Origin of the sequence: Roseateles sp. (assembly GCF_036404855.1) — a bacterium.
GTDB lineage: Bacteria > Pseudomonadota > Gammaproteobacteria > Burkholderiales > Burkholderiaceae_C > Pelomonas.
Window position 1 is genome coordinate 1 of the sequence record NZ_DASWYS010000275.1, and the last position, 56,470, is coordinate 56,470.

At 69.4% G+C, this 56,470-nt stretch carries 47 protein-coding genes and 1 tRNA gene (1 of these 48 cut by a window edge); 18 read left to right on the forward strand and 30 right to left on the reverse strand.

The genetic code is table 11. From position 1 onward, the window contains the following. The first annotated feature begins 9 nt into the window (after positions 1-9). Positions 10-1,392 (forward strand): HipA domain-containing protein, encoded by a 1,383-nt coding sequence (locus tag VGF12_RS18050; protein WP_414710137.1) that lies wholly within the window; start codon positions 10-12, stop codon positions 1,390-1,392. 115 nt (positions 1,393-1,507) lie between these two features. Here VGF12_RS18050 and VGF12_RS18055 read toward each other — a convergent pair whose 3' ends face one another. The 7 genes from VGF12_RS18055 to rsmB form a co-directional block, all read right to left on the reverse strand. After that, positions 1,508-2,830, reverse strand: a complete 1,323-nt coding sequence (locus VGF12_RS18055; protein ID WP_331177432.1) for a type II toxin-antitoxin system HipA family toxin — start codon at positions 2,828-2,830, stop codon at positions 1,508-1,510. Next, complete coding sequence (locus VGF12_RS18060; RefSeq protein WP_331177433.1) at positions 2,827-3,129, reverse strand: helix-turn-helix transcriptional regulator; 303 nt, start codon at positions 3,127-3,129, stop codon at positions 2,827-2,829. The genes VGF12_RS18055 and VGF12_RS18060 overlap by 4 nt, the downstream gene beginning before the upstream one ends. Positions 3,130-3,956: 827 nt before the next feature. After that, a tRNA-Phe gene (locus VGF12_RS18065) sits at positions 3,957-4,032 on the reverse strand. A 75-nt stretch (positions 4,033-4,107) separates the two neighbouring features. Continuing rightward, positions 4,108-4,809 carry a response regulator gene (locus VGF12_RS18070; protein ID WP_331177434.1) on the reverse strand — a complete coding sequence of 234 codons (702 nt, stop codon included), beginning with the start codon at positions 4,807-4,809 and terminating at the stop codon, positions 4,108-4,110. A gap of 6 nt (positions 4,810-4,815) precedes the next feature. Further along, positions 4,816-7,101, reverse strand: a complete 2,286-nt coding sequence (locus tag VGF12_RS18075; RefSeq protein ID WP_331177435.1) for a sensor histidine kinase — start codon at positions 7,099-7,101, stop codon at positions 4,816-4,818. Further along, positions 7,098-7,661: a DUF4390 domain-containing protein gene (locus VGF12_RS18080; RefSeq protein ID WP_331177436.1), complete on the reverse strand. Its 564-nt coding sequence runs from the start codon at positions 7,659-7,661 to the stop codon at positions 7,098-7,100. The genes VGF12_RS18075 and VGF12_RS18080 overlap by 4 nt, the downstream gene beginning before the upstream one ends. 1 nt (position 7,662) lies before the next feature. Further along, complete coding sequence (gene rsmB, locus VGF12_RS18085; RefSeq protein ID WP_331177437.1) at positions 7,663-8,979, reverse strand: 16S rRNA (cytosine(967)-C(5))-methyltransferase RsmB; 1,317 nt, start codon at positions 8,977-8,979, stop codon at positions 7,663-7,665. A gap of 43 nt (positions 8,980-9,022) precedes the next feature. Between rsmB and folE the strand changes: the two genes are divergently transcribed. Continuing rightward, entirely contained in the window at positions 9,023-9,730 is a 708-nt protein-coding gene (gene folE, locus VGF12_RS18090; RefSeq protein ID WP_331177438.1) for a GTP cyclohydrolase I, read from the forward strand. A 43-nt stretch (positions 9,731-9,773) separates the two neighbouring features. Here the strand turns inward: folE and VGF12_RS18095 are convergent, their stop codons facing one another. Genes VGF12_RS18095 through VGF12_RS18105 form a run of 3 tightly spaced genes read right to left on the reverse strand, consistent with a single transcriptional unit; the run spans position 9,774 to position 12,161 of the window. After that, positions 9,774-10,319, reverse strand: coding sequence for a LemA family protein (locus VGF12_RS18095; protein ID WP_331177439.1), 546 nt, complete (start codon positions 10,317-10,319; stop codon positions 9,774-9,776). Then, positions 10,316-11,020, reverse strand: coding sequence for a 7-cyano-7-deazaguanine synthase QueC (queC, locus tag VGF12_RS18100; RefSeq protein WP_331177440.1), 705 nt, complete (start codon positions 11,018-11,020; stop codon positions 10,316-10,318). The genes VGF12_RS18095 and queC overlap by 4 nt, the downstream gene beginning before the upstream one ends. A 10-nt stretch (positions 11,021-11,030) precedes the next feature. Next, the gene (locus VGF12_RS18105) at positions 11,031-12,161 is read right to left on the reverse strand and encodes a Kelch repeat-containing protein (RefSeq protein ID WP_331177441.1); all 1,131 of its coding nucleotides are present in this window, start codon (positions 12,159-12,161) and stop codon (positions 11,031-11,033) included. Between the two features lie 127 nt (positions 12,162-12,288). On the opposite strand from VGF12_RS18105, the gene VGF12_RS18110 reads away from it, so the two are divergent. Further along, positions 12,289-13,884, forward strand: a complete 1,596-nt coding sequence (locus VGF12_RS18110) for a DUF4139 domain-containing protein (RefSeq protein WP_331177442.1) — start codon at positions 12,289-12,291, stop codon at positions 13,882-13,884. Between the two features lie 11 nt (positions 13,885-13,895). On the opposite strand, the gene VGF12_RS18115 is transcribed toward VGF12_RS18110, so the two are convergent. From VGF12_RS18115 to VGF12_RS18145, 7 genes are all read right to left on the reverse strand, one after another. Next, entirely contained in the window at positions 13,896-14,363 is a 468-nt protein-coding gene (locus VGF12_RS18115; RefSeq protein ID WP_331177443.1) for a YybH family protein, read from the reverse strand. 84 nt (positions 14,364-14,447) lie between these two features. Next, positions 14,448-15,698, reverse strand: coding sequence for a glutamate-5-semialdehyde dehydrogenase (locus tag VGF12_RS18120; RefSeq protein WP_414710136.1), 1,251 nt, complete (start codon positions 15,696-15,698; stop codon positions 14,448-14,450). A gap of 29 nt (positions 15,699-15,727) precedes the next feature. Next, positions 15,728-17,524 (reverse strand): tetratricopeptide repeat protein, encoded by a 1,797-nt coding sequence (locus tag VGF12_RS18125; RefSeq protein WP_331177445.1) that lies wholly within the window; start codon positions 17,522-17,524, stop codon positions 15,728-15,730. Positions 17,525-17,596: 72 nt separating this feature from the next. Further along, positions 17,597-20,422 (reverse strand): pitrilysin family protein, encoded by a 2,826-nt coding sequence (locus tag VGF12_RS18130; protein ID WP_331177446.1) that lies wholly within the window; start codon positions 20,420-20,422, stop codon positions 17,597-17,599. 70 nt (positions 20,423-20,492) lie between these two features. After that, on the reverse strand, positions 20,493-21,488 hold the full coding sequence (locus VGF12_RS18135; RefSeq protein WP_331177447.1) for an AEC family transporter: 996 nt from the start codon (positions 21,486-21,488) through the stop codon (positions 20,493-20,495). A 4-nt stretch (positions 21,489-21,492) separates the two neighbouring features. Beyond that, positions 21,493-23,361, reverse strand: coding sequence for an ATP-binding protein (locus VGF12_RS18140; protein WP_331177448.1), 1,869 nt, complete (start codon positions 23,359-23,361; stop codon positions 21,493-21,495). Positions 23,362-23,419: 58 nt separating this feature from the next. After that, positions 23,420-26,011, reverse strand: coding sequence for a DNA topoisomerase III (locus VGF12_RS18145; RefSeq protein ID WP_331177449.1), 2,592 nt, complete (start codon positions 26,009-26,011; stop codon positions 23,420-23,422). A gap of 120 nt (positions 26,012-26,131) precedes the next feature. Here VGF12_RS18145 and VGF12_RS18150 point away from each other — a divergent pair, with 120 nt between their 5' ends. From VGF12_RS18150 to VGF12_RS18160, 3 genes are read left to right on the forward strand one after another with little or no spacing between them, the layout of a single operon-like run. Beyond that, positions 26,132-26,596 (forward strand): SET domain-containing protein, encoded by a 465-nt coding sequence (locus VGF12_RS18150; protein ID WP_331177450.1) that lies wholly within the window; start codon positions 26,132-26,134, stop codon positions 26,594-26,596. Between the two features lie 4 nt (positions 26,597-26,600). Next, on the forward strand, positions 26,601-27,320 hold the full coding sequence (locus VGF12_RS18155) for a biotin--[acetyl-CoA-carboxylase] ligase (RefSeq protein WP_331177451.1): 720 nt from the start codon (positions 26,601-26,603) through the stop codon (positions 27,318-27,320). Continuing rightward, positions 27,320-28,009, forward strand: a complete 690-nt coding sequence (locus VGF12_RS18160; RefSeq protein WP_331177452.1) for a hypothetical protein — start codon at positions 27,320-27,322, stop codon at positions 28,007-28,009. Before VGF12_RS18155 ends, VGF12_RS18160 begins: the two co-directional genes overlap by 1 nt. Here the strand turns inward: VGF12_RS18160 and VGF12_RS18165 are convergent. The 6 genes from VGF12_RS18165 to tkt all read right to left on the reverse strand — a co-directional run bounded on the left by VGF12_RS18165 (position 27,968) and on the right by tkt (position 35,668). After that, positions 27,968-30,043, reverse strand: a complete 2,076-nt coding sequence (locus VGF12_RS18165; protein WP_331177453.1) for a S8 family serine peptidase — start codon at positions 30,041-30,043, stop codon at positions 27,968-27,970. The two genes, VGF12_RS18160 and VGF12_RS18165, sit on opposite strands and share 42 nt — an antisense overlap. A gap of 139 nt (positions 30,044-30,182) precedes the next feature. Further along, positions 30,183-31,181, reverse strand: a complete 999-nt coding sequence (gene gap, locus VGF12_RS18170) for a type I glyceraldehyde-3-phosphate dehydrogenase (RefSeq protein ID WP_331177454.1) — start codon at positions 31,179-31,181, stop codon at positions 30,183-30,185. Between the two features lie 102 nt (positions 31,182-31,283). Further along, positions 31,284-32,285, reverse strand: coding sequence for a hypothetical protein (locus VGF12_RS18175; protein ID WP_331177455.1), 1,002 nt, complete (start codon positions 32,283-32,285; stop codon positions 31,284-31,286). A gap of 57 nt (positions 32,286-32,342) precedes the next feature. After that, positions 32,343-32,546 carry a hypothetical protein gene (locus VGF12_RS18180; protein ID WP_331177456.1) on the reverse strand — a complete coding sequence of 68 codons (204 nt, stop codon included), beginning with the start codon at positions 32,544-32,546 and terminating at the stop codon, positions 32,343-32,345. A gap of 16 nt (positions 32,547-32,562) precedes the next feature. Further along, positions 32,563-33,561, reverse strand: a complete 999-nt coding sequence (locus VGF12_RS18185) for a hypothetical protein (RefSeq protein WP_331177457.1) — start codon at positions 33,559-33,561, stop codon at positions 32,563-32,565. 91 nt (positions 33,562-33,652) lie between these two features. After that, positions 33,653-35,668 carry a transketolase gene (gene tkt, locus VGF12_RS18190; protein ID WP_331177458.1) on the reverse strand — a complete coding sequence of 672 codons (2,016 nt, stop codon included), beginning with the start codon at positions 35,666-35,668 and terminating at the stop codon, positions 33,653-33,655. A gap of 112 nt (positions 35,669-35,780) precedes the next feature. Between tkt and VGF12_RS18195 the strand changes: the two genes are divergently transcribed. Then, a complete protein-coding gene (locus tag VGF12_RS18195) occupies positions 35,781-36,407 on the forward strand; it encodes a hemerythrin domain-containing protein (protein WP_331177459.1) in 627 nt (208 codons plus the stop codon). Here the strand turns inward: VGF12_RS18195 and VGF12_RS18200 are convergent. The 6 genes from VGF12_RS18200 to VGF12_RS18225 form a co-directional block, all read right to left on the reverse strand. Next, positions 36,391-39,465 carry a diguanylate cyclase gene (locus tag VGF12_RS18200; RefSeq protein ID WP_331177460.1) on the reverse strand — a complete coding sequence of 1,025 codons (3,075 nt, stop codon included), beginning with the start codon at positions 39,463-39,465 and terminating at the stop codon, positions 36,391-36,393. The genes VGF12_RS18195 and VGF12_RS18200 overlap by 17 nt on opposite strands. 144 nt (positions 39,466-39,609) lie before the next feature. Continuing rightward, a complete protein-coding gene (locus tag VGF12_RS18205; RefSeq protein WP_331177461.1) occupies positions 39,610-40,101 on the reverse strand; it encodes a hypothetical protein in 492 nt (163 codons plus the stop codon). A 9-nt stretch (positions 40,102-40,110) separates the two neighbouring features. Beyond that, on the reverse strand, positions 40,111-41,163 hold the full coding sequence (locus VGF12_RS18210) for a 2-oxoacid:ferredoxin oxidoreductase subunit beta (RefSeq protein ID WP_331177462.1): 1,053 nt from the start codon (positions 41,161-41,163) through the stop codon (positions 40,111-40,113). Continuing rightward, a complete protein-coding gene (locus VGF12_RS18215; protein ID WP_331177463.1) occupies positions 41,160-42,995 on the reverse strand; it encodes a 2-oxoacid:acceptor oxidoreductase subunit alpha in 1,836 nt (611 codons plus the stop codon). Before VGF12_RS18215 ends, VGF12_RS18210 begins: the two co-directional genes overlap by 4 nt. Further along, positions 42,992-44,770, reverse strand: coding sequence for an FAD-dependent oxidoreductase (locus VGF12_RS18220; RefSeq protein ID WP_331177464.1), 1,779 nt, complete (start codon positions 44,768-44,770; stop codon positions 42,992-42,994). Before VGF12_RS18220 ends, VGF12_RS18215 begins: the two co-directional genes overlap by 4 nt. A gap of 110 nt (positions 44,771-44,880) precedes the next feature. Beyond that, entirely contained in the window at positions 44,881-45,588 is a 708-nt protein-coding gene (locus VGF12_RS18225; protein ID WP_331177465.1) for a phosphatase PAP2 family protein, read from the reverse strand. A gap of 142 nt (positions 45,589-45,730) precedes the next feature. Between VGF12_RS18225 and VGF12_RS18230 the strand changes: the two genes are divergently transcribed. The 5 genes from VGF12_RS18230 to VGF12_RS18250 all read left to right on the forward strand — a co-directional run bounded on the left by VGF12_RS18230 (position 45,731) and on the right by VGF12_RS18250 (position 51,240). Next, positions 45,731-46,717, forward strand: a complete 987-nt coding sequence (locus VGF12_RS18230; RefSeq protein WP_331177466.1) for a KpsF/GutQ family sugar-phosphate isomerase — start codon at positions 45,731-45,733, stop codon at positions 46,715-46,717. Then, a complete protein-coding gene (locus tag VGF12_RS18235) occupies positions 46,717-47,295 on the forward strand; it encodes a KdsC family phosphatase (protein ID WP_331177467.1) in 579 nt (192 codons plus the stop codon). Before VGF12_RS18230 ends, VGF12_RS18235 begins: the two co-directional genes overlap by 1 nt. After that, positions 47,292-47,951 carry an LPS export ABC transporter periplasmic protein LptC gene (gene lptC / locus VGF12_RS18240; protein WP_331177468.1) on the forward strand — a complete coding sequence of 220 codons (660 nt, stop codon included), beginning with the start codon at positions 47,292-47,294 and terminating at the stop codon, positions 47,949-47,951. The genes VGF12_RS18235 and lptC overlap by 4 nt, the downstream gene beginning before the upstream one ends. Continuing rightward, positions 47,948-48,721 (forward strand): SDR family oxidoreductase, encoded by a 774-nt coding sequence (locus VGF12_RS18245; protein WP_331177469.1) that lies wholly within the window; start codon positions 47,948-47,950, stop codon positions 48,719-48,721. The genes lptC and VGF12_RS18245 overlap by 4 nt, the downstream gene beginning before the upstream one ends. A gap of 212 nt (positions 48,722-48,933) precedes the next feature. Beyond that, complete coding sequence (locus tag VGF12_RS18250) at positions 48,934-51,240, forward strand: carbohydrate binding family 9 domain-containing protein (RefSeq protein ID WP_331177470.1); 2,307 nt, start codon at positions 48,934-48,936, stop codon at positions 51,238-51,240. An 83-nt stretch (positions 51,241-51,323) separates the two neighbouring features. Here VGF12_RS18250 and VGF12_RS18255 read toward each other — a convergent pair whose 3' ends face one another. Further along, on the reverse strand, positions 51,324-51,728 hold the full coding sequence (locus VGF12_RS18255) for an RNA recognition motif domain-containing protein (protein ID WP_293504523.1): 405 nt from the start codon (positions 51,726-51,728) through the stop codon (positions 51,324-51,326). Between the two features lie 233 nt (positions 51,729-51,961). On the opposite strand from VGF12_RS18255, the gene VGF12_RS18260 reads away from it, so the two are divergent. The 6 genes in view from VGF12_RS18260 to creC are tightly spaced (at most 15 nt apart) and all read left to right on the forward strand, a layout consistent with a single transcriptional unit that may run on beyond the window. Then, positions 51,962-52,861 carry a hypothetical protein gene (locus tag VGF12_RS18260; RefSeq protein ID WP_331177471.1) on the forward strand — a complete coding sequence of 300 codons (900 nt, stop codon included), beginning with the start codon at positions 51,962-51,964 and terminating at the stop codon, positions 52,859-52,861. Next, the gene (locus VGF12_RS18265; protein ID WP_331177472.1) at positions 52,858-53,628 is read left to right on the forward strand and encodes a helical backbone metal receptor; all 771 of its coding nucleotides are present in this window, start codon (positions 52,858-52,860) and stop codon (positions 53,626-53,628) included. The genes VGF12_RS18260 and VGF12_RS18265 overlap by 4 nt, the downstream gene beginning before the upstream one ends. A gap of 15 nt (positions 53,629-53,643) precedes the next feature. Further along, positions 53,644-54,285 (forward strand): MarC family protein, encoded by a 642-nt coding sequence (locus VGF12_RS18270; protein ID WP_331177473.1) that lies wholly within the window; start codon positions 53,644-53,646, stop codon positions 54,283-54,285. Beyond that, positions 54,282-55,310, forward strand: coding sequence for an NAD(P)H-dependent flavin oxidoreductase (locus VGF12_RS18275; RefSeq protein WP_331177474.1), 1,029 nt, complete (start codon positions 54,282-54,284; stop codon positions 55,308-55,310). The genes VGF12_RS18270 and VGF12_RS18275 overlap by 4 nt, the downstream gene beginning before the upstream one ends. Continuing rightward, positions 55,298-55,966 carry a two-component system response regulator CreB gene (gene creB, locus VGF12_RS18280; RefSeq protein ID WP_331177485.1) on the forward strand — a complete coding sequence of 223 codons (669 nt, stop codon included), beginning with the start codon at positions 55,298-55,300 and terminating at the stop codon, positions 55,964-55,966. The genes VGF12_RS18275 and creB overlap by 13 nt, the downstream gene beginning before the upstream one ends. A 3-nt stretch (positions 55,967-55,969) precedes the next feature. Continuing rightward, on the forward strand, positions 55,970-56,470 hold the beginning of the coding sequence (creC, locus tag VGF12_RS18285) for a two-component system sensor histidine kinase CreC (RefSeq protein WP_331177475.1). The gene runs 924 nt beyond the window's last position; 501 of the gene's 1,425 nt are visible here — the first part of the coding sequence; the start codon lies at positions 55,970-55,972; its stop codon lies off the right edge, out of view.

The window sequence follows — 56,470 nt, forward strand, 5'->3', positions numbered from 1 at the left end:
ACCGGCACATTGGCCGGCGCACCGAGTTCGCATGCACTCAATCTCTGGGCGGATGACCAGAAGGTGGCGACCCTGGGCTACGAGCCCATGAACGACCGGTGGTCGCTGGACTACGACGCGGACTGGGTCGCGACGCCGGCGGCGTTCCCGCTATCGCCAGCGTTGCCGTTCAAGCCCCCTGCCGAAGGCTATGCCGCCGGTGCGGTGAAGCGCTTCGTGGAGAACCTGCTGCCCGAGGGCCGGGCGCTCGACATCACGGCCACGACCTACCGGGTGTCCAAGTCGAATATCTACGCGCTCATCAGCGCACTGGGGACCGAGACCACCGGGGCGTTCCGGTTCTGGCCCTCGGACGACGTGCCGCCCGCCGTCGCCGCCAAGCCGCCACGCGAAGTGACCCGAGAGGAACTGGACAAACGAATTGCCGAGCGTGATGAGCTTCCCCTGGCGGTCTGGGACGGCAAGGCCCGGATGTCCATCGCGGGCGTGCAGGACAAGTTGATGGTCTATCTGGATCGTCCGCTAGAAGACGGGGGGCGCATGTTCCTGGTCGAGCCACCCTTGGCATCGACACACATCCTCAAGCCGGACCCCGCGCGACAGGCAACGCCCCATTTGGTCATCAACGAACACTTTTGCATGTCGCTGGCTCGGCGCATGGCCCTGCCCGTCGCGGAAGTCAGCATCTATCGCACCCCGCGGCCGGTGCTCGTGGTGCGCCGATTCGACCGGGTTGTCGTGCAGCGTGCCGGGCAAGGACTGGGGCACGGCGCCAACGAGCCCACCGTGCAGCGCCTGCACATCATCGACGCCTGCCAGGCCTCGGACCTGCCCGAAAGCTTCAAGTACGAGCGCAATTTGGGAGTCGGAGAACATGTCCGCAATGTCCGCGAAGGCGTGAGCTTCGAAATGCTGTTCGAGCGCGTGGAGCAGACCGTGAACAAGGCCGTGGCAAGCATGACCCTGGTCAGGTGGGCTTTGTTCCAGTTCCTCATCGGCAACAGCGACGCCCATGGCAAGAACTTCTCGTTCTTCGTGCGACGCGAGGGTCTCGACCCAGCGCCTTGGTACGACCTGGTCAGTGTGGTGCAGTACCCGGACATCGACCAAGAGCTGGCAATGGCCTGGGGCGATGCCTTCTCGCTGGACGAGGTGGGGGCTTTCCAAGTGGCGGACTTTGCGCAGCGATGCGGAGTCGACAGAAAGCTGCTCAAACGCGAGGCCGCACGGCTGGCGAAACTGGTCATGCAATACGCGCCGGCGCAGGCCCTGGCAGACGACTATGTCGACGATGGTGAGCGTGCCTTCGCGGGTCAACTTCGTGATTTCGTGCTGGAACAGGCCGCCCGGCTGACCCAACTCGCCGGCGAAGCGGCCAACATAAAGCCCTGAATTTCTGCGACCGGGCAGCCCGCCGCATGCGCTCATGTGATCCCGTGACGCAGCGTGCGGCGCTCGTCCTCGGCGGACAAGACCTGGCCAATCCGTGCAGTTGGAGCCGCTTTGCTCAGCGGCGCACCAGCAATGGCGAGCGCCCAATCTTCTCGGGTTGGTCAGCCTTTGCCGGCATGGGGTCCAAGAACCCCGCTGCCGCGACGGATTCGTCCAGCGTCGGCAGGCTCCACGTCTTCTGAATGCGCAGGCTGTTCATGCCATCGTTCCAGGCATTGAGCATCCGCTTGCCGGTCTCATGAAACGACGGGTAGCGTTGTGCGGCCTCCACGACCTGGGGCGTCACCTTCACGATGGCTTCGCAGATGCGCTCGACGCGTTCCCGGGTCTGTGCCGGCATCACATTGCATCGGGTCTGCAGGAAACGCTCCAGCGCCTTGCCGGGCGCCCAAGTGCTGCGGCCTTCGACGGACATGCCGGGCGGGTTCTTCGCGTAGTCGTCGTAGACCGAGATGGTCAGCATGTCGTAGACAGGTGCCAACTCGATGTCATCGCGCGAGCTGTAGAGCAGGGCGATGCTCTTCGTATGGCAGTCGGCGTTGCGCAAGGCATAGGTCAGCAGCAGCAGGTTCGCAAGGTGTGACAAGGCGACGTTCTGCTGCTCGGGCTGCGGCGTGACATCCTTGATGCGGCCGACGACGCGCTCCCAGGTGGACTCGTACTTCTGCTCCGGACGCAGCGTGAGCAGGCTGCACAGGTCTTCCATGCCTTTGCGCGTCACGCCATCCGCTTCGAAGTCGAAGCGATGCACGACAAGCGCCTGGCCGTCGTCGGAGACCTCGGTGGTCGCCGTCGGGAAACCCGCCTGCCGCGACACCTCCATGCACAGATGTTCGTTCAGGGCCACGCCTGGCAGCCGGGCCGTTGTCCCCTTGACGATGTAGCGCTCGGTGGCCAAGGTTCCCTTGCCATGCTCACCCAGGCTGTTCGGCGAGAGGAACTTCGGCACGACACCGGACACGCCCGATACGGCGTGTCGACGCACCAGCTCGACAAACGCCTCTTCCGAGTTGTCGCCGCGCAGGATGCCGCTCATGTCGAAGGGCACGGGGGCCAGCATCGGGTCGGCACCGGGCGTCGCGACCTGGACCCGCCCGATGGCGTTGCGTCCGACGACGGACAGCAGATTCAGGGGCGAGGCGCCGACATGGGGGCCCAGCTGTTCTTGGAGGATGGACAGCAGGAAGCCCTCGGGCAGGTTCATGCGGAACAGCGGATGCAGCTCCGGATAGACGTAGGACTCGGTACGCACCGGCATCAGCAGCGAGACGAACTGTGCCGGCGCGACCTCCGGGTGGTAGCTCATCACATGCCGAAAACCGTCCGTTGACTCCAGCGTGGCAACGGGGCGGTTGTGGACATAGACATGCAGCTTCATCGCTCAGTGCTCCGCCACGGGGCGCCTGTCTCCTCGGAGGCCTGGACCTGCCGCTGACGCTCAGCCAGGGCATCGTCGAGGGTGAAGCTGCTGCTCTTGGGCGTGAACGACAGCTCGTGCCCAAGAACTTCGAGGAGTCGCAGCAGTTTGCGGGAGCCGAATTCCGCCACCCCACCGGTCTCGAAACGAGCCAGGGTCGACTGACCCAGGCCGCACATCGTGGCGAGCTGCTTCTGAGTCATTCCCCGCTCTTGCCGCAGCTGGGCCACGGCTCGACCGAGTGAGTAGAGACTGTCCATGTGCTGTATTTGCTATGTCAATGATGGGCTGCTGGGCCCTTCTCCCTGAGAAGGGAGGATTTTCACCTCAGGAACAATAGCAAATAAAGCAACTTCAAGAACGCCCTTACGGAGTGAAAGATGCTGTATTTGTCATCGACCAACACACTCAACCAAGAATGAATACTTCTTGAAATAGCAAATACGGCATCATCATGCCAATCACCCCAGGTTGACGCCACACCCTGGAACACCGAAGCCAATCCCCCTCGTCAAGCCGGACGGCTTGCTCGGCACTGAAGCCGCGCTCCTGCAGCCAGCCGGCGGCTATCGGAGCGCCTCGAGGGGCCTCCGGCCAAAGTTGGCGGCATAGAAAAGATGCGAAGTTCCCCATCCATGAGGAATTCGAGGCACTTTTCTATTCCAACTCCACCAGGCCCAGCGTGATATGCGCAGCAGCGCAGGATGCCCGGCGTCCACGAAGTCGATGATCCGCACCCGCTGGCTACATGTCATGGGCGCTGTCAGCGGGCCTGTCGACCGCGCCGTATCCCGGCCATGTCATCGCTCACAGGATCTAGGCGCGAAGGCTGTGCTGAACCTAAGCTTGAGCTTGGCCTCTAGGTCCACAATGCCAATTGCTGTCTTCTGGCGGCGGAGCATGGCGTGGCAGTTGGGGCAGACCGGACGCAAGTCCTCCTCCGGATTCAGCACGCAGGCTTCGCCAATGGTGTGAAGCGGCCGCCCATGATGGACGTGGATGAACCCGTCAGGCCCCCAGGCGCCACCGAACAGAGCACCCGGAAACGCAGAAGCCCATCACGATGGATGGGCTTCTGAGAGATATCTGGTGGCCAAGGGCGGAATCGAACCACCGACACGCGGATTTTCAATCCGCTGCTCTACCAACTGAGCTACTTGGCCTTTGTTCTGCTCACCGAACCAGCCGAGGCCGGTCAGCGAAGTCCGCCACTATAGCACAGCCACGCGCGTCAATCGCTAGCCGCCGCTGCCGCGCTTGTTGCGGCTCAGGTCCACGCCGAGCTGCTTGAGCTTGCGGTAGAGATGGGTGCGCTCCAGACCGGTCTTCTCGGCGACGCGGGTCATGGAGCCGTTCTCCTTGGCGAGGTGAAACTCGAAATAGCTCTTTTCGAAAGCATCTCGGGCTTCTCGCAGCGGGCGGTCGAGCTCGAAACTCTGCTCGGACGCCAGCGTGTTGCTGACCGGCAGGTGGCTGGACAGCGCCATACCGTGACTGGCCGCAACGGGCTGGTTGCCGGGTTCGGCGCGGGTGTAGCTGGGCAGGCCCACCACGGCCGGCGCAGGACGCGGCGGGGCGGTCTTGACCAGCGCCTGCTCGACGGCGCGCAACAGCTTTTGCAGCGTGATGGGCTTCTCGAGGAAGGCGATGGCACCGAACTTGGTGGCCTCCACCGCCGTGTCGATGGTGCCGTGGCCGCTCATCATGATGACAGGCATGGTCAGCAGCCCGGCGCCGCCCCACTCCTTCAGCAGCGTGACGCCATCGACGTCGGGCATCCAGATGTCGAGAAGCACGAGGTCGGGGCGCATGCGCTCGCGCGCCGCCCGCGCCTGGGTGGCGTTCTCGGCAAGCTCGATGGTGTGCCCCTCGTCGCTGAGGATTTCGGACAGCAGGGCACGAATGCCCAGCTCGTCGTCGACAACAAGAATGGTGGCCATGAATCCTTAGGTCTTGGCACCGTGCGCACCGGGCTCGGTGGCGGGTGTCAGGTTCGAAAATGATAGCGAAACTTGCGCACCGATCACGCGGTCGTCCTGTTCGCCGTCAGCGGGAGAACCCGCATCGGAAGCGGGATGCAGGTTGCGCAGCGAGATCCGGGCGCCGTGTTCGTCGGCGATTTTCTTGACGACGGCCAGGCCCAGACCGGTGCCTTTGGCCTTGGTCGTCACATAGGGCTCGAAGGCGCGCTTGAGCACCTTCTCGGCAAAACCGGGGCCGTTGTCGATGATGTGCAGGCGCACCGAGCGCGGCGCGCCGGTGTCGGTCACCGTCAGCGAAGAGCGCACCGTGACGTGGCCGTCGGGTCGGTCCTGCACGGCATCCAGCGCGTTTTGCACGAGGTTGTGAATGACCTGGCGCAACTGGCTGGCGTCGCCCTTGATGGCGGGCAATTGGGGGGCGAGGTCGGCCGAAAGGCGGCCCGCATCCTGCGGCTCGGCGTAGAGGCTGAGGACCTCGTGGATGAGGGCATTGAGGTCCAGCGGCGTGAGCTGGGCCGAGGGCAGTCGGGCGTAGTCGCGGAACTCGTTGACGAGCTGCTTCATGGCCTGCACCTGGTTGACGATGGTGGCCACCGAGCGCACCAGCATGGCCTGATCGGCACCTTCAAGCCGGGCCTCGAGCTTGTGCTGCAGCCGCTCGGCAGACAGCTGGATGGGCGTCAGCGGATTCTTGATCTCGTGCGCCAGGCGGCGTGCGACCTCGCTCCAGGCGGCCGAGCGCTGGGCGGACACAACCTCGGAGATGTCGTCGAAGACCACGAGGCGGGCGCCTTGCGGCAGCGACGCACCGCGCACCAGCAGCGTCAGCAGGTCCTGCTTGGGATCCAGCTGCAGCTCGAAGGACTCCTGCCAGAGCTCGCGGTCCAGACCGCGGTCGCCATCGGCGCTGAGGCTTTGCTCGAAGCGCTGGTCCAGCTTGGCGGCGAAGTCCGCCAGGCCCGGCACGTCGGCCAGGGGGCGATCGATATAAGCGGACAGCGGCAGGCGCAGGATGCGCGTCGCGCCGGGGTTGACGGTCTCGAGCCGGCCCGTCGCATCAAACACAAGAACGCCAGCGGTCAGGTTGTCGAGAATGGTCTGCAGGTGGGTGCGGGCAGCATCCAGTTCGGCGACGGTGCGCGTGATCTGCGCACGCGCGTCGGCCAGCTGGCCGGTCATGTCGGCGAAGGAGCGCGTCAGGCCGCCCAGCTCGTCGCGCGAGCCATGCACGGGACGCACGGAGAGGTCGCCCTGGGCCACGTGGCGCACGCCGTCGGCCAGCATCAGCAGCGGCCGCGCGAGCTGATTGCCCAGCGTGACGGCCAGCAGCAGCGCCGCGAAGGTGGCCAGGATCAGCACCAGCGTCAGCGTGCCCAGGTACATGCGGCGCAGGCCGACGCGCTCCAGCGAGCGCTGCTGGTACTCGGCATTGGCCGTCTGCACGGCGAGCGCATTCGTCAGCATGCTGGGCGGGATGCGCTGGATGACCATCAAGTAGCGCTCGCCCAGGCCCAGGCGCAGCTCGGTGTTGGGCAGCAGGGCCAGCGTGCGGATCTGGGCGCCCCCCTGCAGCGCCGTGGCCTCGTCCTCCAGACCTTCGAGCTGGCTGGCCGGCGCGCCGCCGCGCGCCCGGGCCAGCATGCTGTCGCTGGGCCGGTCGGGCGTGAGCTGGCGCGTGTCGCCACCGCTCTCCAGCAGGATCTGCCCCTTGCCACCGACGATGGCGATGGTGCGGGCGCCGAGCTTGTCGCGCAGGCGCTCCAGCATGAGCAGCTGGGGCGTGCTGCTTTCGGCGAGCTGGTCGGCGGCGTCGCGGGTCTTGGTGCCCAGGTCGCTCACCATGCCGTCCAGCGTGCCGCGGCCAAGGTTGAGGCCGGCCTCCAGCGCGCTGGCAAGCTTGACGTCGAACCAGGTCTCGATGCTGCGGTTCACGAACTGGTAGGAGACGGCGTAGATCAGCACGCCCGGCACGATGCCGACCAGGGCGAAGATGGCCGCCAGCTTGAGCAGCAGCCGGCTGCCGAAACGGCCGCGGCGTACCCGCACGACGAGGCGCACGGCGGCCGTCAGGATGACCAGGGTCAGTACCGCGGCGACGACCACGTTGACCCAGTACAGCCAGTGGTAGTGGCGTTCGAAGAAGCCGCGCTCGTTCGTCGCGCCGATGGAAAGCAGGAAGGCCAGCACACCGGCCACGCCCGTGAGGGTCACCCCGGTGATGACCCAGCCCCAACGCGCGGCCTTACTCATCGGAGGGTGAAGTCGGCGCCGAAGTTGTGCCTGCGCTCGACACTGAGCGCGAAGCCGGACTGCAGGCCACCAATCTGCATCAGCCGCGGCAGTTGGTTGACGTCGAGCTTGTAGCTGAACTCCAGGTAGTACCCCCCGCCGTCCTCGATGTCCTTGGGCTCGGCGATGCGCCAGCCGCTCTGGCCACGCAGCACGGTCAGGGCCTCGTCCAGCGTCGCAAAGCTCTGGTGCAGGCCGCCCGTGGAAACGCGGTACTGGCGCGTCAGCGAATTCCAGGTGAGTCGCCAGGTGCGTTCGGCGCGCGCCACACGGGCGTCGCGCCAGTACCAGCGGCTGCGCAGCAGGTTGGCCTCGGCGACGAAATACAGCGCCACGTCCTTGTGCAGTGCGTCCACCGCGGCGCGGCTGAGCTCGAAGCGGGTCGTGAAGCTCAGCTCCAGCCCGTCGTCGGCCTTTCGCGTCGTCAGTTGGGTCAGCTCGACGCCATCGGCCCGCACCGCGCCCGGAAGTAGGGCAAGCAGCGCGGCGAAGCAGGCGGCGATGACGATTCGGGCGAACAACTCAGGGGTGGGTCAACAGGGCGTAGAAAAAGCCGTCGAGCGGCGGCGAAGTCTGGACGGCATTGTCGACCAGGGGGAGCAGGTGACCCGTGAACCCGGGCACGACGTGGGACTTCGCGCCGGGCCGGCGTTGCAAAAACGCGTCGAGCTGGGCCTGGCCTTCGGCACGGAAGACCGAACAGGTCGCATAGACCAGGCGCCCGCCGGGCGCCAGCAGCGGCCACAACGCGTCCAGCAGCTCGGCCTGGATGCGGGCCAGGGCGGTGATGTCGTCGGGCCGGCGCAGCCAGCGCACGTCGGGATGGCGGCGCACGATGCCGGAGGCACTGCAGGGGGCGTCGAGCAGGATGGCATCGAAGGGCTGGCCATCCCACCACGCAGCGGTCTGGCGCGCGTCGGCGGCCTTGAGCGTCGCCTGCTGGCCCAGGCGGTTGAGGTTGTCCTGCACACGGGTCAGCCGCTGGGCGTCGGCATCCAGCGCGGTCAGCTGCAGGTCGGGCTGGAGCTCAAGCAGGTGGGCCGTCTTGCCGCCAGGCGCGGCGCAGGCGTCCAGCACGCGGGCGCCAGGTTTCAGGCCAGCGCCCACGAGCAGCGGCGCGGCGAGCTGAGCAGCTGCGTCCTGCACAGAGACCAGGCCTTCGGCGAATCCCGGCAGGACCGAGACGGGCACGGGCTTGTCCAGCATGATGGCCTGGGGCGTGGGCGCACCGAGAGCCCGGGCGGAGATGCCCTGGCCAGCCAGGCGCGCCACGTACTCGGCCGCCGTCGTGCGCTGGGCGTGCACGCGCAGCGTCATGGGCGGCGGGCGGTTGCTGGCCGCGAGGATGGCCTGCCACTGCGTGGGCCAGTCCTGGCGCAGCTTTTCTATCCACCAGGCCGGATGATTGAAGGCGCCCACGGGGCTGTGTCCGGCGGCGGCCACGAGCGTGTCGCGCTCGCGCAGAAAGCGGCGCAGCACGGCGTTGACGAAGGCGGCACTGGCCGGTGCGCGGGTCTTGGCGGCGTTGACGGCCTGATCCACGAGCGTGTGGTCGGCATAGGCGGGCTCAGGGTCGGGCCAGAGCAGGGCCAGCGCGACGAGGAGCAGCGCGTCCACCCGCGGCGGCGGCGCCTTGGGCGCGAGCTGCTGGCGCACGGCCTCGGCGCCGCCCAGGCGGCGCAGCGCCGTGAAGGCCAACGCCTGCGTGCCCGGACGCAAGTCGGCCGGCACGCGGGCCAGCAGGTCGGTCAGCGAGCGGCCCTCGCGCACGCCCTGCACGGCATCGGCGGCCTGCGACAGCAGCCGGTGCAGCGCAGGGGATTGGGGGCTTTGAGTCATGCCGCCAGTGTAGAAGTCACCTTTGCCCAGACAATCCGCGCCCATGAACGCCCCCGCCCAAGACGCCCCGCCGGATCAGCCGGTCTCCGAGCGCATCCGTTTCCGCCTCGTGTCGGCAGGCTGCCGCCACCACGCCAACGACAACATCGCCGCGTTCATTGAGCCCGGCGAGCTGGACGCGCTGCAAGACGAGGTGCAGGCCAGGATGCAAGAGGTGCTGAAGGCCCTGGTCATCGACACCGACAGCGACCACAACACCCAGGAGACGGCCAAGCGCGTCGCCAAGATGTTCGTCCGCGAGGTCTTCGCCGGCCGCTACGCCGAGGCGCCCGCGGTCACCGAATTCCCCAACGTCAGCCGCCTCAACGAGCTGATGATCGTCGGCCCGATCACCGTGCGCAGCGCCTGCTCCCACCACCTCTGCCCCATCCTCGGCCGGGTGTGGATAGGCATCATGCCCAACGAGCACTCCAACCTGATCGGCCTGTCCAAGTACGTGCGCCTGACCGACTGGGTCATGAACCGCCCGCAGATCCAGGAAGAGGCCGTCATCATGCTGGCCAACGAGCTGGAGACCCGGGTACAGCCCGACGGCCTGGCCGTCGTCATGGAGGCCGACCACTTCTGCATGCACTGGCGCGGTGTGAAGGACAACCAGGCCGCGATGACCAACAGCGTCATGCGCGGCGCGTTCCTGACCGACGCCAATTTGCGCCGCGAGTTCCTGGCGCTGATGCCGAAGAAAGTCTGAGCTCAGCGCCTGACGGGCGGCCGCACGGCCCCACCGCCGAGGCCTACAGCGACCGGGCCTCGCTGAAGCCGTACAGGTTTGCCAGCACCCGCGTCGGGAACTGGTGCAGCGCCTCGTTGTACTGAGCCACCGCCTGGTTGAAGACCTGGCGGGTAAAAGCGCGCTGGCGTTCGATGAGCTTGAGCTCGCTGATGAGACCATCGATCTCGGTCTCGCTGCGCAGTTCGGCCTGGTGGTCCAGCAGCGACAGCAGCCGCGTCAGCGCCGCGGCATGCAGGGCGCTGGCGACGGCCAGGCTGCCCACCGGGTCGGGCGCCCAGGGCTTGGCGCGCGCAGCCTGCATGGCAGCCTGGGATTCGGCCTGCGCGCTGGCCAGTGCGTCGAAGGTGGCCTGCTCGCTGGGCAGGCGCGGCGCTACGGCGGCCAACAACTTGTCGCAGGCCTCGCTGCGCTCCTTCAGATGCGAGCCCAGCTGCACGAAAGCGTCGCCGATGGCGTTGCGCAGCGACATCAGGCGGTTGTAGGCGCCCACACCCCAGAAGAACAGCGCCGCCGCCGCCGCGACGCCCACCCACTGCCACGGCGTCATGTCGCGGCCCTGTACTGCTCGTAGCCGCGCGCGCGCAGCGCGCAGGCCGGGCAGTGGCCGCAGCCATGGCCCCAGGCGTGCAGCGCGCCGCGCTCGCCGAGGTAGCAGGTGTGCGTCTCTTCGACGATGAGCTTCACCAGTGCTGCGCCGCCGAGCGACTCGGCCAGGCGCCAGGTGGCCGCCTTGTCGATGAACATCAGCGGCGTCTCCAGCGTCATGGGTGCATCCAGGCCCAGGCTCAGCGCAACCTGCAGCGCCTTCATCGTGTTGTCGCGGCAGTCCGGGTAGCCGGAGAAATCGGTCTCGCACATGCCGCCGACCAACACCGACGCGCCGCGCCGGTAGGCCAGCGTGGCCGCGAAGGTCAGGAACAGCAGGTTGCGGCCGGGCACGAAGGTGTTGGGCAGCCCGTTCGCCTGGAGCTCGATGGCACGCTCGCTCGTCAGGGCGGTGTCGCTGATCTGGCCGAGCAGCGACAGGTCCAGCAGGTGATCGGCGCCGAGCCTGCCTGCCCAGGCGGGGAACTGGCGGGCGATCTCGGTGCGCACGGCATTGCGGCAATCCAGCTCGATGCGATGGCGCTGACCATAGTCGAAGGCCAGCGTCTCGACCTCGGCATAGCGGTCCAGGGCCCAGCCGAGGCAGGTGGAGGAGTCCTGCCCCCCGGAGAAAAGCACCAGGGCTTTGCGGTTGTCGGTCATGGGCGGGATGCTAACGGGGGCCCGCAACAGGGGGCCTGCCATCCCGGCTGACGACCCAGGTCCTGGCCGTGGGGAGGATCTCGCCGTCGTAGCCGCCCGCAATCAGCAATGCCCCGCCGGGCAGCGGCGTGGCGGTGCTGAAGGCCAGCGCGCCGCCCGTGAACCCTCGAGCCTTCGCGAAGGCCGCCGCCCCGGGCGTCCACACTTCGACGTCGTCGGCGTCGCCCGCCACCACCACGTCGCCGTCCGCGGTCAACGCGGCCGCGGAGACGATCTTGTAACGCGGGTTCTGCAAGGTCGGCCCCGGCGTGAACACCCCGGTGCGGGGGTCAAAGATCTCCGTCTGTGCAAGGCGCCGCTGCTCGTTGCAGTCGGGCGAACCCGCGATCACCATCACCCGCTCGTCGCGCAGCAACAGCGCCGCATGCTTGCAGCGTGGCATCTGCATGGCGCCGGTGGCCGAGAACGTCCGGGTCCGCGGGTCGTAGATTTCAGCCGAGGCGGTGGCGCGCCCCCGCGCCACCAGGCCCCCCATGACGAGGACACGGCCATCAGCCAGGCGTACCGCCGCGTGATGGGCGCGTGCCACGCGCAGGGCACCGACGGCCGTGAACCGGTTCTGCTCGAAGACCTCCGCGCGCGCCAGCGGCCGGTTGGTATCCGCGGCCCCGCCGGCGATCAGGGCCGAGCCGTCGGACAAGAGCGTCAGTGTGGCGTCCATGCGGGCCCCGCCCATGTCCCCCAGGGCCGCGAAGCGATGTGTCCGTGGATCGAAGACTTCGGCGGACGCCGTGGTGGCGTCCCCCGTCCAGCCGCCCGCGACCAGCACCCGACCGTCGCCAAGGCGGACCGCCGCATGGGCCACGCGGGCTACTTGCATCGGGCCCACGGCCGCCGGCCGGCCGGTGCGGCCATCGATCAGTTCGGCAGACCGCTCAGCCGGCGTGCAGCTGGCGCCGCTGCAGCCCCCCGTCACCAGCACCTGCCCCCCGTCCAGCAGCGTGGCCTGGTGGGCAGCCCGCGGCACCGACAGCACCGGGCCTGCCTCGACGCGCCAGGGCGGCGCCAGCAGCAAGGGTGCCGCCATCGCGGACACCGCCGCCAGGACCAGGCCGGGGCCTGGGAGCATGAGAAGTTTCATGAGAACTCCCGCCGTGCGAACCACCGGCGGATCCTAGCCCCCTCCCCCAGACCCGCCCGGCCCGCCCGGCGCGCCCACGGCGGGTGCTAGCCTACCGCCCTGTTGCATGGACCCCAGGAAAGGCAGCATGACCTCCATCCCTTCCGTTTGGCTGATGACAGCCAGCCTGCTGGCCACGGCGGCCCAGGCCCAGACGCCGTCGCGCATCGACGAAGTGCTCGTCTACCCCGGCGGCGCCCAGGTGACGCGGCTGACCACCGTGGCCGCGGGTGCGCGCGAGCTGGTGCTGAACTGCCTGTCGGCGCGCTTCGACCCCGACTCGCTGCAGATCGACGCACCGGCCGGCGTCAACCTCGGCCCGGTACAGCTGGAGACGCTGCCGCGCGAGCGCGCCCCGGAATGCGGCACCGGTCCGGTGGACGAGCAGGTCCGCAAGCTGGAAGGCCAGCGCGACCTGCTCAACGCCGAGTCCAGCGCCCTGGACACCAGCCTCGGCTACCTGAAGGCACTGGGCTCGGGCGAGGCCCGTGCCACGCCGGCCGCCGGCATCGCCGCCACCGCCGACAGCATTCGCAGGACGGCCCAGGACGCGCTGCTGCGCCAGGCCCAGATCCGCCGCCAGCTGGAAGACCTGGACAAGCAGATTGCGCCGCTGCAGGGCGAGCGCGAGCGCCTTGCCAGTGCCAACCCGCAGTGGCGCAGCCTGCGCCTGCGCCTGTCCACGGCGCGCGAGGCCGAGCTGAAGCTGAGCTACCGCGTGACCCAGGCCGGCTGGGCGCCCAGCTACCGCGCGCTGCTCGACACGGCCGGCAGCGCCGTGAGCCTGGAGCGGCTGGCCCAGGTGTCGCAGCAAAGCGGCGAGGACTGGAAGAACGTCAAGCTCCGGCTGTCCACGGCGCAGGTGACGCCTCGCGTGGGCGTCGGCCTGCCACGGCCCTGGCAGCTGGACCTCTACCGGCCGCAGCCGCAGCCCGAGATGCGCGCCCTGCCGGCACCCGCGCCGATGGCCGCCACGCTGGCACAGAACATCACCGTGACGGGGGCCCGCATCGCCGCCGAACCCGAGCTCGAGCGCTTTGACCTCAGTGTCTTCCAGGGCAGCTACGCCACCGAGTTCGTCCTGCCGCTGCGCGTCAACATCGACAGCGGCACGCAGCGCGCCGCCCTGAGCCTCGGGCAGGAGAAGCTGCAGGCCAGGGTGCTGGCCCGCGTGCAGCCGCAGAGCGAGGCGGCCGCCTACCTGGTCGCCGACGTGGCCCGGCCCGCCGGCTCGTGGCCGCGCGGCCCACTGCAGTTGGTGCGCGACGGCGCACTGGTGGGCAGCAGCACGCTCAACGTCACCACCGGCGAAGACCGCCTGGAACTGCCCTTCGGCCGCGACGAGGCGCTGCGCGTGCAGATCGAGCCCGAGCAGCGCAACGCGGCCAACACCGGCTTCATCGGCGCGCGGGCGGAGCACCGCTACGGACGCGGCTATGTCGTCGAGAACCGGCACATGGCGGGGGCGGTCACGCTGCAGCTCGTCGAGGCCGCGCCGGTGGCCCAGCACGAGGACATCAAGGTGCAGAGCCAGTTCAACCCGGCGCCCACGACGCAGGCCTGGCGCAAGCAGCCGGGCCTGGTGCTGTGGGAGCTGGCACTGCCGGCGGGACAGAGCCAACGGTTCACCGCGGACCACGTCATCAGTGCGCCGAAGGACGCCACGCTGACGGGCTTGCGCTGAGCGAGGGGGCCTCAGCCGCCCGCCGGGCGGGAGGCTGCCTGAGGCGGGCGCGGCGGCGCGTTGGCGTTGTCCATGTCCGACACGATGAGCCAGCGGCCATCGACGCCCCGGCGCAGCACCAGGGTGAACTTGCCGAAATCGGGCTGGGTCGGCGACGCGCCCCAGCCGCCGATCACGTAGGCCAGCTCGCCCGACTCGCCGAATGCAAACGGCCGCAGGTGCAGCGGCATGCCGGCCCCTTGCGAGTAGGCCTTGCGGATGCGCTCCGCTCCGCGGGCCGGTGGCTGCCCGCTGGGCAGCGCCATGCCCTCCGCCGCAAACAGCTTGGACAGCGCCTCTGGGTCATTGGCTTCCCAGGCTCGCGCGTAATCCTTCAGCACGCGGTCCACGTCGGCCGGCAACGGGACCGTCGGCTGCGTTTGGGCCACCGCCCCCGCGGCGACGGTGGCGAGCGCAAGGGCGAGAAGGGCATGCTTCATGGTTGGCAGGGCGGGTGAGGTTCAGGAGCCGGAACCATCATCACCGATTCGCGAACGCCGACGCCGTGCCAGGCGTCATGCCGCTCAGCCCCTGACCTCGCCCTGCCCCAGCACCACCCACTTCATCGACGTCAACCCTTCCAAGCCCACCGGGCCGCGGGCATGGAACTTGTCGGTGGAGATGCCGATCTCGGCGCCCAGCCCGTACTCGAAGCCGTCGGCGAAGCGCGTGCTGGCGTTGATCATCACGCTGGCCGAATCGACCTCGCGCAGGAAGCGCATCGCATTCGGATGATTCGTCGTCAGGATCGCATCCGTGTGGTGCGAGCCATAGCGGTTGATGTGGGCGATGGCTTCGTCCAGCGAGTCCACCACCTTGATGCTGATGATGGGCGCGAGGTACTCGGTGGACCAGTCCTCCTCGCTTGCCGGCACGGCCGCCGGCAGCAGCGCGCAAGTGCGGCCGCAGCCGCGCATCTCCACGCCCTTGGCGCAGAAGACCTCGGCGATACGCGGCAGAAAGGCCCGGGCCTGGGCCGCATGGACCAGCAGCGACTCGGTCGCGTTGCAGGGGCTGTACTTCTGAGTCTTGGCGTTGTCGACGACCTTCACCGCCTGGTCCAGGTCCACGAACTCGTCGACATAGCTGTGGCAGTTGCCGTCCAGGTGCTTGATGACGGGCACCTTGGCCTCGGCGCTGATGCGCTCGATCAGGCCCTTGCCGCCGCGCGGGATGATGACGTCCACCCATCGCGGCGACGCAATCAGCAGGCCCACGGCAGCGCGATCGGTCGTGTTGACCAGTTGCACGGCCGCGCGCGGCAGGCCGGCCTCTTCCAGGGACGCCGCCACCAGCTCGGCCAGCGCGAGGTTGGAGTGCAGGGCCTCGGAACCACCCCGCAAGATGCAGGCATTGCCGCTCTTGATGGCCAGCGATGCGGCCTCGATGGTCACGTTGGGACGGCTCTCGTAGATCATGCCGAACACCCCCAGCGGCACGCGCATCTGGCCGACGCTGATGCCAGTGGGGCGGCGCTTCACGCCGGTGATCTCGCCGATGGGATCGGGCATGGCGGCGATCTGCTCGCAGCCTTCGGCGACCGTCGCCAGGATCTTGGCATCCAGCTTGAGGCGGTCGCGCAGCGGGCCGCTCAGTTCGGCAGCACGCTCCAGGTCGCGCGCATTGGCCTCGGCGAGGGCCGGGCCAGCCTCGCGCAGGCGGCGGGCCAGGGCCAGCAGCGCGGTGTTCTTGGCAGCCGTCGAGGCGGCGGCCATGGCAGTGGAGGCGGCGCGGGCGGCGCGGCCGAGGTCGTCCATGTAGGCGGTCAGGCTCATGACCGCCATTTTCTCCCGGCCCCCTTGACCTAGAGCTTCGTGAGGTCGGGCCCGCCCTCCGTGCCGAACCAAGCCTTGCTCAACGCCTGGCGAGCGGTGCGCTCGGCCGCCGTGTCGCCGCGCTTGCGGTAGACCTCGGCCAGCGCCGCCAGCGCCCAGCCGTTGTTGCGCACGCGCGCGAGGGACTCGCGCAAGGCCTTCTCAGCCTCGTCCAGGCGGCCCTGGCGCAGGCGCACGGCACCCAGGGACTGGCGCACCGGGTAGTACCAGTAGGCGGGCTCGGTGTAGGCCAGGCCCTCCTCGATGACGACGGCCTGCTCCAGCGCGGCGGCGGCGGCGCTGAGGTCGCCCTGGGCATCGGCGAGCCGGGCGCTGGCGACGAGGCGGGCTGTCTGCGTGATGGCCTTGGCGGGAATGCCCCAGGCGTCAAAGGGCGTGAAGTCGGCGCTGCCTTCCAGAGCCGTGATGGCCTCGATCTCGTGCCGGGCCGCGGCCACGTCGTGGCGCGCCGCCTGGGCCAGGGCACGCGCGTAGTGATACATGACGCGCACCAGCACGAGGTCGTCCGCAGGCGCGGGCAACTTCAGGATGACGTCGGGCGGGCTGAACTGCGCATGCGTCGTGTAGGGCGCGGCCTTGACAGGCTGCATGATGGGATAGGCCTTGACGACGTCGTTGGCCATGGACGCGTCGAGCTTGGACGCGGCCTCGATGGCCGTGCGCCCGGCCCCGCCCATCTGGGCCGACACCATCAGGAAGTGGATGTTGTGCGGGTAGTAGGCCGAGCGGTAGAGCGGATCGGAGGGCGAGCGCTTGAAGTAGGCCTCGTCCACGGCGATGGCCGCACGGTTGGACTCCAGCGCCTCCCGGTACAGGCCCACGCGGTAATAGATGTGCGAGGGCATGTGGACGATGTGGCCGGCGCCGGGCATCTGCGCGGCCAGGCGGCGGGCGGGCGCCAGGGCCCGCTCGGGCGTCGTCGACGCCTCGACGGCGTGGATGTAGAGGTGGATGGCGCCGGCATGGCTGGGGTTGCGCTTGAGTACCGTCTCCAGTGCGGCCACGATGTCGGCGGTGCGCCCCTTGGGACGCGCGCCGGCGGCCTCCCAGTAGTCCCAGGGCTGGGTGTCCATGGCAGCCTCGGCGTGCAGCACCTGCATCAGGTCCTCGCCCGGAAAGCGGGCCGCCACGTCCTTCATCGCGTCCGCGTAGGCGGCGTCCAGCGCGCCCCGGTCGGCGGGCGCGTCGGCGGCATAGCGCGTCTGGAGCGCCTCGACGAGGGCGCGCTCGCGCGGCGGGAGCTTGTCCTTCAGCGCAACGGCGCGCTGCAGCGCGGCCCAGGCCGGCGCCTGGGCCTCGGGCGGCATGGGCGCATTGATGTTTGGGCCCAGCACCAGGGCCTCACCCCAGAAGCACAGGCCGCAGCCTGGGTCGAGCTTGTGCGCGGCCTGGAAGGCGCGCTGGGCCTCGGCATGGTTGAACGCGAAGCTCAGGCGCAGGCCCTGGTCGAAATAGGCCTGTACCTTGGGCGAGGCATGAGCGAGCTTGAAGCTCATGCGGCCCAGGTCCTTGTAGACCGGCACATCGCCCGGTGCGGCCTTCATGGGCGCGGGCTGGAACGGCGCCGTCTCCGTCTTGGGCACGGCCGCGAGCAGGGCCTGCAAGAGCACCGGCCGCCCGGCCGCCTGTGGGCGGCAGACCCCGCCGGCGCTGCTCAGCAGCGGGTCGAAGGCAGCGGCCTGATCGGCGCTGCCGCCCAGCGCCACGAGACCCACGGCGGCCAGGGCCTGCAAAAGACGAGAGGCGGATCGATGGCGAGCAAGCATGCGTCCTCCAGGCCCGGCGGGGGCCGAATTGACATGCTCGCACCGGCCGTGCCGGGGCGCAATCGGGCTGTATCAGGGTTGGGGGTGGCCTTCGGTGTCGCGCAGCTCGGCCTTGCGGCCGATGGCCTGGAGCTGTGGAAGGACCTTGGCCTTGTCGCCCACGGCCACGACGATGAGCTGGGCCGGGTCGAGATGGTCGCGCGCCGCCTTCAGCGCCGCGGCGGCGGTGACGGCGGCCAGCTGGCCCGGCTCCTCGGCGATGGCCCCCAGCGGGCGACCGACGGCCCAGTTGGCGGCATAGGCGCCGACGACAGCTTGGTTGGTGTCGAAGGCTCCCGGCAGCGACAGCAGGCGGGCATTGCGCACCCGCGTCAGCTCGGCCTCCCCCATGGGCTTGGCACGCATGGCGGCGATCTCCTTCCACAGGTCGGTCAGGGCCGCGCCCGTCACGTCCGTGCGCACACTGCCGCGGATGCCGAACTGGCCGCGCTCGCGGCCCATGGCGTAGCCCGAGAAGATGCCGTAGGTGTATCCCTTGACCTCGCGCAGCTGGTGGTTGATGCGCGACGTGAACAGCCCGCCCAGGGCCGCGTTCATGACCTCGACGGGCGCCCAGTCCGGCGCCGCCGCGAACGGCCCTGGCGCCACCACCGCCAGCGCCGTCTGCGGTGCGCCGGGCTTGTCGACGACGATGGTGCGCGCGGCCACGGGCCTGGCCGCCGGCAGGGGCGTGGCAGGCGCCGCCTCGCCGACGGGCTTCCAGGCGCCGAACAGCGGCTCGACGAGGGCGCGCAGCTCGGCCTCGCTCAGGTCGCCGGCGACGACGAGCGCGGCACGCTCGGGTCGGTAGTGGCCTTGCCAGAAGCTGCGCAGCGCGGCTGCGTCGGTGGCCTTGATGCTGGCCTCGGTCCCCAGCGCGTTGGCGGCCAGCGGATGGCCCTCGCCGTAGGCGACGCGGTTGCCCACGGCATTGGCCAGCAGTGCGGGCTGTTCGCGCACCTGTGCCAGCGCGGCCAGGCGCTGCGCCTGCTGGCGATCAATCTCGGGGGCCGCGAACGCCGGATTCAGCACCACGTCGGCCAGCAGCGCCAGGCCGTCCTTGGCGCTGGCTTTCAGTCCGGAGAACTCGACGCGGGCCTCTTCGCTGCCGGCCTGGGCCGTCAGCGTGGCACCCAGGGCTGCGGCCGCTTCGGCAATCTGCTGGGCGCTGCGCGTCGTCGTGCCCTCGGGGAGCATGGCCGCGGTGAAGCCGGCGAGGCCGGGCCGGTCTGCCGGGTTGGCACCCTGGCCGGCGCGCAGCACCAGGCTGGCACTGACCAGCGGCAGCCCCGGCTTGGGGGAATGGATGACGGTCAACCCGTTGGCCAGCGTGAAGGCCTGCGCGGCGGGCAGCACCAGCGGCTTGGCACGCGCGGCGGCGGGGGGCTTGTTGCGCCAGGACTCCGCGGCGTTCAGCGACTCGCGCTCGCCCTTCGCCGCCTTCGTCGGCATGGGCGGCGTGGGCACCTCGGGCGGCAGCACCTGCTCGCCCGGCAGTGCCTGGACGACGACGCGGTGGTCCTTCTGCAACCAGCGCGTCACCGTGGCGCTGACGGCGGCCGGCGCCATCGTGCGGTAGCGCGCCAGGTCCTGCCCGACGAAGCCGGGGTCGCCGGCCATCTGGTTGTAGTGGTTGACGAGGTCCGCCAGCGTCGTGACCTTCTCCATCCGCTGCAGCAGCTGCGTCTCGATGGTGGCGCGGGCCTGCGCGAGCTCGCCGGCGCTGGGCGGCGTCGTCGCGAGCCGGGCAATCTCGGCATCGGTGAGCTTCTCGATCTCGTCCAGCGAGGCGCCCGGGCGGGCGACGATCTCGATGCCGAATACCGAACTCAGGGACTGCGAGTCCTGCGACACCTGCACACTCTGCGCCAGCTGCCTGTCCCGCACCAGCAGGCCGTACAGGCGGCTGGCCTTGCCACCGCCGAGCACGTGGGCAGCAACATCCAGCTCGGCGTCACCGGCGGCGAACATGGCCGGCGTGTGCCAGGCGAGGTTGAGACGGCTCAGCTCGATGCGGTCCGTGACGACGAGGCGGCGCTCCTTCGTGATCTCGGGCGTCGCGACATGCACCTCGGGTGGCTTTGGGCCGGCCTTCAGCGTGCCGAAGTACTTCTGCACCAGCGCGCGGGCCTGCTTGGGATCGAAGTCGCCGGCCAGCACCAGCGTGGCGTTGTTGGGCCGGTAGTAGGTGCGGGCGAAGTCCTTCACGTCCTTGAGCTGGATGCGCTGGATGTCGGCATGCGAACCGATGACGGCGGCACGGTAGGGGTGGCCCTCGGGATACAGCGCCTGGTAGAGCGCCTCTTCGACGATCCCGTAGGGCCGGTTCTCGAAACTCTGGCGACGCTCGTTGCGAACCACGTCCTGCTGGTTGGCCAGCGCGACGGAATCGACCTCGTCGATCATCCAGCCCAGCATGTCGGCCTTCAGCCACAGGCCCAGCGCCAGCTGGTTGGACGGCAACGTGAAGAAGTAGTTGGTGCGGTCGAAGTTGGTGGAGCCGTTGCTGTCGGTGCCGCCGGCGGCGTCGACGAACTTGTCGAACTCGCCGCGCGGGACGTGACGGCTGCCGGCGAACATCAGGTGCTCGAACAGATGGGCGAAGCCGGTCTGGCCCTTGGCCTCGTTGCGCGGTCCGGCATGCACCCAGAGGTTGAAGGCGACCAGCGGCAGGCGGTGGTCCTCGACCAGGATGACCTCGAAGCCGTTGGCCAGCGTGAACTTCTCCTGGCGCACGGCGAGCTGACCGGCCTCGGTGCTGACGGCGCCGAGCGGGGCCGCGCCCACGGGCGGCGCGGCTGAAAGTGCGCCGGCCAGGGCCAGCAGCGCAACGAGACGGCGGGGGGCGGGAACATTCATTCGGATGGATCCTCGAAGAGCCAGGAGGGCATTGGGCCGCTGACCTCGCGCGGCGCAGAAGTGCCGGGAGTCACCACGGAGAAACCCAGGCCAGCAGCGCCAGCCACAGCGGCGCCGTGGCGACATAAAGCACCGTGGACAGCACGGTGGCCGCCGTGACCTCGGCCTCCAGCGTTCGGTAGCGCTGGGCGAAGATCAGCGCGTTGGAGCCGGTCGGCAGCGCGGCCAACATGACGATGACGGCCAGCGGCAGGCCCTGCAGCCCCAGGCCCCAGTGCGCGATGCAGAAGACGACGGCGGGAAACAGCAGCAGCTTGGCCGACACCAGGCCTGACAGGCCGCGCCAGGACTTGGGCCAGCCGTAGTAGGCCAGCGACATGCCGATCAGCGTCAGGCACAGCGGCACGACGGCGGTGCCGAGGTTCTGCAGCACCTCGTCGAGCACCGCGGGCAGGGCCCAGCCGGTCGCATTCCAGGCCAGGCCGGCCAGCACCGGCAGCACGACGGGATGGATGACGGTGTTGCGCACCGTCTGCCGCAGCGTTGCGCCAAAGCTGCGCGAGCCGCGTTCGCGGGCCACGTCGAGCTCCACCAGGCTGGTGAGCAGGGTCAGGATGGTCAGCGAATGCAGGCTGACGACGGCGATGTGGATGGCCAGGCCCTGCTCGCCGAACACGCCGGCCGCCACCGGCACACCCACCTGCAGCGTGTTGCCGAAGCCGGCCGTGATGGCCTTGACGCTGGGGGCCGTCACGGCCTCGCCGGGCTTGCGGCGCCACCGCTCGAACAGGTAGATCAGCGTGACGACGGCCAGCACCGGCACGAAGAAGGCGAACAGGAACGCCCAGGGCAGCGTCGACGTGTCCAGACGCGCCGTGGTGCGGAACAGCAGGGCCGGCACGAAGATGTAGAAGGCCGCGTTGGCCAGCACGCGGGCAGGGTCGCCCTCTTCACCCGGCTGGCTGCCCGCCTTGCCGCCTCCCAGCCAGCGCATGCGGCCGACGATCCAGCCTATGGCCACGGCCACCAGAATGGCCAGCAGCTTGAAGGCGATCGCCCAGGTCATAGGTTCAGGCCAGTGGCAGCCTCAGCTCGAACTCGAAGCGGCTGCCCTGTCCGGCCGCGCTCTGCACGAGGATCTGGCTGCCCATCAAGCGCACGAGCTGCTGGCTGATGGACAGGCCCAGGCCGGTGCCGCCCAGGTGGCGGGACGCGTCGGACACCTGCTCGAAAGCCTGGAAGAGACGCGCCTGCCGGGCCGGCGTCATGCCGATGCCGCTGTCGACCACCGAGAAACGCAGTCGCACATGCGCGTGCTCCTGCTCCACGACACGGGCCGAGAGCTGGACGCGGCCGCTGTCCGTGAACTTGACGGCGTTGGACAGCAGGTTGAGCAGCACCTGGCGCAGGCGCTGGCCGTCCACCATGACCAGGTGAGGCAGTCGGGCGTCAACGTCCAGACCAAAGGCGAGGTGCTTTTGCTCGGCGCGCAGGCGCACGCTGTCGCTGGCCATGTCGAGCAGGGCGCGCAGGTCGACGGCGGTAGGCTTGAGGCTGACCTTGCCGGCCTCGATGCTGGCCATGTCCAGCACGTCGTTGATGAGCTCCAGCAGGTGCAGGCCGGAGTCGCGCATCAGCTGCAGCTTCGCTTGCTGGCCTGGCGGGGTGGCCGCGTCCATCTGCATCAGCTGCGTGAAGCCGAGGATGGCATTCAGCGGCGTGCGGAACTCGTGGCTCATCGTCGCCAAGAATCGGCCCTTGGCCTGGTTGGCGGCCTCGGCACGGAGCTTGGCCTCGCTGAGCTCGGCGGTGCGCTCGCCAACAAGCTCCTCCAGATGTTCGCGGTGGCGGGCCAACTCGGCATCGGCCAGCCGGCGCTGCGAGATGTCGCTGACCATGCCTTCGATGCGTCGCTGGCCTCCGGCACCGTCAGCCTCGACCCAGTGCGCGCTCAGCTCCACCCAAAGCGGCCGGCCGTCGGCGCCTCGCAGCTGCAGCTGGACCTGCTGGACCTTGCCCTGCTCGTTCATGACGGCGGCCACGCGCTGCATCTCGTCGCGGGCGATGCCGGTCAGCTCGCGCAGCCGCTGCCCGACGGGATTGCGCGAGCCCAGGCCCAGCATCTGAGTCAGGGCGCGGTTCATCCCGAGCACGCGGCTCTGGGCGTCGGCCTGGAAGATGCCTTCGGTGGCGTTCTCGAACAGGCTGCGGTAGCGCGCCTCGCTGGCGCGCAGGCCTTCGGAGCTGAGCTGCACTTGGTCGGCGGCGCCGCGCAGCTTTAGGCTCATCGCGTTGAAGCGCATCGTCAGCTCGCCAATCTCGTCGGCGCGCTCGACAGTCGCTTGCGCACCGAGGTCGCCCTTGGCCACACGCTGGGCCAGGGCGCCCAGCTTCTGCACGGGCCGGCGCACCAGCCAGTGCACCAGCAGCGAGCTGGCGACGACGATGCCGACGACGACGACGGCCAGCAGCTCGACGACGAAAAGCCGCGTGCGCCGGATCTGCTCGTCGACGAGCTCGCGCGAGAAGACGAGGACCGCTGAGGCGACCTGGGTGCCGGCGACGTCCGCGGCGGGCTGGTAGGTGACGGCGAACTCGCGCCGCAGCAGCCCGCCGGCCGGCAGCTCGGCGCCGCGCCTGGCCAGGCCGCCACGCAGGCCCAGGCCCTTGAGCTCGATGGCTTGCACCTCCGGGTCGGCCATGACGGCGTCCAGCAGGTTCTCGATGGCGACGTGGTCGAGATTCCAGATCGGGCCGGCGAAGCCGCGCTCGATGAGACCGGCCATGCGCGCCTCGCGCTGGCTCAGCCCGGCCATCAGCTCGGTCTCCTCGTGCGTCGTCCAGTACCAGCCGACCGCCAGCACCAGCAGGCTCGCGACCAGCGCAATGCCGGCCGTCAGGCGTGTCTGTATCCCGATGTTGATCGGCGTCAACGCCATCCCCTGCCCTCCCCCTTTGGCCAGTTCAGGCCCATGCGGCGAGCATAAGGCCGCCCCGTCAGGCCTTGGCGGCCGTCTTCTTGGCCGCAGCCTTCTTGGCCGGCGGTGCCTTGGCAGCGCGCGGTTCGAACTCGAACACGACCTTGCCTTCCTTCTTGTCAAAGGCCAGGAAGGCCTTGAACTTGCGCCGCGTCTTGTTGGAGACGAAGTTCTCCAGCAGGTCGGTCTTGCCTTCCAACAGCAGCTTGTGCACCTGGGTAGGCTCAATGGGCTGGGTCAGGATGACCTTGCCGGTCTTGAAATCGCAGGTCACGTGCGCGCCCACCGAGTGCTCGCAGACGTAGTTGGCCCCGTGTTCGTAGACGTGGCCCTTGCACTTGGGGCAGGCGCCCAGCGAGGCCTGGCCGGAGAAGTCCACCGGTTCGCCGTCGTTCTCGGCCTTCTTGGCGTCCTCGCCGAAGTCGAACTCCAGCTTCCAGTTCTGGATCTCCTCGTCAAAGACCAGTGCAAGCTCGGCCGTGAAGGGCCAGCCCGCCTTGGAGCGGAAGCCTTCCAGCGGGCCGATCTTCTTGTCGCGCAGGAAGGCCTCCACCTCGTGCAACTCGAAGCTGCGGCCGCCCGGAATCTTGCCGATGGAGAAGCCACAGGCGTCGTCGCCGGTGCCGCTCTTGCCATTGCAGGTGAAGCGGCGGTAGTTCTCCTTCACGATCCCGCCGCACTTGGGGCAGGGGGTCTTCAGCGTCGCGTAGTCGCCGGGGATGGTGTCGCGGTCGTAGCCCTTGGCCTTGGCGACCATCTTCTCGGTCATGGCCGCGATCTCGGCCATGAACTGCTCGCGCTTCAGGCGCCCCTTCTCCATCTCGGAGAGCTTGAATTCCCAGTCGCCGGTCAGCTCGGGCTTGGTCAGGTCTTCCACGTCCAGGCCACGCAGCAGCGTCATCAGCTGGAACGCCTTGGCCGTCGGGATCAGCTCGCGGCCCTCCCGCAGCATGTACTTCTCGCTGATCAGGCCTTCGATGGTGGCGGCGCGAGTGGCCGGCGTGCCCAGGCCCTTCTCGGCCATGGCCTCGCGCAACTCGTCGTCCTCCACCAGCTTGCCGGCGCCTTCCATGGCGGACAGCAGCGTGGCTTCGGTGTAGCGGGCCGGCGGCTTGGTCTGCAGGGCCTTCACGTCGACGCTCTCGGTGCGCACGACCTCGTTGGGTTGCACCGGGACGAGGTTGGCGTCCTCGTCGTCCACGTCCTTGCCGTAGACGGCCAGCCAGCCCGGCTTCACGAGCACCTTGCCGTTGGTCTGGAAATGGTGCTTGTTGTCGATCTTGCTGATGCGCGTCGTGACCAGGAATTCGGCCGGCGGGAAGAACACCGCCAGGAAGCGCTTGACGACCATGTCGTAGAGCTTGGCCTCCACCTCGGTCAGCGCCTTGGGCGCCTGCAACGTCGGGATGATGGCAAAGTGGTCCGAAACCTTGGCGTTGTCGAAGACCTTCTTGGTGGGCTTGATGTAGCCCTCCTTGAGCGACTTGGCGGCATGCTCCGACAACGCGGCCAGCGGCCCCGGCAGGTCTTCCGTCGCCAGCATCTTGGCGGTGTCCTTGGCCACGGCCAGGTAGTCCTCGGGCAGGAAGCGCGAGTCCGTCCGAGGATAGGTCAGCACCTTGTGCTTTTCGTACAGCGCCTGGGCGATGGACAGCGTCGTCTTGGCCGAGAAGCCGAAGCGCGAGTTGGCTTCGCGCTGCAGCGTCGTCAGGTCGTACAGCGCACCGCAGCTCGTGGTGCTGGGCTTGCTTTCCTCGGTCACATGGGCGGGCTTGCCCAGCACCGCCTTGGCGATCTCGTCGGCCTCGGCTTGCGTCCAGAGGCGGTCGGCGCGGCGCTCGGCGTCGTCGTTCTTCTTCCAGGCGGGGTCAAACCATTTGCCTTCGTACTGGCCGGCCTGGGCGTCGAAATTGGCGCGCAGCTCCCAATAGTCGCGGGCAACGTGCTTGCGGATCTTCTCTTCACGCTCCACGACGATGGACAGCGTGGGCGTCTGCACGCGTCCCACGGTGGTCAGGAAGAAGCCGCCGTCGCGCGAGTTGAAGGCCGTCATGGCCCGCGTGCCGTTGATGCCCACCAGCCAGTCGGCCTCGGAGCGGCAGCGCGCGGCGTCGGCCAGCGGCAGCATCTGGGCGTCGCTGCGCAGCTTCTCGAAGCCCTCGCGGATGGCTGCCGGCGTCATGGACTGCAGCCACAGGCGCTGGATGGGCTTGTTCAGCTTGCCCTTGGCCGGCTGCGCGTACTGCTCGATCAGCCGGAAGATCAACTCGCCCTCGCGACCCGCGTCGCAGGCGTTGATCAGTGCCGTCACGTCCTTGCGGCGGATCAGCTTGCTCAGCGCGTTGAGCCGGCCCTTGTTCTTGTCGATGGGGTTGAGGTCGAAATGCGGCGGGATGACGGGCAGGTTGGCGAAGCTCCACTTGCCGCGCTTGACGTCGAATTCCTCCGGCGCCGCGATCTCCACCAGGTGGCCCACGGCCGAGCTGACGACGTACTGCTCGTTCTCGAAATGGTCGTCGTGCTTGTCGAACTTGCCCGCCACTGGGGTCAGCGCGCGGACGATGTCCTGCGCAACGGAGGGCTTCTCGGCAATGATCAGAGTCTTGCTCATCAGGTCGTGTCTCTCGGTCTTCCCTAAAGCAGGGGACTCCAAATCCCCTGCCTACAATCCGGGCCTCGCGCGCACGCCTACGCACGCGCGCACCCATGAAATCACCGTACCACAGCGCCGATGACCGCTAAAACCCCACGCCGCAAGATCGAAGTCCGTGATTCCGGCGTGCACGGCCGCGGCGTCTACGCGGCGGCGCCCATCGAGGCGGGCTCGAAGATCATCGAGTACACCGGCGAGCGCATCACCTGGGAGCAGGCCGTCGAGCGCCATCCGCACGACCCCAGCCAGCCCAACCACACCTTCTACTTCCACCTCGACGGTGGCCTCGTCATCGACGCGCTCTACGGCGGCAATGACGCGCGCTGGATCAACCACGCCTGCGAGCCCAACTGCGAGGCCGACGAAGTCGATGGTCGCGTCTTCATCAAGGCGCTGCGCGACCTGGAGCCCGGCGAGGAGCTGTTCTACGACTACGGGCTGGTGCTGGACGAACGCCACACGGCCAAGGTCAAGAAGCAGTTCGCCTGCTGGTGCGGCGCGCAGACCTGCCGCGGCACCATGCTGGCGCCGAAAAGGCGCTGACCCCATGGAGCGGCGCCACCTCGCCGAATGCGGCTCGACCAACACCGAGGCGCTCGCCCATCTGCGTGACGGCGGCGGTCCGCTGCTGATCTCGGCCAGCCGCCAGACCGCCGGCCGCGGCCGGCTCGGCCGTGCCTGGCAGAGCGACGATGCGGCGCTGACCTTCTCCGTGGCCCGCAGCTTCCCGGCCGACCTCGACCTGTCCGGCCTGTCCCTGGCCGTCGGCTGCACGGTGGCCGACACGCTGGACCCGGCCGGCGAGCGCGTCCGGCTGAAGTGGCCCAACGACCTCTTCCTCGACGGCGCCAAGCTGGGTGGCATCCTCATCGAGACGGTGCCGCTGCCGGCCGACCGGCGCGGCGTCGTCATCGGCATCGGCCTGAACCTGCAGCCCCTGCCCGCCGACGCCGATCGCACGGCCTTCGCCAGCGGCCACGCCGCACTGCAGACGCTGGAGCCCGCCGCCAGCGCCGCGGCCACCCTGGACCGCCTGGCACCGGCGCTGCGCGGCATGCTGGCCGACTTCGAAACCCTGGGCTTTGCGCCCTGGCAAGCCGCCTTCGCGCGCCGCGACCTGGCTGCAGGCCGCCGCGTGCGCCTTGGTGACCAGCCCGGCATCGCACGCGGCGTCAATGCGCGGGGCGAGCTGCTGCTGGAAACCGCCGCCGGCATCGCGCCCTGCAGCGGCGGCGAACTGAGCCTCAGACTGGAGTCTTCCCCGTGATGCGCATCGTCTTGGTCGTGCTGCTGGCGCTGAACGCCCTCTTCTTCATCTGGTCGCGTGGCTGGCTGGACGCCGTGACGGGCCTGCCCGCCCAGGGCAGCCGCGAGCCCCAGCGCCTGGCGGCCCAGCAGCATCCGGAGCGCATCCAGCCGCTGGCCGCCAGCGCCGCCGCGGCCCTGGCCCAGCGCAGTTGCCTGACGCTCGGCCCCCTCGAAGGCGACGTGGCCCTGGCGGCCGCCCAGGCGGCGCTGAAGGCCGCCGGCGCCGAGGCCCAGGTGCACAGCAGCGAGGTGCCGGGCGTCTGGGCCGTCGCGACCATCAAGCTCGCCGACCCCGAGTTCCGCGCCCGCAAGGAAGCGACCTACAAGCAGTTGCGCCTGGCCTTCGAGCCGCTGGAGGGCCTGCCCGACGAGCAACCGGCCTTCGTGCTGAGCCGGCATGCCAGCCAGGCCGAGGCGACCGCCGCCGCGGCAGCCCTGGACAAGCGCGGCCTGAAGGGCCTGCGCGTGCTGGCGCTGAAGGCGCCGGTGCATCGCCACCGCCTCGTCATCCCCCAGGCCGACGGCCTGTTGGCGGCCAAGCTCAGAGCGAGCAAGGAGGCAGCCCTGGCCGCCGGCTTCCAGACCTGCAGCGCGGCGCCCGCCGCTTCAGGCGCTTCGGCTGCTTCGGCCGCCTCGGCCGGCGGCTGAGCGTCGCAGGCTGAGCGCCGCCAGCAGCAGGCCGACCAGCCAGGCCGCGCTCGCGGTGCCCCCCCCGCCCCCGCCTCCGCTGTCGGTATTGGTCGCGGGGGGTGGCGTGACGACGGCTGCCGCCGTGACGTTGACCGTGGCTGTCTGGCTGTAGACCTGGCCGAGGTTGTCGGTCGCGTCGGCGCGCACCGTGAACGTGCCGGCCCCCGAGGGCGAGAGGGTCGCCGACGCCAGGTTGGACGAGGCGAACGCGCTGACGATCCCGCCGCCGTCGACCACCGTCCACGCCGTCGAGACCAGGGCACGACCGGCCGGCAGGCCGATGGCCGCGGCCGTCAGGGTCAGCGTCTGCCCAGCGACGAGGTCATTGGCGGGCGCTTCCGTGAGCGTGAGCGCGCCGCCGCTCAGGGCCAGCGTCGCGTTGACGGCGGCGGCCGCGTCCACCATGCCGGCGCCACAGGTGCTGGTCGTGCAATAGCACTCGCCCTGAACCGTGCTGCCAGGGGCCTGGCACTGGGAAATGCCGGCCGTGCCCCCTGTGGTCGGGAAGGGCCGCGCCGTGCTTCTCAGCAGCTGCGCCGCCTCGGTCGAGGTCAGACCGGGTCGCACCGAAGCCATCAGGCCGACGATGCCGCTGACGATGGGCGCGGAGAAGCTGGTCCCCACCGAGGCTGCGCTGCCGGTGTAGGACGCGTCGGCAACCACCGGCGTCGTCGTGCCGGCGTTGGTCGTGCTGACCATGGGATAGAGGCAGGCCTGGCCGCTGCCGGTGTTGATGCAGTTGCCCCCCGGCGCAGCGATGGTCACCTCCGAGCCCAGGCTGGAGAAGCCGACCTTGGTGCCGACGTGGCGCAGCGCCGCCACCGTGATGACGCCCGGGCAGTTGCCCGGCATGCCGACGGCCTGGCCCTCGGAGTTGCCGGCCGCGACGACGACGACCGCGCCTTCTGCATTGACGGCGGTGATGGCATCCCGGTACAGCCGGCCGGTTCCGGTGGTGCCGCAGGTGCCGGTGCCACCCAGGCTGAGGTTGAGCACCTTGGCCTTGCGCGCATTGGTCGGCAGGCCCGGCACGGCGATGCCGGCGGCCCATTTCATGCCGGCGATGATGTCGCTGTCGTAGCCACCGCACTTGCCCAGCACCCGCACGGGCATGATCTTCAGGCCCCAGCCGACACCGGCCATGCCGGCGCTGTTTTGGGTCCGTGCGCTGATGAGGCCCGACACGCGCGTGCCGTGCCATGAGCTGTTGCCAATGTCGGTGGCGTCACAGCCGCTGCCCAGCTGCTTGCCGTCGATGTCCGCCTGGGTGACCCAGTCGCCGGGGTCGGAGGGGTCGGCATCGGGTCCGCCGCCGTCGTTGGCGATGGCCGTGGCCGTCGTGCCCGGGCTGCCGAAGCCGATCATGTCGTAGCCCGCCACGAACTGGCCTGCCAAGTCGGGATGGTCAGCGCGCACGCCGGTATCGAGCACGGCGACGATGACGCCGGACGAGCCGGTCATGACGTCCCAGGCCGCCGGCGCGTTGACGCTGGAGACGACCTGGCCGGGCGTGGCGCTCGGCGCCTTCAGATACCACTGGTCGATGGTGCGTGCCTGGACGCCGCCGACCGTGGACTCCGGATTAACGGTCGCGCCGCCGAACAGCGGATCGTTGGGCAGCCGCGTGTGTTTGCGGCGCTGGTCCACGGCGACGAACTCGACCTCGCTGTCCGCCGCCAGCCGTTTGGCGAGCTGGGCGCCGCTCAGGCCCTTGGCAACGACGACATGGGTGCGCTCGTCCAGACTGATGCCGGCCGCCAGCCGCTGGCCGGTGCGCTGCCCCAGTGCCGTGGCGCGCGTCTGAGCGATTTCGCGCGCCTCGAGCCGCGTGGCCCGCAGCGCCATGGCCCGGACCCGAACACTGTGGGCCTGCGGCTTGAAGCGCACGATGACCCGGGCCTCGCTGTCGAAGTCCTGCGCAGTCTGGGCCTTCGCGCCTGGCGCGGCCAGCACGGCCAGGGTGGCGATCAGCAACGGGCACAGGGACTTCATGACGGCGAGCTCTTGCGGTGCGGGGCGCCAGTTTAGGTGCGCCCCCCACCCCGATCGGCAAACAAATGTGCCGAGCAAGAAAGCAGCAAGGCCGGCCGACCTTGCGATCGACCGGCCTTGAGCGGCAGGGTCAGGCGGCTCAGCCGTTGACGACGCGGACCATTTCCAGGACCTTGTTCGAATAACCCCACTCGTTGTCGTACCAGGACACCAGCTTGATGAAGGTGCCATCCAGTGCGATGCCGGCATCGGCGTCGAAGATGGAGGTTCGGGCATCACCGCGGAAGTCGGTCGCGACGACCTTGTCTTCGGTGTAGCCCAGCACGCCCTTCAGCGCGCCCTGGCTCTGGGCCTTGAACTCGGCGCAGATCTCTTCGTAGCTGGCATCCTTGAGCAGCTCGACAGTCAGGTCGACGACCGACACGTCGCTGGTCGGCACGCGGAAGCTCATGCCGGTCAGCTTCTTGTTCAGTTCGGGGATGACCTTGCCGACGGCCTTGGCGGCGCCGGTGCTGCTGGGGATGATGTTCTCCAGGATGCCGCGGCCGCCGCGCCAGTCCTTGTTGCTGGGGCCGTCCACGGTCTTTTGCGTGGCGGTGGCGGCATGCACGGTGGTCATCAGGCCGCGCTTGATGCCCCACTTGTCGTTCAGCACCTTGGCCAGCGGGGCCAGGCAGTTGGTGGTGCAGGACGCGTTGGAGATGATGGCCTCGCCAGCGTACTTGGTGTGGTTCACGCCGAACACGAACATCGGCGTTTCATCCTTCGAGGGGGCCGAGAAGATGACCTTCTTCGCGCCGGCAGCCAGGTGCTTCTCACCGCCGGCCTTGTCCAGGAAGATACCGGTGGCTTCGACGACGATATCGGCTCCGACCTCGGCCCACTTCAGCTCGGAGGGGTCCTTCACGGCGGTCAGGCGGATCTTCTTGCCGTTGACGACGAGCGTGTTGCCGTCCACCGAAACCTCGCCGTCGAACTTGCCGTGCACGCTGTCGTACTTGAGCATGTAGGCCAGATAGTCCGGCTCCAGCAGGTCGTTGATCGCGACGACCTCGATGTCCTTGAAATTCGCGACGGCGGCACGGAACACCATGCGCCCGATACGCCCGAAGCCGTTGATGCCGATCTTGATGGTCATGGAAGAGTCTCCAAAGGATGAAAAATTCTGCGCGAGCGGGATTCTCGGTGATTCACCAGTTGCGCTGGTTTCGGCGTGATTTCACCGGCGGGGCGCCTTGCATCATCTCTGCGGTTGCAAGTTGATCAGCAGACAAGGAACAGTGATCGTCATCGACTCGCCGAACGTCACTGCCTCGGTTGAGGCCGGCAGGTCGAGCCTGAGGCTGCCCAACCAGCCCAGGAACACTTTGCGGTTGTCGTCCATTTCGCCCATCGCGACTGCCTCGTTCGGCAGGGCTGGTTGATACATGGTCCATCTCACCTGAAACGGGCAGCGCATGGTGCTGAGATCGAAATGCGCGCGCAATTTCTCGGCATCCTTGACCTTGCTCAGGAAAGCCCGAAATTCCATGGGCTTGAACGTCGGTTGGCCGGCGGTGTCTGGCAAGTGCGTAAAGAGTTGCTGATGCCAGCTGCTGGTGGTTCGCCCATCGGGGCAACGGCGATAAGTCTCGATTTGACTGCGCACGCTATGGAGAAAGGCGGGCGGACCGACGTGATACGCAACTTCCATCACGGGCGCCTCACGGCCCTCGACGAATCGAAAGTAGACCAGCGCCTTGGCGATCTTCGGCAGCGGGCGACTCGCCTCAAAGTTCGTCTCAAGCCGGACATAGCAGGACGATGGCTGCCCCGCAGAGACCGTCGGCCAGACCTGGCCAACTTCCAACTTGCCCGTACCGGGCGTCACCCAGAACTCCTGCACCACCAGTTGCGGGCCGCCACCAGGCTCGAAGCAGGGGATGCGATAGCCCCGAAGTTGTTGCTCCAGCGGGGCAACAGCGCCCGGGGCATCCTTCCAGAGCCATTCGACCGTTGGCTCGACATCGCCGGCCGTGAAGGTCAGCCGCGCGCGAAGCAAACGCGGCGATCCATCGGGCGGTGCCGGCACCTCCAACGCGGTCAGCATCGGCGCTTGCAAGCAGGCCAGGTGCCGTTCCCCCCTCGTGCTCCTTGGGTCCGCATCAGGATCGGCCGCATGGGCGATGCCGACCCAGGCAGTCAGCACGCTGATGCAAAGCGCCGCCGCACGGCGAGTGAGAATCTGCGTCATCGTTTTCATCATCACCTCAACCCAGTTTGATCGTGCCGCTGGGCACGTCGATGAGCGCCTCGCTGCTCAACAGGCTCTCGTACTGCTCGCGCCAGTCAGTGCCAGCTCCAGCTCTTCCATCCAGGCGATGAAGCCGCGACGGTTCGGGTTGGGCGTGCCGGTATCGCCGACGTTGTTCGCACAGGCCGGCCGCCCGAGCCCGAAGCGCAGCCGCGAGGGGCAGCTCACCGTGTCGAACGCGAAGTTGCGGCTGCCAGAGCAAGCCGACATTGCAGGTCTGCCGGATTCAACTGGCTTCGCCTTTGAGGTCGAGCAGTCCGCAGGGAACGTCGATCTGCAGTTCGCTGCCGAACAGGTCTCGGGCCTGCCGGTCGTCGCGGAACGCCAGCTGCAACCCCGCCAACCAGCTCAGGAACGGCAGCCGGTTGGGGTCCTTCGGTCCCCTGACCAAGGCCTCGTTCGGCACCGCACCGCCGTAGACCCTGTAGGTCACCTTGAACGGGCATCCCATGCTCTGGAAGTCATAGAGCGCCTTCAGCTGGCGCGGCTCGCGCGTCATGCCCAGGAACTCTGTCAGCCCAAACGCCTCGCGTTTGAAGACGTGGCGCCGGTGGCCCGCCGGGAAATGACTGAACTGCTGCTGGAAACTCTGCGCCGCCTCCTGGCCAGTACGGCAAGGCATGCGGTATTCGGCCAGGCGGGCCCGCACAGCCGCCTCGGCGCGGGCCGATCCCGTGGAATGGATGATCTTGACCTCGGGCGGCTGCTGGCCATCACCGGTGAATGTCGCGGTGACGACGACATGCTCGACCTCCTGGCGCACGAAGCTGGACCACCCCTCCATGTCACGCCGGGGCATGACCAGGCAGAAGGGCGGGCCCGCCTTGCGACTCGCGGCGGGCAACGGCGTGGCATCGCGGTCGGTGTTGGTGAAGCTGAACTCCTGCACCGCCTGGACTGCACCGTCTTGCGGCGTCAGGCAGGGCAGGCGGTATTGCCGGACGTAGCGGTGCATCTCGTCCTGCATGTCCTCGCGGGCCGAGTTGAACAGGACTTCCACCTGCGGCGCGGCATCCGGCTTGCTGAACGTCAGCATCACCCGCATCCCGCCAAAGCCGTGGTCGAGCTTGTGGCGGGCCGGAAAGCGTGGCGGATCCGAGGGCTTGACCAGGCATGCCAGGGACTGCGCCTCGGACTTGGCGCTCACCTCGGTCTGCGCCTGGGCCAGGCCGGCCAAGCCTGCCAGAACCACCCAACTGCACCACCTCACTGACACGAGCTTCATGAATGCGCCTCCCGCGCGGTTGGAACCGGGGGGAGTCTGCCGCATCGCCGTCGCCCGCCCGGCGGAAAGATTCACGCCCTCGGGGCAGGCATCATTTCTTCTTCAGCACGGCCTTGACGGTCGCCGCGACGTTCTCCGGCGTGAAGCCGAAATGCTTGAACAGCACGCCGGCCGGCGCCGATTCGCCGAAGGTGTCGATGCCGACGACGGCGTCCACGCCGTATTTCCACCAGAAGTCGCTCACGCCCATCTCGACGGCCACGCGCGGCAGGCCCTTGGGCAGCACGCTCTTCTTATAGTCCTTGTCCTGGCGGTCGAACACGTTGGTGGACGGCATGGACACGACGCGCACCTTGATGCCCTCCTCGGCCAGCAGCGCCTTGGCGGCCATGGCCAGCTGCACTTCCGAGCCCGTCGCGATGAGGACGGCCTTGGCCTTGCCCTTCGCGGGCTCGGCCAGCACGTAGGCGCCCTTGGCGATCTCGTCGACGTTGGTCTTGGGCGAGTAGGTCAGGTTCTGGCGGCTGAGGGCCAGCAGGCTGGGACGCTGCGCGTTCCCGAGGGCCATGGTCCAGGCCACAACGGTCTCGGTCGTGTCGGCCGGACGCCAGACGTCCAGGCCCGGGATGAGGCGCAGGCTGGCAACATGCTCGATGGACTGGTGCGTCGGGCCATCCTCACCCAGGCCGATGGAGTCGTGCGTCATCACGTGGATGACGCGGGTCTTCATCAGCGCAGCCATGCGGATGGCGTTGCGGCTGTAGTCGCTGAAGGTCAGGAAGGTGCCGCCATAGGGAATGAAGCCACCATGCAGCGCGATGCCGTTCATGATGGCGGCCATGCCGAACTCGCGCACACCGTAGTTGATGTGACGGCCGTTGTTGGGCGTGCCGTTGGCCTCGAAGCGCAGGCTCGGCGTCGAGCTGGTGTTGGTCAGGTTGGAGCCGGTCAGGTCGGCGCTGCCGCCCAGCATTTCGGGCAGTTTCAGTGTGAAGGCTTCCAGCGCCAGCTGGCTGGCCTTGCGGCTGGCGACGGTCTGCGCCTCGGCGTGCGCCTTGACAACGGCGTCGACGGCGATTTGCGCAAAGTCGGCGGGCAGCACGCCGGCCATGCGGCGCTGGAACTCGGCGGCCAGCTCGGGGTGGGCTTCGGCATAGGCGTCGAAGCGCACATCCCAGGCGGCTTCGGCCTTCTCACCAGCAGCCTTGGCGTCCCAGGCGGCGTAAACGTCGGCCGGAATGGCAAAGGGCTCGTGCGTCCAGCCCAGCGCCTCGCGCGTCAGCTTGATCTCTTCGGCGCCCAGCGGCTCACCGTGGGCCTTGGCCGTGTTGGCGCGATTGGGCGAGCCCTTGCCGATGGCCGTCTTGGCGACGATGAGCGTGGGCTTGTCGGCGCTCTTCTTGGCCTTGGCGATGGCCTTGTCGACGGCGCCGACGTCATGGCCGTCCACCGGGCCGACGACGTTCCAGCCGTAGGCCTCGAAGCGCTTGGCCGTGTCGTCGCCGAACCAGGGCGCGACCTGGCCGTCGATGGAGATGCCGTTGTCGTCGTAGATGGCGATCAGCTTGTTCAGCTTCCACGCGGCGGCCAGCGAAGCGGCCTCGTGGCTGATGCCTTCCATCAGGCAGCCGTCGCCCAGGAACACATAGGTGTGGTGATCGACGATGACGTGCTTGTCGCGGTTGAAGTCGCGCGCCAGCAGCTTCTCGGCCAAGGCCAGGCCCACGGCGTTGGTCACGCCCTGACCCAGCGGGCCGGTCGTCGTCTCGACGCCGGCGGTGATGCCGACCTCGGGGTGGCCCGGCGTCTTGCTGTGCAACTGGCGGAAATTGCGCAGCTCCTCGATGGGCAGGTCATAGCCCGTCAGGTGCAGCAGCGCATAGATCAGCATGGAGCCATGGCCGTTGGAGAGCACGAAGCGGTCGCGGTCGGCCCAGTGCGGGTTGGCCGGGTTGTGCTTCAGATGACGCGCCCACAGCGCCACGCCGATGTCCGCCATGCCCATGGGGGCGCCCGGGTGGCCCGAGTTGGCCGCCTGCACCGCATCCATCGCGAGGGCGCGGATCGCGTTGGCCATGAGAGTGGGGGAGGCGGTCGTTGCAGTCATGGCCGGGGCTTTCCTTGGGCTGAGGGGCAAAACCCGGGATTTTACGGGGGCGGTTGGACGGGCCTTGATCCAGAGCAAGGCCCCTGGACCCGCAAAGCGCGACGCTCGACCCATGCCTTCCTCGACCATGCCCCTGGCAGTGCGCATCATCCGCGCGGAGCACGATGCGCTCGCGGCCATGCTGCGCACCCTGCCCTTGCTGCTGGACACGCAGCGCCGCGCCGGCACGGCGCCCGACTTCGGCGCGTTGCGGGCCATGCTGTTCTATGTCGACGAATTTCCGGAACGCTTGCATCACAAAAAAGAAAGCGAGCTGCTGTTCCCCAAGCTGCGCGCGCTGGCACCGGAGCTGCGCGACGTGCTGGACGACCTGGATGCCGACCACGCCCAGGGCGAGCGTGCCATCCGCGAGCTGCAGCACACGCTGCTGGCCTGGGAGCAGATGGGCGAGGTCCGGCGCGAGAAGTTCGAACATCAGCTCAAGGTCTACACGGCCCGCTATCTGAACCACATGAAGCGCGAGGAGACCGAGATCCTGCCGCGCGCGGCGGCGGCCTTCAGCGCCGAGGACTGGGTGGAGCTCGACGAGGCCTTCGGCAGCCACCGGGACCCGCTCGCGCCACGCGCGGGCCAGCCGGTGGACGAGGCCTACGCGCCGCTGCGCCAGCGCATCCTGGCGGCATTGCCGGCGCCGCTGGGCTGGGGGCCGGCGCTGCCCGACATCAGCCCTCGCCCCTGAGCACCCGCAGTCGCTCGCTGGCCATCCACTGTGCCGGCGGGCGGGTGAACAGCTCGCGCAGCGCGTCAGCATCGAGGTCCGGGTCGGCGGCCAGCACACCCACCCAGCGATCGCGGCCGCTGCGCTTGGCTTCGTAGAGCGCGGCGTCGGCGACGTCGATGACGGCGCTCCAGTCCAGGGCCTGCGGATGGGCCGGCGCCAGCGGGAAGCAGGCAAAGCCGATCGAGCAGGTGCGCGTCAGCTGTTGGCCGTCGGGCAGCTCGAACGGTCGGCCGGCCACGGCGCGGCGCAGCCGCTCGGCCAGGTCCGCCGCATGCTCGCGCGAGCCGTCACGGGCCACAACGAGGAACTCCTCGCCGCCCCAGCGCACGATGTGGTCGCTGTCGCGGCAGACCTCGCGCAGCCGCTGGCGCATCTGCACCAGCACTGCATCGCCGGCCGAGTGGCCGTGGCGGTCGTTGACGTGCTTGAAGTGGTCCACATCCACCAGCATGAACACCAGGTCGGCGTTGTCCGAGCGCACCACGCCCGCCGCATGGCGGCGCAGCGCGACGGCGACATCGGCATCGATGTGCTGGGTCAGGTAACGCCGGTTGTGCAGGCCGGTCAGTGGGTCGCTGAGGCTGGACTCCTTCAGCGCCTCGGACAGCGCTTCCAGCTCGGCCGTGCGTTCCTGCACGCGCCGCTCCAGCTCGACCTGGCGTCGCTCCAGCTCGCGCGTGCGCCACTGCACCAGGCCATAGATGCCCAGCACGGCCAGCAGCACGGCCAGCGTGCGCGTCCACCAGGCCTGCCACCAGGCTGGCTGCACGTCGACGTCGATGCGCAGCGGCTCGTCGGTCCAGTCGCCCAGGCGGTTGCTGCCCTGCACCTCCAGCGTGTAGCGGCCGGGCGCCAGGTTGGCATAGCTGGCGACGCGCAGCTCCGCGCCGGTCGAAATCCAGTCCTCGTCATAGCCCTGCAGCCGGTAGCGGTAGAGGTTCTCGGCCGGCGCGCTGTAGTCCAGCGCGGCGAACTCCACCGAAAAAGCGCGCTGACGGGCCGCCAGCGTCAAGCCCTCGCGCAGTTGGCCGGCCGGCTGGCTGCCGCCGTCGATGCGCAGCCCGGTCGCCACGACGGGCGGCCGGAAGGCCCAGCGGCGAAAGCGCTCAGGCTCCACAACCAGCAGACCGGTGCTGCCGCCGAACAGCATGCGGCCGTCGGCCAGCTCGCCATAGGCGCGGAACCAGCCGGTCCCGATGTCCACACCGTCAATGCGACCGAACTCGGTGACGACCCGCGTGCCCGGGTCGTACATGCCCCGGTGCGTCCAGACGCGGCCCTTGGCATCGGCCAGCAGATTGGCGCCGAAACTGCGCCCCGGCTCCCCCACGCGCTCAAAGTCCGCGCCCGGCGCACGGCGGAACAGGCCGGTGCTGAGGTCCACCCACAGCACGCCGCGGGCGTCGATCAGCAGGCCCAGCACGCCCTCCTGCGGCAAGCCGCCGCCGGCCGGGCGCAGCGTGCCGTTGACCAGCTGGAACAGGCCCGCCTCGGCTCCCACCCAGAGACCACCATCGGCGGCCTGACCCAGGGCGTTGACGTTGCCGCCCAGGCGCTTGCCTCCCGCCAGCGGCAGCCGCTCCAGCTCGGCCGCGCCGGGCGCCAGGCGGTACAGGCCATCGGAGGTGCCCACCCACAGCGTTCCGTCGCGGTCGGTGAGCAGCCGGCGCACGCGCGACTGGATGGTGGAGCGCACTTCGACCAGGCGCCGATGTGCATCGAATCGGTACAGCTGACCGCCCTCGGTGCCGGCCCAGACCGTGCCGTCCTTTGCCTGGGCCAGCGCGGCGATCAATCCGCTGAACCGGGTGTCCGGCCGGATGGCGCCGACCAGGCGCAACTGCGGGTCGACGATGGCGATGCCGCGTTCCAGCGTGCCCAGCCAGATTTCGCCGCTGCCCAGCTGAAGCACGCTGCGCACGTCGGTGTCCGCCAGCGGGCTGGCGGGGTCGTCGTCCTGGCGGCGCACCCACATGCCCTTGCTCTCGGGGTCGTAGCGCTGCAGGCCGCCACCGTAGCCCCCCACCCACAGCGTGCCGGCACGGTCGCGTAGCAGCGCATGGAAGTCGGTGCCGCCAAGCGTCCAGGGGCGGCGCTGGTTGCGCTTGAGCAGTTGCAGCAGGCGCCCGTCGGCGGCACGCAGCTCGACACCGGTGACTCGCCCGACCCAGACCTCGCCGTCACCGCTGCCCTCGGCGGGGCCAAGCAGGCTCAGGACCGGCGAGGGCCGGGTCCCCTCCCCAGCCTGCAGCGACTGCGGTGCGACGCGCGCCTCGCGGTCCAGCAGCAGCAGCCGGCCGTCACGCGTGCCGACCCAGATGCGGCCGTCGACGCCCTGGGCCAGCGCATTGACGGCCCATCCCCCTTCGATGGGCTCGAAGCGCTGTCCGCCAGCGCGCAGCCGCGCCAGGCCATGGCCGGTCCCTACCCAGAGGTCCCCCTCGCGGTCCACCAACAGCGCGCCGATGCGATCGTCGGGCAGGCCGCTGGCGTCGCCAGCACGGAAATGCTCGAAGCTGCCGGTGGTCGGGTCCAGCCGATCCAGCCCGCCCAGCAGGCCGACCCAGATGCGGCCGTCGTGGGCACGCGCCAGGCGCTGCACAGCGCCTGGCGTGATCGAGCCGGGCACGGCCGGGTCATGGTGCAGGAAGGTCCACCGTTCGGTCAGCGTGTCGAAGCGGGCCAGGCCCTCGCTGGCGCTGCCGGCCCAGAGCACGCCGCCCCGGTCCGCCAGCAGCACGCGCAGGAAACGGTTCGCCCGGCTGCCGGAAGCGCCCATCTCCGTCATCGGGAAGGCGCGCGTCTGGTAACCGTCGTATCGCACCAGGCCGACGCTGGTGCCCACCCAGATCAGCCCGCGATCGTCCTGGGCGAGCGCCGCGACGATGCCATCGACGATGGCCGTGCTGCCGCCCGCCGTGACAAAGCGCGGTTCGGCCATCGGATCAAGCTCGGCCCTGGCCACCAACGGGAACAGGCCGAGAAACAGCAGAAGCAGGGCAGTCAGGATGCGCATCGGCGCTCTTGTTTTTCTGGGAGGGGCGCAGCCTAGCAGCCGCACATGTCACGACGAGCGACTGGTCCGATCGCCTCGGCATGCAACTGATGGCCGGGTTGGCGCCCCGCCTCCGCGGGCCGCCAACTCGGGTATGCCCGGCGACTAGACCGACTTCGCCGGCGCCGCCGTGCAGGCCTTCGCGGCCGCGAGTCCGCGCAGGAAGCCGCGCCTCACGCCGCCGGCCGTGATGGCGGCACTGACCTGGCGGGCGTAGCGCTCGGCACCGGTCAGCTTGCGCACCCAGCCACGGAACGGAATGACGCCTTCGGCCGTGCGTTGCAGCGCCCCGGTGGCCGCATCCTCGCCACGCTCCAGCAACCCGGCATTGCCGGCGGTCGCGGGCGCGTCGATGTCGGGGCCGAGGACCTCATCCAGCGAGCGGATGCCCGCGGCAAGGCCGCCACAGCTCGCGTCCGCCGGCACGGCATAGGGCGCGGCGGCGGCGGCCTTGAGCACGTCGGGGATGTCGGCGCGGACGACATTGAGGTCGGAGAGCGGGGTCGTGGCGGCGTTGGTGACCTTGTCCTGGCTGGAGCTGGCGCAGGCGGCCAGCAGCAGAGCGGCGGCAAGGAGGCTGAGATGGGATGGGCGCATGGCCCCGGATCATCTCAGGCTGGCGTTGATCTTTGCCAGTCCCGCCGCGCCGGGGCAGAGTTCTTTTTCACCAAAGCTGTTCAACGCCTGCGCCGCAGTGCGCTGGGCCGCGTGCCAGTCCTTGGCCGCCGGATCGACGTAGAGCAGGCCCGTGGCGATCTCGCCGGCCGCGGCGCGCAACTGCATCGCGCTCATCGCGGCGAGCCGGTCGGTGGGGTCGTAGTCGGCGGCGACCTTGCGCAGGCGCAGCGTCGTGCCGTCGGCCTGGGGCACGTCGATGACGTCGGGCGAGTCAGGCTCGATCTGCTCGGCCGCAAGGTCGATGAAGTCGATGCGGTTGAGCGCCTCGTTGTGCTCGCGCACATGGTCGTAGCTGCGCGTGGAACCGGCGTGGTTGTTGAAGGCCACGCAGGGACTGATGACATCGATGAAGGCCGCGCCGCCATGGCGGATGGCCGCCTCGATGAGGGGCACGAGCTGGGTCTTGTCGCCCGAGAAGCTGCGCGCGACGAAACTGGCACCCAGTTGCAGCGCCAGCGCCGCCAGGTCAATGGCGGTGTCGTTGTTGGTGGCCCCCTTCTTCGCGACCGATCCCTTGTCGGCCGTCGCGCTGAACTGGCCTTTGGTGAGGCCGTAGACGCCGTTGTTCTCGACGATGTAGACCATGCGCACGCCGCGGCGCATCGCGTGCGCGAATTGGCCCAGTCCGATCGAGGCCGAGTCCCCATCGCCCGAGATGCCCAGGTACAGCAGCTCGCGGTTGGCCAGGTAGGCGCCGGTCAGCACGCTGGGCATGCGACCGTGCACGGTATTGAAGCCGTGGCTGGCGCCGAGGAAATAGTCGGGCGTCTTGCTGGAGCAGCCGATGCCGCTGAGCTTGGCCACGCGATGCGGCTCGATGTCGAGCTGCCAGCAGGCCTGCACGATGGCGCCGGAGATGGAGTCGTGCCCGCAGCCGGCGCACAGCGTGGAGACCTTGCCCTCGTAGTCGCGCCGCGTGTAGCCGACCTGGTTCTTGGTCAGGCTGGGGTGGTGGAGCCTGGGCTTGGCGAGGTAGGTCATGCCGCGCTCCTCGGGGCGGTGGCCAACGCGTGCACGTGCCGTGTGATCGCGTCGGTGATGAAGCGGGCCGTGATGGGCGTGCCATCGAAGTGCAGCACCGGCGTGAGCCGCGCCGGCGCGACCTCCAGCTCGTTGACGAGCAGGCGGCGCATCTGCGCGTCCCGGTTCTGCTCGACGACAAAGACCGTGTCGTGGGCGGCGATGAACTCGGCCACGGCGGGCGGGAAGGGGTAGGCACGCAGCCGCATCGCGTCGATGTGGATGCTGGCCTCGGCCAGCGCGGCCAGCGCCTCGTCCATGGCTGGCGAGGTGGATCCGAAGTACATCACGGCGACGCGCGTCTTCTGCGCGGCTGCCCGTACCAACGGCTGGGGTGCCAGCAGTGCCGCGGTGGCGAACTTGGTGCGCAGGCGCTCCACGTTGCGGATGTAGTCGTCGCCACGCTCGGAGTAGATGGCCGCCTCGTTACGCGTCGTGCCGCGCGTGAAGTAGGCACCGAGGCTCGGATGCGTGCCCGGCAGCGTGCGCCAGGGGATGCCATCGCCGTCGACGTCCTTGTAGCGCGCGAAGGGCGTGCCGGCCTCGAGCTGCTCGGCCGTCATGACCTTGCCGCGGTCGTAGCGGCGCTCGTCGTCCCAGGCCAACGGCGCGCACAGGCGCTGGTTCATGCCGATGTCGAGGTCGCTCATCAGGAACACCGGCGTCTGCAGCCGCTCGGCAAGGTCCAGCGCCGTGGCCGCGAACTCGAAGCACTCGCGCGGGTCCTCGGGCAGCAGCAGCACATGCTGCGTGTCGCCGTGAGACGCATAGGCGCTGCTGAGCAGGTCGGCCTGCTGCGTGCGCGTGGGCATGCCGGTGCTCGGGCCGCCGCGCTGCACGTCGATGACGACAAAGGGGATCTCCGCGAAATAGGCCAGCCCCAGAAACTCGGTCATCAGCGACACGCCGGGGCCGGAGGTGGCCGTGAAGGCCCGCGCGCCGTTCCAGCCGGCGCCGGTGATGATGCCGATGGAGGCGATCTCGTCCTCGGCCTGAACGATGGCGTAGCGCTTCTCGCCCGTCCCGGCGTCGACGCGAAACTTGGATGCGTATTTCTCGAAAGCCTCGGCCACCGACGATGAGGGCGTGATCGGATACCAGGCGCAGACGGTAGCCCCGCCATACACGCAGCCCAGCGCCGTCGCGGCATTGCCTTCCAGGAAGACCTTGTCGCCCACGGCGTCGGCCTTCTTCACCTTCAATCCGAAGGGCTGCACCGAAAGGTGGTCGCGCGCGAACTCGCGGCCGGCGTGCAGCGCGCGCACGTTGGAGTCCAGCAACCGCTCCTTGCCCTTGTACTGCTCCGCGAAGAGCCTCTCGATGACGGCGGCCTCGATGCCCATCAGCTCGCTGAGCGCGCCCAGCACGAGGATGTTCTTGAACAGCGTGCGCTCGCGCGGCACGTCGTAGGTGGCGTTGCAGATGGCCGTGGCCGGCATGCCGATCACGTGGATGTCCGCACGGAAGGCGCTGGCCGGCATGGGCTTGGTGGAGTCGTAGAACAGATAGCCGCCAGGCTGGATCTCGGCCACGTCCTGGGCCCAGGTCTGTGGGTTCATAGCCACCATCAGGTCCACGCCGCCGCGCCGGCCCAGCCAGCCCGCCTCGCAGACGCGCACCTCGTACCAGGTCGGCAGACCCTGGATGTTGCTCGGGAAGATATTGCGCGGGCTGACAGGCACGCCCATGCGAAGGATGGCCCGCGCGAACAGCTCGTTCGCCGACGCCGAGCCCGAGCCGTTGACGTTGGCGAACTTGACGACGAAGTCGTTGACGGCCTCGATGCGACTCATGCGACCTCCTTGCGGGCTGCGACGTCGCGGCAGCCGGCGCCGGCCTTGGCCGTGACCAGCAGGAATTTCTGCATGTCCCAGGCCCCGGTGGGACATCGTTCGGCGCACAGGCCGCAATGCAGGCAGACGTCCTCGTCCTTGGCCATCACGCGCCCGGTCTTCAGGCCACCCTCCACATAGATGTCCTGCATCAGGTTCAGCGCCGGCGCCTTGAGCCGCTCGCGCAGATCCGGCCCATCGTCCGTGAACGTGATGCAGTCCATCGGGCAGATGTCGACGCAGGCATCGCACTCGATGCACAGCTTGGGCGCGAACACGGTCTGCACGTCGCAGTTCAGGCAGCGCTGCGCCTCCTTCAACGCGGTCTTGGCATCGAAGCCCAGCTCCACCTCCACCTTGATGCTGGCCAGCGCCTTCTCGGCCGCGGCCCAGGGCACCTTGCTGCGCAGGTCCAGCGTGATGGCGTTGTCGTAGCTCCACTCGTGAATGCCCATCTTCTGCGACACGAGGTTCACATGGGGCGCGGGCCGCTGGCGCGGGTCTTCGCCATGCAACAGCCGGTCGATGGAGACGGCCGCCTCATGGCCGTGGGCCACGGCCGTGATGATGTTCTTGGGCCCGAAGGCGGCGTCGCCGCCGAAGAAGACGTGGGGCAGCGTGGACTGAAAGCTCTGCCCGTCCAGCTCCGGCAGCCCGTTCTCGCCGAAGGCGATGCCCGCATCGCGCTCGATCCACGGGAAGGCGTTTTCCTGCCCGACGGCGATCAGCACCTCGTCGCAAGGGATGACGATTTCATCGCCCGTCTGCGCCTTCTTGAAACGCATGCCGGTCAGCCTGCCGTCGACGTGCTCGAAAGCCAGCGGCACATGGAAGTCGAGGATGGGGATGCCTTCGTGCTCGGCGTCTTCCTTCTCCCAGGGGGATGCCTTCATCTGCGCATAGCCGCTGCGCACGGCCACCGTCACGCTGCTGGCCCCCAGTCGCCGCGCCGAACGGCAGCAGTCCATGGCCGTGTTGCCGCCGCCCAGCACGATGACGCGCGGCTGCACCGCCGTCACGTGGCCGAAGCTGACGCTGGACAGCCAGTCGATGCCGATGTGGATGCGCCCCGCGGCCTCCTGCCGCCCGGGCAGTTGCAGGTCTCGCCCTCGCGGTGCGCCGCAGCCGACGAACACGGCATCCCAGCCGTCGGCCAGCATCGCCTTCATGGAGGCGATGCGCTGCCCGGCACGCCACTCGACGCCCAGGCCCAGGATGTAGCCGCACTCCTCGTCGATGACGCGTTCCGGCAGCCGAAAGCGGGGAATCTGCGTGCGGATGAAGCCGCCGGGCTTGGCCTCGCCGTCAAAGACGGTGACGGCATAGCCCTCCAGCGCCAGGTCGCGCGCCACCGCCAGCGACGCCGGCCCCGCCCCCACGCAGGCCACCCGCCTGCCGTTGCGGGCGGCGGGCTTGGGGAGCATGGCGCGGAACTCGTCGGTCTTGCTGTCCGCCGCCACCCGCTTCAAGCGGCAGATCGCGACGGGCTCGGGCTTGGCGGCCTGCTGTTCCTCGACGCGGCCGCGCCGGCAGGCCGGCTCGCAGGGTCGGTCGCAGGTTCGACCCAGCACGCCGGGAAAGACGTTGCTGACCCAGTTGACCCAGTAGGCCTCGTCATGCCGGCCCTGGGCGATGAGCCGGATGTACTCGGGCACCGGCGTGTGCGCCGGACAGGCCCATTGGCAATCTACGACCTTGTGGAAATAGGCCGGGTCCGAGATGTCGGTCCGCTGCACGGGCGTCTCCTCCGTGGTGCGATTTGTCGGGCCAGTCTAGGCCGACGGCCGATCACCCGTCTCTGTGGAAACCCTTTGCAGCCGCGTGGGCGGCAGCCGCGGACAGGACCTCAGGCGACGGCACGCCGCCTGGTGAGCCAGGACGGCGCGCGCAGGGCGACCATCGTCACGGCCCAGCAGATCCATGCCGTCCACATCGTGTGGCTGGGATAGTGGGCGCCGCGCAGCATCTGGCCGACGCCGTAGACCACGCCCAGGCAGATCACGCCGGCCAGCCAGGCCCTTGCCGCCCGCGGGTAGGCGCGGGCCAGCACGCAGCCGCCGCCCAGGAAGGCAAAGGCCGCGCTGGCGTGGCCGGACGGGAAGCAATGTCCCCCGCCGCCGTCGCGCAAGCCGAAGGCCCAGTGCGAGATGTAGTGGGCCGTGCCGCCGAACTCGGCCAGGTCCCAGGGGCAGCTCGTCACGCTCGCGCGCTTGATGAGCGACACCGCGGCAAGGCAAAACAGCGTGGCCAGCAACCAGTCGAGCCGTTCGCGCCGGGTCAGCTCGGGCAGCACCTGGCGGGGCCGCAGGTTGGCAAGCAGGATGAAGGCGACCGCCAGCCAGGACAGCAGGCGGCCGCCCTGGTGCACCAGTTGCACCGTGAGCCAGTTCTCGCGCCAGGCAAAACCGGCCGCGCTGCCCACCTGACGCATGACCCAGAGGTCCAGTCCGCTGGCATCCCAGACCAGCAAGGCCCCCAGGCCCACCAGCAGGGCCCACACGCCGGCTGGCAGGCGGGCGGCGCGCGCGGGGACCGAGGACAGGCTGATCTGCATGGATCGGAATTGTCGAGAGGCGGATGCCTCGAATCCTTGCACCTGGCTGGCGTCTTGCACCCCGTATTCGCCCGGATGCGATGGAAGTCACGCCGGGGTAGCTCCCGCAAGGGCCGCCTGGGCCTTTGTCTACACTGGCCGCATGAGTTCACCCGTCTTTGCCGCCGAGCGCGCCATCCGCATCGGCCGCCAGGCGCTCGAGGTCGAGGCCCGCGCCCTCGCCGAGCTGGCACCGCGTCTGGGCGACGCTTTCGTGAGCGCCGTGCAGGCCGTGCTGGCCTGCCATGGCCGTGTCGCCGTCATGGGCATGGGCAAGAGCGGCCACGTCGGCCGCAAGATTGCCGCCACCCTGGCCTCCACCGGCACGCCGGCCCTCTTCGTCCATCCCGCCGAGGCGGCCCACGGCGACCTGGGCATGGTCACCGGCGGCGATGTCGTGCTGGCGCTGTCCAATTCCGGAGAAAGCGACGAGCTCAACGCCATCCTGCCCGTGCTCAAGCGCCTGGGCGTGCCCGTCATCGCAATGACGGGGCGTGCCGAGTCCAGCCTGGCTGCCCATGCCGACGTCGTGCTCGACAGTGCCGTGGCCGAGGAAGCCTGCCCGCTGCAGTTGGCTCCGACCGCCAGCACCACGGCCCAGATGGCGCTGGGCGACGCCCTGGCCGTGGCCCTGCTGGATGCGCGCGGCTTCAAGGCCGAAGACTTCGCCCGCTCCCACCCGGGTGGTGCGCTGGGCCGCAAGCTGCTGACCCATGTGCGCGACCTGATGCGCAGCGGCGACGCCCTGCCTCGCGTGGCCGCCGACACCGCCTTCACCGACCTGATGCGCGAGATGAGCGCCAAGAGCCTGGGCATGGCGGTCATCGTCGATGCCCAGGACCACGTCCAGGGCATCTTCACGGACGGCGACCTTCGCCGCCTCATCGAGCAGGGCCGCGACCTGCGCGCCCTCACTGCCGCCGAGGTCGCCCACCCCAGGCCGCGCACCGTTGGCGCCGACGCGCTGGCCGTGGATGCCGCCGACTTGATGGAAGCCGCGCGCATCACCGTGGTTCTCGTCGTGGACACGGACCAGCGCCTCGTCGGCGCGATCAGCATCAACGACCTGATGCGGGCGAAGGTGATCTGATGGCCGCACTGAGCTTTCCTCCCGAACTGCTGGTCAAGGCCCAGGGCTCCGGCCTGGCCATCAGGCTCGCCATCTTCGACGTCGACGGTGTGTTGACCGACGGCCGCATTTACATCGGTGAACGCGGCGAGGAGTTCAAGGCCTTCAGCACGCTTGACGGCCACGGCCTGAAGTCGCTGCAGCAGGCCGGCATCACGCCCGTGGTCATCACCGGCCGCGACAGCCCCGCCGTGCGTCGCCGCGTCGCCGACCTGGGCCTGGCCCACGCCGTCTACGGGGCTGGCGACAAGCTCGCCGCCGCCGAGCCGCTGCTGGCCCGGCTCGGCGTGCACTGGGGCGAGGTCGCCGTCATGGGCGACGACTGGCCCGATCTGCCGCTGATGACCCGCGCCGGCTTCGCCTGCGCCCCGCCCGGCGCCCACGCCGAAGTGCTGGCCATTGCTCACCACGTCACGCGCGCGGCCGGCGGCCACGGCGCGGCGCGCGAGTACTGCGACGTCCTGCTGATGGCGGGAGGCCACTATGAGCGCCTGCTGAACGCACACCACGCCACGCTGGACGGCACCACCCCGACATGACGCCCGCGGCCCTCCCCCTCGCCACGCCGCGGGCTGCCAAGCCCCGGCCCTGGCTGTGGCGCGTCCAGAGCCTGCTGTCCAACTACCTGCCGCTGCTGCTGATGGCCTTGCTGGCCAGCGGCACTTGGTGGCTGGTGAAGAACACGCCGCTGCTGGACACCCCGGGCGAGCTGGCGCCGCCGCGCCACATCCCCGACTACCGCATGGCGAATTTCGAGATCCAGCGCATCGGCGCGGACGGCCGGCTCAACGTGCAGATTGCCGGCGCCGAGCTTCGTCACTACCCCGACACCGACACCATCGAGATCGACCAGGCCCGGGTGCGTGCCGTCGCGCCAGACGGCAGCCTGGCCATCGCCGAGGCCAAGCGCGCCATCAGCAATGGCGACGGTAGCGACATGCAGCTGATCGGCGACGTGCGCCTGCGCCGCCTGCCACCGGGTTCGGGCGAGAACGCGCCGGCCCAGCTGGAGGTGCGCGGCGAGTTCCTGCAGGCGCTGGCTAACAGCGAGATCCTGCGCTCCCACCTGCCCGTCACCATCCGCCAGGGCAGCTCGACGCTGAACACGCGGAACTTCGAGTACCGCCACCTCACGGGCCAGGTCAGCTTCACGGGCCGGGCCCAAGGGCAGATTGCATCGCGCGACGGCCGATGAGCGAGCTCGTCTTCATCACCGGCGCGTCCAGCGGCATCGGCCAGGCCCTGGCATTGCGCTACTACCGCGACGGTGCCCGCCTCGCGCTGGTGGCCCGCCGCACCGCCGAGGTCCAGCGCTGGGCCGCAGAGCAACGGCTCGACGCCGCCCGCTTTAGGGTTTATGGCGCAGATGTCGCCGACCTCGACGCCATGGCCCGCATCGGCCGCGAATGCATCGCGGCCCAGGGCCTGCCCGACGTCGTCATCGCCAACGCCGGCATCAGCGTCGGCATGGACACGGCCCACTTCGACGACCTCGACGTGATGCGTCGCACCTTCGCGACCAACAACGTCGGCCTGGCCGCCACCTTCCACCCCTTCGTCGCCGCGATGAACGAGCGCCGCTCCGGCACGCTGGTGGGCGTGGCCAGCGTCGCCGCCATCCGCGGCCTGCCGGGGCATGGCGCCTACTGCGCGAGCAAGGCAGGCGTCGTGGCCTACTGCGAAAGCCTGCGCGGTGAATGCCGGCCGTTCGGCGTGCACGTCGTGACGCTGCTGCCGGGCTACATCGACACGCCGCTGACACGCGGCAACCGCTACTCCATGCCCTTCCTGATGCAGGTCGATGACTTCGCCGACCAGGCCGTCCGCAGCATCCGTGCCCAGGTCAGCTATCGCGTCATCCCCTGGCAGATGGGTGTGCTGGCCAAGATCCTTCGACTGCTGCCCAACTGGCTCTACGACCGCGCGCTGGGCAGCCGGCCGCGCAAGAAGCGCGCGAGCGAGTAGCCAACGCGCACAGGCCCTGGCTACACTGCGCGCCTTCGTACCGAGCGCTGCACGACGCAGCCCAGGAAGACATCATGGCCAAGGTGCTTCACCCCTGCTGAGCCCGCGCGCTGCCATCTGACGCAGCGCCGTCCGCCGGCTGCGCGCTGCGCACGCCCCACCTGATTCCTGCGGTTGCTGCCCGCGCGCGTAGCCGTTCTCGGACGATTTCCATGACCTTCCGTCTCCTCGGCCCGGGCCTGCTTGCCCTGGCCCTGCCAGCCTGGGGCAACACCCCGGAGCCGCAATATCCCACCGCACTGCGCCTGGCCACTGGCGAGCCGCCCCCGGTCATCGACGGCCGCCTGGACGACGACGCCTGGCGACGTGCACCGGTCTACGAGCGCTTCGCGCAGTTCCTGCCCGCCGACAAGCAGCCCGCACGCTGGCGCACGACGGTGCAGGTGCTGGTCACCGGCGATGCCCTCGTTTTCGGCATCCGCGCCTGGGACCCCGAGCCCGGCCGTATCCGCGCGCCGCTGGCCCGGCGCGACCAGGTCAAGGCCGACCAGGACTTCGTCTCCATCCTCATCGACCCCGTCGGGCACCGTCGCACGGCGCAGTACGTGCGCGTCAGCGCGGCCGGCGCCGTCGAGGATGGCCTGTTCTCCGCCGAGGAGGACAGCGAGGACTCGGCGCCCGACTTCGACGTGGACGCCGCGACGGTGCGGCTGGTCGACGGCTACAGCGTCGAGCTGCGCTGGCCGCTTGCTGCGCTGCGCTTCCCGCATGCGGATGGCGCCCCCTGGCGCGTGATGGTCGCCCGCAACATCCCGCGCGAGGACCGCACACTCAACGTCAGCGCCTCCGCGCTGACCAAGGACGCGCTGAGCTTCATCGCCGAACTGCAGCCGCTGGACGGGCTGGACGATCTCGTCGAGCAGGTGCGCGAGCGGAGCTTCGTGGCGTTCCGCCCGGAGCTGACCATGCGCGCCACGCGCAACGTCAGCGAGGCAGACGGCACGCGGCGGGCCCGCAAGGCATCGCTGGGTGCGGAGCTCAAGTGGCGGCCGCGGGCGGACTGGGTGCTCGACGTGACGCTAAATCCCGACTTCTCGCAGGTCGAGCTCGATGCGCCGCAGCTCGCCGGTAACACGCGCTTCGCGCTCAGCGTGCCTGAGAAGCGCCCCTTCTTCCTGGAGAGCGCCGACGTGGTGGGCCCCACTCAGGCCGACGAGTCCGGCGAGAACCGCAGCCTCGCGGCCTTCTACACCCGCGCCATCACCGACCCCGACTGGGGCCTGCGCGCCACATGGCGCGGTGCCGGAGCCGAAGCCACGGCCCTGCATCTTCGTGATGCCGGCGGCGGCCCGCTGCTGCGCGCCGGCGCGTTCGCCACACGCAGCGGCGTGCAGCCCGGCGGCTCGCAGGCCACCTTCGCTCGCGGCCGCGTGCAGTTGGGCGGGCAGGGGCAGTTCGGCCTCGCGGGCCTCGCGTCGCTGCGCGACTTTGGCCATGGCATGACAACGCAGGTCGTGGGCAGCGACGGCGTCTGGCGGGTCGGCGACAGCGACCAGTGGCGCGGCCATGTGCTGCTGTCCGACACGACGCTCGGCCTGGACGAAGCGGGCCAGGTGCTGCGCGTGAACCGCGAGCGCGGGCACCGCGCCTGGCTGGGCTGGCGCCACCGCGACGGCGACTGGGTGGCCAACGTCAATGTCGAGGAAGTAAGCCCTCGCTTCGCCAACGACAACGGTTTCGTCAGCCAGAGCGCCATCCGCCGCGCGTCGGCCTTCGGCTATCTGCGCCTGGGGCCTCGCGAGCTGGCCGGCGTGGACATGCACGAGAGCGAGGTCCAGCTCAAGCTGCAGGAGACGCGCACGCTGGCCGACCCTCTGCTGGGCGTCACCGCCGGCCAGGTGCTGGACCGCCTGGTGCAGCCGGGATTCTGGTTCGCGGCGGCGCGCAACACCGGCGTCTGGGGCCACGTGGGTCTGGACAGCCACCGGGCAAAGAGCGGCGGCCGGCTGCACCCGACCCGCACGCTGCTGCTGGGCCTGGAGTCCAACCCGGGCGAGCTGCTGACCTACGTCAGCGCCGAGGTCGAATGGGGTCGGCGGCTGGATGTCGACGCCGACCGCGTCGGCCTGGGCGCGCAGGGCCAACTGCAGGCCCAGATGCGAACGCCGTTGCCGGGCGGATGGTGGCTGGAGTATGAGCAGCGCTTCGGCATAGGCTGGGTCGACGGCCCGGACGGCCGCCGCGCTTTCACCGACCGCAGCGCGCAGAGCCTGCTGGTGTTGCACCTGGGGCCGCGCAACTCGATGAGGCTGATTCGCCAGCAAACGCATTTCAGCCGCCGCGAAGACCCGGCCGCCGGCCTGGCCGCGCAGAACGATGTCGGGCGGGTGCTGTCGCTGATGTTCCAGCACCGGATCGGCTTGTCCCGCGTCGTCAGCGTGGGCCTGAACCGGGCCCGCGAGCAGCCGGGTGCAGTTCGCACCGACGAGGTGTTCGCCAAGGCCACGCTGGGCTACTGAGCCCCCGAGCCAAGGCAGCCCGGAAGCAGAAACAACAAAGCGCCCGAAGGCGCTTTGTTCAGATATCTTGCGAGTGGCCCGGATCAGTAGCCGCCCGAACGGCCACCGCCGCCGTAGCCGCCACCACCGCCGCCGTAGCCGCCGCCGCCCGAACGGCCACCGCCGCCGTAGCCGCCGCCACCACCGCCGTAGCCGCCGCCACCCGAACGACCGCCGCCGCCGAAGCCGCCCGGACGCTCTTCACGAGGACGTGCCTCGTTGACGACGATGGCGCGGCCTTCCAGGGCTTGGCCATTCATGCCGTTGATGGCTGCCTGAGCCTCAGCATCCGAGCCCATTTCCACGAAACCGAAACCCTTGGAGCGACCGGTTTCACGATCCATCATGACCTTTGCGGAGGTCACGGTCCCGAACTGACCGAACGCTTCTTGCAGCGATTCGTCACGCACGCTGTAGGCAAGGTTGCCCACGTAAAGCTTGTTTCCCATGGGGAAGCCCTTCTCTTCTCAAAATCAAAAAACCATGTGGAGCTTCAACCCATCGTGAACCATTCAAGCGAAGGTGCGGCGTCCAGACACAGGCAATTGATTATGGTGGCGGGGTGCCGGGATTGCGGGACGGCACTCTGACAAGTGTTGTTTTTACGATCTAGCACAAACCCTGGCGATTCCCGAGCGTCATGGCGCCGTCATCGATACCATCCCCGCCCGACCGTGAATACATGACGCCCAGTCTGCTTACCGCCCTCTCCCGCGTGCTCGCCAGCGTCGACGCGCTGCGCAACCTGCGCGCCCTCTATGCCCTGCTGGCCGGGTTCTGCTTCGCCGGCCTGCTGCTGGCCATGGCCCAGTCCGCCCTGGTGCGCGAGCAGAACCTGCTCAGCGCACTTTGGATGGGCCTGGCCCTGGCTGTCGCCTTTTTCGGGGTCAACGCCACCGGCCTGATGCTGATGGACCAGGCCCGCGGCCTGCCGGTGCGGGACCCCCAGGACGCGTTCACCGACGCCCTGCGCAGCGGCCACCGCGTGCTGCTGGCCCTGTTGGCCTGCCTGGCCCTGACAGCGCTGGCCGCCGCCGCCCTGGCCGGCCTGCTGTGGGCCACTCGCTGGCCCCTGGTGGGTGCACCGCTGCTGGCAATCGTCCTGCCGCTGGGCGTGCTGATGCTGGGCGGCATCGCCTTCGCCCTGGTGGTTCTCGTCGGGCCGCTGGCCGGGCCGGCCGTCTGGGCCGGCCAGCGCAGCACCGGCGTGCTGGCCTTCCTGCGCGGCCGCCTGCGCCACGGCCTGCCCGAAACGGCCCTGCTGATGGCGGCCGTCTACCTGCTGGCCGCGCTGGCCACGGCCGCCGTCAGCTTCGTCGTCGTCAGCGGGGGCCGCCTGGTGGCCGGCCTGGCCATCCTGGGCGCTGGGGTGGAACTACCGGCCGGACAGTTGCTGGCGGGCGTCATGGGGCTGGGTCCGCGCGGCTTCGGCGCCACCGGGGTGCCGCTGCAGGGGGGATCGCTGGGACTGGCCGCGCTGATCGGCGGCGGCGTCGTGTTCGCCATCGCGCTGGTGCTGCCGACCCTGGTCTGGCTGCGCGGCTGCTGCGCGGTCTATCTGGCGCTCACGGACGAGGAATGAGGCCGCGCATCGCCAGCCTGGTGCCCAGCGCGACCGAGACGCTGGTGGCCCTGGGCCTGGGGCCCTGCCTGGTCGCCCGCACGGGTTTCTGCATCCACCCCGCCGAGGCCGTCGCGGCGGTGCCCAAGGTGGGCGGCACAAAGGACGTGAATCTTGCCAAGCTGAAGGCGCTCGCTCCCACCCACGTCATCGTCAACGTCGACGAGAACCGGCGCGAGACAGCCGAGGCACTGCGGGCGTTCGTGCCGGAGGTCATCGTGACCCACCCGCGCCGGCCGGAAGACAACCTGGTGCTGTTCGAGCAACTGCGGACGGCCTTTGCCGGCGAGCCTGGCGTGACCGAGCGGGCTGCGGCGCTCGCCGCCGAGTTCCGCACCGCCCTCGCGCGCTGCCGCGAAGTGGCCCAGCCGCGCGAGAACGTGCTCTATCTGATCTGGCACGAGCCCTGGATGACGGTGGCCCGCGACACCTACATCTCGATGCTGCTGGCTGAAGGCGGCTGGCTCACCTGGCCGGACGTATCCGGCGGCGAGCAGGGGGCCGGGCGCTACCCCGCACTGCGCGGCGACGAGGTCTGGCTGCACCGCATCGACCGCGTGCTGCTGAGCTCCGAGCCCTATCGCTTCGGCACCGGGCACCTGTCCGACGCGCAAGCGCTGTGCCCGCGGGCGCGGGTGCAGCTCGTCGACGGCGAGCTGCTGAGCTGGTGGGGCTCACGCGGCGCGGCGGGATTGGACTATCTGCGCGAACTGACGCGAAGCGCCTGACCCACAATCGCCAGCATGGACATCTACAAGCCTCTCGTTGCGCTGCTGGCCATCGTCAATCCGGTCGGCGTGGTCCCCTTCTTCATCCATTTCACCTCCGCCTTCACGCGCCAGCAGCGGCGCCGGACCATCCTGGTCAGCGCCTGCACGGCGGGCATCGTCATCGCACTCTCGGCGCTGTTCGGGCTGAAGATCATCGAGTTCTTCAACATCTCGCTGGCCAGTTTCCAGGTCGGCGGCGGCTGCCTGCTCCTGATCAGCTCGCTGCAGATGCTCAACGCCAAGCCGGCCGAGGCGCGCTCGGAAGACGTCACCGAAGGCTCCAGCAAGGCCGACGCGGGTGCCAGCATCGCCGTCGTGCCGCTGGCCATCCCTCTGCTGACCGGCCCGGCCACCATCTCGACGATGGTGATCTATGCCGACAAGACCCGGCACTGGTGGGAACTGGCCGTGCTGTGCGGCTACGGCGTGGTCGTGGGACTGGTCACCTTCCTCACGTTCTCGGCCAGCAGCAAGATCGCCAAGGTGCTCGGCCAGACCGGCATCAACATCATGACGCGGCTGATGGGCCTCATCCTCGCCGCGCTGGCCGTGGAGCTGCTGTCCGACGGCCTCATCAAGCTCTTCCCCGTGCTGGCCGCGAGGACGGTGGGATGAACACGCTCTTCGGCCTGCCGCCGGTCTGGATGGCGCCCATGGCCGGCGAGGCGGCCAGCGGTGCCCTGGTCGCCGCCGTCAGCGCCGGCGGCGGCTTCGGCCAGCTGGGCGCGGCCTATCTGGCGCCAGCGCGCATCGCCGAGATCGCGGCCGACATTCGCACCCGCACTGACCGGCCCTTCGGCATCAACCTGTTCTGCCCGCAGCCCTGGCTGCGCGACGACGTAGCCTTGGACACCTACCTCGCCCGCCTTGCCGGCTGGCATGCCGAGCTGGGTCTGCCGGCGCCTGCCCGGCCCGAGCGCTACGAGGAAGACTTCGACGCCCAGTTGGCGGCCACCGTCGCCGCCAGACCGGCCATCATCAGCTTCGTCATGGGCGACCCCGGGGTGGCACGGGTGGCGGCATTGAAGGCGCAGGGGTTCACCGTCGTCGGCACCGCCACACAGGTCGCCGAAGGGCGGCTGCTGCAAGCCAGCGGCGTCGATGCCGTCGTCGCCCAGGGCTACGAGGCAGGCGGCCACCGCGGCGGCTTCCTCGGCACGCCGGAAGGCGCGCTGATTGGCACCATGGCCCTCGTTCCCCTGCTTGTCGACGCGCTGGACATTCCCGTCATCGCCGCCGGCGGGATCGCCGATGCCCGGGGTGTCGCAGCGGCGCAGGCGCTGGGCGCCAGCGCGGTGACGGCGGGCACGGCCTTTCTGCTCGTCGACGAATGCCCGCTGTCGCCCGCCTACCGCACGGCGCTGCTGGCCGCTCAGGACACCGACTCGACGCTGACGCGGGCCTTCTCCGGCCGCCTGGCCCGTGGCGTGGCCAACCGCGTCACGCGCGAGCTGGAGGGCACGCCCCTACCCGACTTCCCTCAGCCCAATGCCGCCAGCCGGGCCATGCGCCAGGCCGCCGCCAAGGCCGGCCGGGCTGACTTCATCAGCCTCTGGGCCGGCCAGGCCCTGCCGCTCAGCCGCTCGCCGGGCTCGGCGGCGCAGCTGGTGGCCGCGTTGACACAGGGCTGGCGCGCTTGATCCTGCTGCTGGAAGACGACCCCGCCATCGCGGACACGGTGGTGTTCGCGTTGCACCGCGACGGTTTCGCGGTCGAGCACCGCGTCTGGCTGTCGGAGGCGCGCGAGCGGCTGCGCGCCGCGCCGCCACCAGAGCTGCTCATCCTCGACATCGGCCTGCCCGACGGCCATGGCCTGGACCTGTGCCGCGAGCTGCGCGGCGGGCCGCTCTCCCGACTGCCGATCATCGTGCTCAGCGCGCGCAGCGAAGAGATGGACCGCGTGCTCGGTCTGGAACTGGGCGCCGACGACTACCTCGCCAAGCCCTTCAGCCCCCGCGAGCTGGTGGCCCGCGTGCGCGCCCTGCTCCGTCGCGCCCAGGCCGCACCGCCGGCGACGGCGGGCTTCACAGTGGATGGCGCGCGCGTGAGCCTGGACGGCGTGCCGCTGCACCTCACCAAGCTGGAGCTCGGGCTGCTGACGCATCTGCTGCGCGCGCCGCAGCGCATCCACAGTCGCGACACGCTGCTGGACGCGGTCTGGGGCAGCAACGCCGAGAGCACGGACCGCACCGTGGACACCCACATCAAGACGCTGCGCGCCAAGCTGCGCGAGGCCGCACCCGCGCGCGACCCGATCAAGACGCACCGCGGCCTTGGCTACTCCCTGGAGCCCTAGCCGATGAGACTCGGGCTCAGGGTCTTCTTCGGCTTCTTCCTGATCGCCGGCCTCAGCGCGGTGCTGCTGCTCAAGGTCTTCCTGGCCGAGGTCAAGCCCAGCGTGCGCGAAGTCATGGAAGACCTGATGGTGGACACGGCCCATCTGCTGGCCGAGGCGGCCGTGGACGAGCTGGCCGCCGGCGGCGCCCGGCCCGACGGGCGGCTCGCCGCCCAGCTGCAGCGTTATGCCCAGCGCGACGTAGACGTGATGATCTGGGGCCTGCGCAAGCAGAACCTCGACCTGCGCATCTACGTGACCGACGAGACCGGCCGCGTGGTGCTCGACTCCGGCCAGCCCTCGGCCGTCGGGCAGGACTACTCGCAATGGCGCGACGTGGCACTGACACTGCGCGGCGACTATGGCGCGCGCTCCTCGCGCGGCTACCTGGCCGACGACCGCAGCACCGTGCTCGTCGTGGCCGCACCGGTGCTGAAGGACGGCCGCACCCTGGGGGTCGTCAGC

What these genes read in the sequence shown, in the direction of transcription:
- VGF12_RS18165 (WP_331177453.1), bottom strand. Translation starts at nt 30,043, where the DNA reads ATGAAGTCCCTGTGCCCGTTGCTGATCGCCACCCTGGCCGTGCTGGCC.
- VGF12_RS18270 (WP_331177473.1), top strand. Translation starts at nt 53,644, where the DNA reads ATGGACATCTACAAGCCTCTCGTTGCGCTGCTGGCCATCGTCAATCCG.
- lptC (WP_331177468.1), top strand. Translation starts at nt 47,292, where the DNA reads ATGACGCCCGCGGCCCTCCCCCTCGCCACGCCGCGGGCTGCCAAGCCC.
- gap (WP_331177454.1), bottom strand. Translation starts at nt 31,181, where the DNA reads ATGACCATCAAGATCGGCATCAACGGCTTCGGGCGTATCGGGCGCATG.
- VGF12_RS18110 (WP_331177442.1), top strand. Translation starts at nt 12,289, where the DNA reads ATGACCTCCATCCCTTCCGTTTGGCTGATGACAGCCAGCCTGCTGGCC.
- VGF12_RS18235 (WP_331177467.1), top strand. Translation starts at nt 46,717, where the DNA reads ATGGCCGCACTGAGCTTTCCTCCCGAACTGCTGGTCAAGGCCCAGGGC.
- rsmB (WP_331177437.1), bottom strand. Translation starts at nt 8,979, where the DNA reads ATGACTCAAAGCCCCCAATCCCCTGCGCTGCACCGGCTGCTGTCGCAG.
- VGF12_RS18115 (WP_331177443.1), bottom strand. Translation starts at nt 14,363, where the DNA reads ATGAAGCATGCCCTTCTCGCCCTTGCGCTCGCCACCGTCGCCGCGGGG.
- VGF12_RS18120 (WP_414710136.1), bottom strand. Translation starts at nt 15,698, where the DNA reads ATGAGCCTGACCGCCTACATGGACGACCTCGGCCGCGCCGCCCGCGCC.
- VGF12_RS18200 (WP_331177460.1), bottom strand. Translation starts at nt 39,465, where the DNA reads ATGCGCATCCTGACTGCCCTGCTTCTGCTGTTTCTCGGCCTGTTCCCG.
- VGF12_RS18145 (WP_331177449.1), bottom strand. Translation starts at nt 26,011, where the DNA reads ATGAGCAAGACTCTGATCATTGCCGAGAAGCCCTCCGTTGCGCAGGAC.
- VGF12_RS18215 (WP_331177463.1), bottom strand. Translation starts at nt 42,995, where the DNA reads ATGAGTCGCATCGAGGCCGTCAACGACTTCGTCGTCAAGTTCGCCAAC.
- VGF12_RS18075 (WP_331177435.1), bottom strand. Translation starts at nt 7,101, where the DNA reads ATGAGTAAGGCCGCGCGTTGGGGCTGGGTCATCACCGGGGTGACCCTC.
- VGF12_RS18185 (WP_331177457.1), bottom strand. Translation starts at nt 33,561, where the DNA reads ATGAAGCTCGTGTCAGTGAGGTGGTGCAGTTGGGTGGTTCTGGCAGGC.
- VGF12_RS18225 (WP_331177465.1), bottom strand. Translation starts at nt 45,588, where the DNA reads ATGCAGATCAGCCTGTCCTCGGTCCCCGCGCGCGCCGCCCGCCTGCCA.
- folE (WP_331177438.1), top strand. Translation starts at nt 9,023, where the DNA reads ATGAACGCCCCCGCCCAAGACGCCCCGCCGGATCAGCCGGTCTCCGAG.
- VGF12_RS18130 (WP_331177446.1), bottom strand. Translation starts at nt 20,422, where the DNA reads ATGAATGTTCCCGCCCCCCGCCGTCTCGTTGCGCTGCTGGCCCTGGCC.
- VGF12_RS18055 (WP_331177432.1), bottom strand. Translation starts at nt 2,830, where the DNA reads ATGAAGCTGCATGTCTATGTCCACAACCGCCCCGTTGCCACGCTGGAG.
- VGF12_RS18095 (WP_331177439.1), bottom strand. Translation starts at nt 10,319, where the DNA reads ATGACGCCGTGGCAGTGGGTGGGCGTCGCGGCGGCGGCGGCGCTGTTC.
- VGF12_RS18180 (WP_331177456.1), bottom strand. Translation starts at nt 32,546, where the DNA reads ATGTCGGCTTGCTCTGGCAGCCGCAACTTCGCGTTCGACACGGTGAGC.
- VGF12_RS18160 (WP_331177452.1), top strand. Translation starts at nt 27,320, where the DNA reads ATGCGCATCGTCTTGGTCGTGCTGCTGGCGCTGAACGCCCTCTTCTTC.
- VGF12_RS18250 (WP_331177470.1), top strand. Translation starts at nt 48,934, where the DNA reads ATGACCTTCCGTCTCCTCGGCCCGGGCCTGCTTGCCCTGGCCCTGCCA.
- VGF12_RS18175 (WP_331177455.1), bottom strand. Translation starts at nt 32,285, where the DNA reads ATGAAAACGATGACGCAGATTCTCACTCGCCGTGCGGCGGCGCTTTGC.
- VGF12_RS18140 (WP_331177448.1), bottom strand. Translation starts at nt 23,361, where the DNA reads ATGGCGTTGACGCCGATCAACATCGGGATACAGACACGCCTGACGGCC.
- VGF12_RS18265 (WP_331177472.1), top strand. Translation starts at nt 52,858, where the DNA reads ATGAGGCCGCGCATCGCCAGCCTGGTGCCCAGCGCGACCGAGACGCTG.
- queC (WP_331177440.1), bottom strand. Translation starts at nt 11,020, where the DNA reads ATGACCGACAACCGCAAAGCCCTGGTGCTTTTCTCCGGGGGGCAGGAC.
- VGF12_RS18245 (WP_331177469.1), top strand. Translation starts at nt 47,948, where the DNA reads ATGAGCGAGCTCGTCTTCATCACCGGCGCGTCCAGCGGCATCGGCCAG.
- VGF12_RS18105 (WP_331177441.1), bottom strand. Translation starts at nt 12,161, where the DNA reads ATGAAACTTCTCATGCTCCCAGGCCCCGGCCTGGTCCTGGCGGCGGTG.
- VGF12_RS18210 (WP_331177462.1), bottom strand. Translation starts at nt 41,163, where the DNA reads ATGACCTACCTCGCCAAGCCCAGGCTCCACCACCCCAGCCTGACCAAG.
- VGF12_RS18155 (WP_331177451.1), top strand. Translation starts at nt 26,601, where the DNA reads ATGGAGCGGCGCCACCTCGCCGAATGCGGCTCGACCAACACCGAGGCG.
- VGF12_RS18150 (WP_331177450.1), top strand. Translation starts at nt 26,132, where the DNA reads ATGACCGCTAAAACCCCACGCCGCAAGATCGAAGTCCGTGATTCCGGC.
- VGF12_RS18205 (WP_331177461.1), bottom strand. Translation starts at nt 40,101, where the DNA reads ATGCGCCCATCCCATCTCAGCCTCCTTGCCGCCGCTCTGCTGCTGGCC.
- VGF12_RS18070 (WP_331177434.1), bottom strand. Translation starts at nt 4,809, where the DNA reads ATGGCCACCATTCTTGTTGTCGACGACGAGCTGGGCATTCGTGCCCTG.
- VGF12_RS18135 (WP_331177447.1), bottom strand. Translation starts at nt 21,488, where the DNA reads ATGACCTGGGCGATCGCCTTCAAGCTGCTGGCCATTCTGGTGGCCGTG.
- VGF12_RS18125 (WP_331177445.1), bottom strand. Translation starts at nt 17,524, where the DNA reads ATGCTTGCTCGCCATCGATCCGCCTCTCGTCTTTTGCAGGCCCTGGCC.
- VGF12_RS18255 (WP_293504523.1), bottom strand. Translation starts at nt 51,728, where the DNA reads ATGGGAAACAAGCTTTACGTGGGCAACCTTGCCTACAGCGTGCGTGAC.
- VGF12_RS18260 (WP_331177471.1), top strand. Translation starts at nt 51,962, where the DNA reads ATGACGCCCAGTCTGCTTACCGCCCTCTCCCGCGTGCTCGCCAGCGTC.
- VGF12_RS18060 (WP_331177433.1), bottom strand. Translation starts at nt 3,129, where the DNA reads ATGGACAGTCTCTACTCACTCGGTCGAGCCGTGGCCCAGCTGCGGCAA.
- VGF12_RS18230 (WP_331177466.1), top strand. Translation starts at nt 45,731, where the DNA reads ATGAGTTCACCCGTCTTTGCCGCCGAGCGCGCCATCCGCATCGGCCGC.
- VGF12_RS18275 (WP_331177474.1), top strand. Translation starts at nt 54,282, where the DNA reads ATGAACACGCTCTTCGGCCTGCCGCCGGTCTGGATGGCGCCCATGGCC.
- VGF12_RS18195 (WP_331177459.1), top strand. Translation starts at nt 35,781, where the DNA reads ATGCCTTCCTCGACCATGCCCCTGGCAGTGCGCATCATCCGCGCGGAG.
- tkt (WP_331177458.1), bottom strand. Translation starts at nt 35,668, where the DNA reads ATGACTGCAACGACCGCCTCCCCCACTCTCATGGCCAACGCGATCCGC.